The sequence below is a fragment of the Candidatus Marinimicrobia bacterium CG08_land_8_20_14_0_20_45_22 genome, assembly GCA_002774355.1.
Classification (GTDB): Bacteria; Fidelibacterota; UBA2242; order UBA2242; family UBA2242; genus 0-14-0-20-45-22.
Map to the genome: position 1 here is coordinate 1 of PEYN01000025.1, position 52,226 is coordinate 52,226.

At 45.1% G+C, this 52,226-nt stretch carries 42 protein-coding genes and 2 pseudogenes; 32 read left to right on the forward strand and 12 right to left on the reverse strand.

The window, feature by feature from the left end; genetic code table 11:
• Both COT43_01770 and COT43_01775 read right to left on the reverse strand, forming a co-directional pair.
• Positions 1–2,123, reverse strand: a 2,123-nt coding sequence (locus COT43_01770; protein PIS30361.1) for a hypothetical protein, incomplete at its 3' end; no start/stop codon positions are given.
• Positions 2,124–2,133: 10 nt separating this feature from the next.
• Positions 2,134–3,666, reverse strand: a complete 1,533-nt coding sequence (locus COT43_01775; protein PIS30362.1) for a hypothetical protein — start codon at positions 3,664–3,666, stop codon at positions 2,134–2,136.
• A gap of 206 nt (positions 3,667–3,872) precedes the next feature.
• Here COT43_01775 and COT43_01780 point away from each other — a divergent pair, with 206 nt between their 5' ends.
• A complete protein-coding gene (locus COT43_01780) occupies positions 3,873–4,142 on the forward strand; it encodes a hypothetical protein (GenBank protein PIS30363.1) in 270 nt (89 codons plus the stop codon).
• 29 nt (positions 4,143–4,171) lie between these two features.
• Here the strand turns inward: COT43_01780 and COT43_01785 are convergent, their stop codons facing one another.
• Positions 4,172–5,632 (reverse strand): hypothetical protein, encoded by a 1,461-nt coding sequence (locus COT43_01785; protein PIS30364.1) that lies wholly within the window; start codon positions 5,630–5,632, stop codon positions 4,172–4,174.
• 151 nt (positions 5,633–5,783) lie between these two features.
• Between COT43_01785 and COT43_01790 the strand changes: the two genes are divergently transcribed.
• Together COT43_01790 and rfaE1 are read left to right on the forward strand one after the other, a co-directional pair.
• Positions 5,784–6,737: a protein CapI gene (locus tag COT43_01790; GenBank protein ID PIS30365.1), complete on the forward strand. Its 954-nt coding sequence runs from the start codon at positions 5,784–5,786 to the stop codon at positions 6,735–6,737.
• 9 nt (positions 6,738–6,746) lie between these two features.
• Positions 6,747–7,712, forward strand: coding sequence for a D-glycero-beta-D-manno-heptose-7-phosphate kinase (gene rfaE1, locus COT43_01795; GenBank protein ID PIS30366.1), 966 nt, complete (start codon positions 6,747–6,749; stop codon positions 7,710–7,712).
• Between the two features lie 22 nt (positions 7,713–7,734).
• Here rfaE1 and COT43_01800 read toward each other — a convergent pair whose 3' ends face one another.
• From COT43_01800 to COT43_01810, 3 genes are all read right to left on the reverse strand, one after another.
• Positions 7,735–9,195 (reverse strand): glycogen synthase GlgA, encoded by a 1,461-nt coding sequence (locus COT43_01800; GenBank protein ID PIS30367.1) that lies wholly within the window; start codon positions 9,193–9,195, stop codon positions 7,735–7,737.
• A 15-nt stretch (positions 9,196–9,210) separates the two neighbouring features.
• Complete coding sequence (locus COT43_01805; protein ID PIS30368.1) at positions 9,211–10,938, reverse strand: hypothetical protein; 1,728 nt, start codon at positions 10,936–10,938, stop codon at positions 9,211–9,213.
• Between the two features lie 169 nt (positions 10,939–11,107).
• Positions 11,108–11,464: an RNA-binding protein gene (locus tag COT43_01810; GenBank protein PIS30369.1), complete on the reverse strand. Its 357-nt coding sequence runs from the start codon at positions 11,462–11,464 to the stop codon at positions 11,108–11,110.
• A gap of 377 nt (positions 11,465–11,841) precedes the next feature.
• On the opposite strand from COT43_01810, the gene COT43_01815 reads away from it, so the two are divergent.
• On the forward strand, positions 11,842–12,684 hold the full coding sequence (locus tag COT43_01815) for a laminarinase (GenBank protein ID PIS30370.1): 843 nt from the start codon (positions 11,842–11,844) through the stop codon (positions 12,682–12,684).
• A 106-nt stretch (positions 12,685–12,790) separates the two neighbouring features.
• On the opposite strand, the gene COT43_01820 is transcribed toward COT43_01815, so the two are convergent.
• A complete protein-coding gene (locus tag COT43_01820; GenBank protein PIS30371.1) occupies positions 12,791–15,250 on the reverse strand; it encodes a long-chain fatty acid--CoA ligase in 2,460 nt (819 codons plus the stop codon).
• A 359-nt stretch (positions 15,251–15,609) separates the two neighbouring features.
• On the opposite strand from COT43_01820, the gene COT43_01825 reads away from it, so the two are divergent.
• From COT43_01825 to COT43_01905, 17 genes are all read left to right on the forward strand, one after another.
• Positions 15,610–16,467, forward strand: coding sequence for an S-methyl-5'-thioadenosine phosphorylase (locus COT43_01825; protein PIS30372.1), 858 nt, complete (start codon positions 15,610–15,612; stop codon positions 16,465–16,467).
• A 56-nt stretch (positions 16,468–16,523) separates the two neighbouring features.
• A complete protein-coding gene (locus COT43_01830) occupies positions 16,524–19,667 on the forward strand; it encodes an isoleucine--tRNA ligase (GenBank protein ID PIS30373.1) in 3,144 nt (1,047 codons plus the stop codon).
• 18 nt (positions 19,668–19,685) lie between these two features.
• Positions 19,686–20,084, forward strand: coding sequence for a transcriptional regulator (locus COT43_01835; protein PIS30374.1), 399 nt, complete (start codon positions 19,686–19,688; stop codon positions 20,082–20,084).
• A 47-nt stretch (positions 20,085–20,131) separates the two neighbouring features.
• Positions 20,132–20,368 carry a hypothetical protein gene (locus COT43_01840; GenBank protein PIS30375.1) on the forward strand — a complete coding sequence of 79 codons (237 nt, stop codon included), beginning with the start codon at positions 20,132–20,134 and terminating at the stop codon, positions 20,366–20,368.
• Positions 20,369–20,370: 2 nt separating this feature from the next.
• Positions 20,371–21,447 (forward strand): RNA pseudouridine synthase, encoded by a 1,077-nt coding sequence (locus COT43_01845; protein PIS30376.1) that lies wholly within the window; start codon positions 20,371–20,373, stop codon positions 21,445–21,447.
• Positions 21,444–22,361, forward strand: coding sequence for a tyrosine recombinase (locus COT43_01850; protein ID PIS30377.1), 918 nt, complete (start codon positions 21,444–21,446; stop codon positions 22,359–22,361). The genes COT43_01845 and COT43_01850 overlap by 4 nt, the downstream gene beginning before the upstream one ends.
• A 23-nt stretch (positions 22,362–22,384) precedes the next feature.
• The gene (gene raiA / locus COT43_01855) at positions 22,385–22,672 is read left to right on the forward strand and encodes a ribosomal subunit interface protein (GenBank protein ID PIS30378.1); all 288 of its coding nucleotides are present in this window, start codon (positions 22,385–22,387) and stop codon (positions 22,670–22,672) included.
• Positions 22,672–23,652: an HPr(Ser) kinase/phosphatase gene (hprK, locus tag COT43_01860; protein ID PIS30379.1), complete on the forward strand. Its 981-nt coding sequence runs from the start codon at positions 22,672–22,674 to the stop codon at positions 23,650–23,652. The genes raiA and hprK overlap by 1 nt, the downstream gene beginning before the upstream one ends.
• Before the next feature lie 15 nt (positions 23,653–23,667).
• Positions 23,668–24,642, forward strand: coding sequence for a nucleotidyl transferase (locus COT43_01865; GenBank protein PIS30380.1), 975 nt, complete (start codon positions 23,668–23,670; stop codon positions 24,640–24,642).
• Between the two features lie 52 nt (positions 24,643–24,694).
• Positions 24,695–25,855, forward strand: coding sequence for a methionine adenosyltransferase (locus COT43_01870; protein ID PIS30381.1), 1,161 nt, complete (start codon positions 24,695–24,697; stop codon positions 25,853–25,855).
• Entirely contained in the window at positions 25,852–27,105 is a 1,254-nt protein-coding gene (locus COT43_01875; protein ID PIS30382.1) for an adenosylhomocysteinase, read from the forward strand. The genes COT43_01870 and COT43_01875 overlap by 4 nt, the downstream gene beginning before the upstream one ends.
• Positions 27,106–27,149: 44 nt before the next feature.
• Positions 27,150–28,829, forward strand: a complete 1,680-nt coding sequence (locus COT43_01880) for a hypothetical protein (protein PIS30383.1) — start codon at positions 27,150–27,152, stop codon at positions 28,827–28,829.
• Complete coding sequence (locus tag COT43_01885) at positions 28,826–30,241, forward strand: hypothetical protein (GenBank protein PIS30384.1); 1,416 nt, start codon at positions 28,826–28,828, stop codon at positions 30,239–30,241. Before COT43_01880 ends, COT43_01885 begins: the two co-directional genes overlap by 4 nt.
• A gap of 35 nt (positions 30,242–30,276) precedes the next feature.
• Positions 30,277–32,526 carry a hypothetical protein gene (locus tag COT43_01890; protein ID PIS30385.1) on the forward strand — a complete coding sequence of 750 codons (2,250 nt, stop codon included), beginning with the start codon at positions 30,277–30,279 and terminating at the stop codon, positions 32,524–32,526.
• Positions 32,527–32,533: 7 nt separating this feature from the next.
• Positions 32,534–33,871, forward strand: a complete 1,338-nt coding sequence (locus tag COT43_01895; GenBank protein PIS30386.1) for a hypothetical protein — start codon at positions 32,534–32,536, stop codon at positions 33,869–33,871.
• Positions 33,872–34,022: 151 nt separating this feature from the next.
• Positions 34,023–35,147, forward strand: coding sequence for a hypothetical protein (locus COT43_01900; protein PIS30387.1), 1,125 nt, complete (start codon positions 34,023–34,025; stop codon positions 35,145–35,147).
• A gap of 225 nt (positions 35,148–35,372) precedes the next feature.
• Positions 35,373–36,641 (forward strand): MATE family efflux transporter, encoded by a 1,269-nt coding sequence (locus tag COT43_01905; GenBank protein ID PIS30402.1) that lies wholly within the window; start codon positions 35,373–35,375, stop codon positions 36,639–36,641.
• Positions 36,642–36,649: 8 nt separating this feature from the next.
• Here COT43_01905 and COT43_01910 read toward each other — a convergent pair whose 3' ends face one another.
• From COT43_01910 to COT43_01930, 5 genes and pseudogenes are all read right to left on the reverse strand, one after another.
• The gene (locus tag COT43_01910; protein PIS30388.1) at positions 36,650–37,411 is read right to left on the reverse strand and encodes a hypothetical protein; all 762 of its coding nucleotides are present in this window, start codon (positions 37,409–37,411) and stop codon (positions 36,650–36,652) included.
• Between the two features lie 18 nt (positions 37,412–37,429).
• On the reverse strand, positions 37,430–38,026 hold the full coding sequence (locus COT43_01915; GenBank protein PIS30389.1) for a hypothetical protein: 597 nt from the start codon (positions 38,024–38,026) through the stop codon (positions 37,430–37,432).
• Positions 38,027–38,181: 155 nt separating this feature from the next.
• Positions 38,182–38,784, reverse strand: a complete 603-nt coding sequence (locus tag COT43_01920) for a hypothetical protein (protein PIS30390.1) — start codon at positions 38,782–38,784, stop codon at positions 38,182–38,184.
• A 217-nt stretch (positions 38,785–39,001) separates the two neighbouring features.
• Positions 39,002–39,841 carry a hypothetical protein gene (locus COT43_01925; GenBank protein PIS30391.1) on the reverse strand — a complete coding sequence of 280 codons (840 nt, stop codon included), beginning with the start codon at positions 39,839–39,841 and terminating at the stop codon, positions 39,002–39,004.
• A gap of 114 nt (positions 39,842–39,955) precedes the next feature.
• A pseudogene (locus COT43_01930) lies at positions 39,956–40,108 on the reverse strand (recombinase XerD).
• A gap of 694 nt (positions 40,109–40,802) precedes the next feature.
• Here COT43_01930 and COT43_01935 point away from each other — a divergent pair.
• The 11 genes and pseudogenes from COT43_01935 to COT43_01985 all read left to right on the forward strand — a co-directional run.
• Complete coding sequence (locus COT43_01935) at positions 40,803–41,279, forward strand: flavodoxin (GenBank protein ID PIS30392.1); 477 nt, start codon at positions 40,803–40,805, stop codon at positions 41,277–41,279.
• A 16-nt stretch (positions 41,280–41,295) separates the two neighbouring features.
• Entirely contained in the window at positions 41,296–41,688 is a 393-nt protein-coding gene (locus COT43_01940; GenBank protein PIS30393.1) for an FMN-binding protein, read from the forward strand.
• 241 nt (positions 41,689–41,929) lie between these two features.
• Complete coding sequence (locus tag COT43_01945) at positions 41,930–42,541, forward strand: TetR/AcrR family transcriptional regulator (protein PIS30394.1); 612 nt, start codon at positions 41,930–41,932, stop codon at positions 42,539–42,541.
• On the forward strand, positions 42,538–43,809 hold the full coding sequence (locus tag COT43_01950) for a hypothetical protein (protein PIS30395.1): 1,272 nt from the start codon (positions 42,538–42,540) through the stop codon (positions 43,807–43,809). Before COT43_01945 ends, COT43_01950 begins: the two co-directional genes overlap by 4 nt.
• A 3-nt stretch (positions 43,810–43,812) precedes the next feature.
• Positions 43,813–44,736 (forward strand): annotated as a pseudogene (locus tag COT43_01955) (HlyD family secretion protein).
• A gap of 13 nt (positions 44,737–44,749) precedes the next feature.
• Positions 44,750–45,688: an ATPase gene (locus COT43_01960; protein PIS30396.1), complete on the forward strand. Its 939-nt coding sequence runs from the start codon at positions 44,750–44,752 to the stop codon at positions 45,686–45,688.
• Positions 45,685–46,440: an ABC transporter gene (locus tag COT43_01965; GenBank protein PIS30397.1), complete on the forward strand. Its 756-nt coding sequence runs from the start codon at positions 45,685–45,687 to the stop codon at positions 46,438–46,440. Before COT43_01960 ends, COT43_01965 begins: the two co-directional genes overlap by 4 nt.
• Positions 46,437–47,543, forward strand: coding sequence for a multidrug ABC transporter permease (locus COT43_01970; GenBank protein PIS30398.1), 1,107 nt, complete (start codon positions 46,437–46,439; stop codon positions 47,541–47,543). The genes COT43_01965 and COT43_01970 overlap by 4 nt, the downstream gene beginning before the upstream one ends.
• Positions 47,544–48,665: an ABC transporter permease gene (locus tag COT43_01975; GenBank protein ID PIS30399.1), complete on the forward strand. Its 1,122-nt coding sequence runs from the start codon at positions 47,544–47,546 to the stop codon at positions 48,663–48,665.
• Positions 48,666–49,345: 680 nt separating this feature from the next.
• Complete coding sequence (locus COT43_01980; GenBank protein PIS30400.1) at positions 49,346–50,998, forward strand: glucose-6-phosphate isomerase; 1,653 nt, start codon at positions 49,346–49,348, stop codon at positions 50,996–50,998.
• A gap of 256 nt (positions 50,999–51,254) precedes the next feature.
• Positions 51,255–52,226 (forward strand): hypothetical protein (locus COT43_01985; protein PIS30401.1); only part of this gene is annotated, 972 nt, incomplete at its 3' end.

The following is a 52,226-nucleotide window of genomic DNA, read 5'->3' on the forward strand; positions in this document are numbered from 1 at the left end:
CCGGCGTTTTTCTGAATTTCCAGCGTGCGCGCTTGTCTTTCACCATCAAGATTCAACATGCGGATGTCATTCTCGATGCCTTCTAAGCCTTTACCCGTGCCGAGTTGGATGGTTTTCTTATCATCAAATGGATTTTCCCATTTCGCTATCAACCATGTCGTATCATCAATTTTCTCATCGGAAAAATCAATCCTGATCCAGATATCCTGCGCAATATCACGATACTTTAACGAATTGAACAGCAATTCCTGAAAATATCCCTGAAGTAAGGCTTCGGCATAGCCATCCCGTCGCAAACGGATGGATTTCCAGAGCGGACTGAGCGTATATTCTATCTGACCAAGGTTGGCGCTGGCCCATTCGATGGCACTGCGATTGGGATTGAAGAAGACATTCTCTTCAAAATCCGCTTTCAGTTGGTCTAAAGTCGTTCCCCACCGGGCGCAGATTTGCACGCGAATCAGTTCCAGTTTCCGGTCATCGGCGTTCAGGAAGCGGGCGATGATGCGCTGAACGGAACCGTTCAGGATTTCCTCAATGCCAATGGCCTTTTCCTGAGCATCTTCCGGCAGACGATCACCGCGGATCAAACGCTGAAATTCCGCTGGATTGCCGGTATTACGTGCCTGCAGAAGCAAACCCTGATTGCGAATAATTGTCTCGGCAAGGTAAGCGTCGGTCAAAATGCGAGCGTCGCGACGGAATTCGATGTGACTCTTTAGGCGATTAGCTACCTCATAAATCGCATTCGGATAAAGCGTATTCGCTAATGTATGCGAATACTGCTGGATCATACGCTCTTTTTCGCGACGATGATTTGCTTCTTGTTCAAGCTTATCTTTATTCTCTATCGCACTGATATTTTCCTGAAGAAGCTTATTCATATTCCGGCTAAGACCATAAAGGCAATTGATCGCGTAATTATTCTGATAAGATTTGATGACTTCTAAAGCAGATTGTTCTAGTTCTGAAATGAACTCTCCTTTATTATTTTTAAAATCACTTATCAGATTTACTAGATAACCAGATAATAATTCGAAAAGGAAATTGATAATGATTGTTTTCAGACGTAAGTCATATAAAGGATTCTCTCTGACTTTTTCAAAATTCCGAATAGCCTCCTGTATATCGGGTACCAACTTTGGTTTCTTCGATTTAATTTTCTGGTTGTTTTCCGTTACTGCATCCAATTCTGACATTGATATAGAGTGGTCAATAGGACTAATTCGTAATTTTTCATTAAGCTCTTGGTTAAATATGGCATTTGTAAGTTCGGGAAATTCTTTAAGCACTGAATAGAACCGACCATTTTGAATTACAAATCTGGTTAATCTTTTTTTATCTATTATGTCTTTATCTACTTCTGAAGATAGACTCTTAAGAAAATTTAAACAGCTCCTCAAAGTTGGAGATTTTTCCAAATTATCCTTGAGTGTGAAAACGATATCCAAAACCGGGAGTAAATGACGAATACTGATTTGATCGATTATATCTGCCACGCTTGAACTGTAGAAATTCTGGATTTCTTTGAGATTTGAGTATGCCTTTACGTCGTCACCTGTTTTGAAATAAAGGCAAACCAATTCATGCCATGGATAAAAAATATCCGCCCACCTCCCCTCGCCCTTCCCATATATTAATTGTTGAGGAAATCTTTCTGGATGCCAAATTGAAGTTTCCTCCGAACAGGTTATCATAGATTTGAGTTTTTCAAAACATAATATAGCCTTCCGGTAATTGCCGTTTTTCTTGAAGTAATCTCCTAACTCACTAAAGTCGTATTCATACCAACTTTTAGCAGGAGTCTTTTCTCCCTTGAATAATAGATATTTATCATTTCCAAGCAAGTCAGTTTTTATTAAATCCTCAAAGGATTCATCTAATTTTCCAATTTTTTGATATGCATTACTTCTTTCATGATAAATTTTCCATAGCTGAGGAGAATTGGGTATGTTTTGAATAACAGTAGAGTAATCATCTATCGCTTTTTGATATTCTTCTAAAACTCGGAATAACAGTCCCCGTTCCCAGTAAAGATCTGCTGAATCCTGATTTTGTTCAATCCGGTCGGTTAGCGTCTTGATTTTATCTATTATTTTATTTTTGTCTTCTGTCTTTGTCATTGTTTCCTCATTACTGAAGTGACTCAGCTTTCCTGGTAAAATTGGGTTGACTTAAACTATATACTTTTTTCTGAGCTCTTGTCAACGCTGTATAAGCCCACCTGAAATAAAATGGTGTATTGCGATTAAAGTTGGAACGGAAATCGACGATGACCTGTTCCCATTCGCCGCCTTGTGCTTTATGACACGTGATGGCATAGCCGTATTTGATGCGCAGACAGTTAAAATAGGAGTCGTGTTCAATCGCTTCTTTGAACTCCGGCGTATTTGGTTTCAAGTCGCGGTTGCGCTGTTTAAAGTCCACATACAAAGCTTGCAATTCCTCCGTTGTCAATTTCGGTTCGGCAGAGTTTAAAAGATTCATCAAAATTTTACAATGAATATCTTTTGTAGTTCCGTTTTCAGATTCAAACCGAAGCGATACATTCCTGAAATAGAGAAGGATTTCAATTGGTTCACTGTTTTTCAAGATAGATACTTTCCGTGATTCATTCTGTGGCGAGACATTGATAACTATCCCGAATTCGCCGTTCATCAGTTCAATTTCATGACTGTAATTGTTCTGCACGACGATGATTCTGTCGCCAGTACATATTTCTTTTTCGTACCCCCAAAAACGATTTCTAACTGCTTGGTTATAATTGTTTACTGAGTAGTTCGTCAAAGTGATGATGATCGCATTGAATTTTTTTAAACCGTTGGTCAGTTCAATATACTTTGGTGCAACTGATGCTGTGGAAATTGGTAGGATATCCCTTTCGTTGGGAACAACCGACAGATCATAGAAATGTTGTTGATTGATATTTTCACGAATATGGGTAGCCGTTGCGAGGATACCGCTATCCTGGCATTGCCTTACCACTTCGCGCATTTCAAATTCCTCTACCTGAGAGTGACAGGGCAAAGCTTCCAGATAATTTTTATCCAGTGCAGGGGACGTTTCCATATTTACCGGTGGAAGTTGAGCCGGGTCTCCAATGAAAATAATCTTTCGCTTATTTCGGTTTCCTACATACTCTAAAAAATCATTCAGAAGAAATCCGGACCCATAGCGAAGGTAGCCACCATTGGCATATAGATTGGAAATCATCGATGCCTCATCCACTAAATAAACTGTGTCACCGGAATCTTCGCTTCTTCTGAGCGAATAGAAATATTTAATGCACTCAATTCCCAGCACATCCTGAGATTTATATTCACGCAGGTCAGCACGGGAGTAAATACTTTTATGAATCGTGTGTGCTGGAAGTCCCGTTTTTTCGGCAATGATTTTTGCGGCTCGCCCGGTTGGCACCATACATATAAAAGAAGTGCGGTTTTCATTCAGGTACTTGGATAATCCTTTTAACAATGTCGTTTTACCGGTACCGGCATAACCTTTCAGGATAAAAATGTTGTTATCACTTTTTAAAAAAGATAGGAGATGACGAAATGCTTCTATCTGCGTGTTATTCAACCGAAAATCAAAGAAACGGGTGTTTTCCTGGCGAGACTGAACTTGGTTGAATTTGGTCGAATCGTTTTTCATACGCTCAATGAACATGCAGAGGAAGTGCCAAGAGTAAAAGAAAGGTAAAATTTGAGTCGATTGTCGTCATGAATCAAACATAGATGAATGATAGTTAGAAATTCACATAGCATAAAGATCTTTACATCAGGAAATCAAAAACCTTACTCTTTCCTAACCTTGCAAATCGAAAGATAGCCTTTCAATTTGCAAGGTTAATTTTCCAGAGGAACAGTCGTTCTATGCTTGGTGGGAAATCGGAAAGACCGTATTTTCTAATCGTTTATACTGGAGAAAAGATGAAAACCATAACTTTTAAAATTAGTGACGATTTATTCAGTGATATCAAATCATTAGCCCGGGAACTGGGCGAAAATCGCAGTTCTGTGATCCGTAGAGCCGTAAGATTTTATATTGATAGATATGATGAAGCCATCACAAAAATCAGGCTGGAAGACCCGGAAAGGATCATGATCCCGCATGAAACGGTTTTGAAAGAATTTGGTCTCTGATTTTTAGCCGGTTTGTCACCGACAAGATTTTAATTTGTCTTGATTCCCAATTTTCGCAGTCGGGCGCGGAAGGTCGCGGGCGGAATGCCAATCAATTGCGCGGCGGCGGTGGCATTGCCATTAGTCTGTTTGAGCGCCGCGCGGTAATAGTCCGGAATTAATCCATTATCGAAATCGATTCCCTCGGCAGGAATGATAATTCCCACCGGTGAATCGGTCAGTTCAACGATGTGCAAATGCTCGGCGGTTATTTCTTCGCCAGGATAGACGAACGCGGCGGAGATGGAACTTTTCAACTGTCGGACATTACCAGGCCATTGATATGCCTGAATCTTGGCAATTGCCGACTGCATCAGGTTTTTGCGCTTGTCCTGTATGTGATTGAGTGAATCCACTATGTGTTGAGCGATCAATATTTTATCTTCACCGCGTTCGCGCAATGGCGGAAGATAAATTTCCGTCTGAACCAACCGAAAGAACAGGTCTTTACGGAATTGATGGTCTTTGACCAATTGACGGAGGTCGCGATTGGTAGCAGAAATGATACGAACGTCCACCTTTTCTTCCTTACCGCCGACGACCTGAATCGTTCCTTGATCCAAAAAGCGGAGCAATTTGACCTGCATATCGGGCGGCAGATCGCCAATTTCATCGAGAAAAATGGAACCACCATCAGCGAGTTTGAATTTGCCTTCCTTATCCGAAATTGCACCGGTAAAACTGCCCTTCTTGTGTCCGAAAAATTCACTCTCGAACAACTGCGGACTAATCGCGCCACAGTTAATTCTGATAAATGGTTGTTTATTGCGCGGACTATTAAAATGAATAGCGCCTGCGACAAGTTCTTTGCCGACGCCGGTTTCACCGCTGATAAAAATCGGTAAGTCGCTCTCAGCAAACAGGCGAATTTGTTCCTTGACTTTTCGGATTGCCACCGATTCGCCAATGATTGCATTCAAACTGGTTGAAACCTGTCGGCGGAGCAGTTTATTTTCGCGGGTGAGTTGTGTTAACGCGGCTTTTGCTTCGGTGACATTTTGGATTTTCGGAAAGTCATCCAAATTGAAATTGATCTCTGAGAGTCCTGTTTCACGATGGATTTGAATTAATTTTGCATTGATGACGCCACCCTGTTGCAGGAAAATCCAGCAGGCGTGCATGGTTGGTGTCCCGGAAGTTACCGAAATGGTAAATTCGGCGTCGGGATTCTCTTTGACAATCAATTTAACTGCCTGATACATTGCCGGATAAACAGTGTTATAGTCAGTTGGATTGACGGAGAGTGCTGGTTGATAACGAACTTGTATAGCAGGAAAACGCTGACGGCAATATTCCAGAATAGCAGAAGCCGGTTTTAAATAGGATTCGTCGTTGTACAGCAGATAAAGGCAATTAAAAATCCGCTCATGCAAAGCGGCGATGATCGCTCCGGGCTTTTCGGGCAGTTGGCAGTCATTATTTCCAACAAAGGATAACAAGACACGATTCATGCCAAAACTTACGGTAAACCGGCGTTTAGAAAAAAGATTTATTCGGCATTTTTATTAGGTGTCCGATCTGTCTCCCCTTCGATTTTCACCCGCTCTTGCCGCTCTGCAAAATTTACATTAAGTTTCTTCTGATTATTTTTCAGGAGAAGGAATGGCTATTTTAGTTACCGGCGCCGCCGGATTCATCGGTTTTCATCTAGCAAAACGACTAATTGACGACGGACAAGAAGTCATCGGTTATGATAACGTCAATGATTACTACGATCCGGCTCTCAAGTATGCGCGACTCGAAATCCTGAAAAAATCCGATCGGTTTCAGTTCTTCCAAAACGATCTCTGCGATTTACCAGCATTAGAATCGGTTTTTCAACGGCACTCGATTCAAAAAGTCATTCATTTAGCGGCGCAGGCGGGCGTCCGCTATTCGCTTATCAATCCGTTTGCCTATCAGAAATCCAATCTGGAAGGTTTTCTGAATATCATCGAACTGTCCAAGCGGGCAAGCGTGAAAAATTTCATCTATGCCTCAAGTTCCAGCGTCTATGGCAACAACACGAAACTGCCGTTCGCCGTCGAAGATAACGTCGATCATCCGATTTCGCTTTACGCCGCTACGAAAAAATCCGACGAGCTCATCGCTCACACTTACGCGCATCTGTACCAACTGCCGTGCACAGGCTTCCGTTTTTTCACCGTTTACGGGCCTTATGGTCGGCCGGACATGGCGCTTTTCATTTTCACGAAAAATATCCTCGAAGGAAAACCCATCGACGTCTATAATTTCGGCAAGATGAAACGCGATTTTACTTATGTTGATGACATCGTTTCAGGGTTGATCTCCGCGCTGACCAAGCCTTTTTCTTATGAAATTTTCAATCTCGGCAATCACAAGAGCGAAAATCTGATGGACTTCATTCGACTGATCGAAGATTATCTCGGCAAGAAAGCAACGATTAATTTTCTGCCGATTCAGCCGGGCGACGTTCCGGAAACCTTTGCAGATATTTCCGCCACGACCGAAAAACTTGGATTTTTTCCGACAACGTCGATCGATGTCGGCGTTCGGAAGTTTTTAGATTGGTATATGGAGTTTTATAGAAAATAACCTGAAAATATGACTATGAAAGAACTCTTTCAAAATTTTAAAAAACTCAACATACTTGTTGTTGGCGACCTGATCCTCGATAACTACATTTGGGGAAGCGTCAAACGGATTTCGCCCGAAGCGCCAGTCCCGATCGTCACCGTCAATCGTCGGGAAAACCGAATCGGCGGCGCGGGGAATGTCGCGGCGAATCTCGCTTCGCTGAAAGTCAACGTGACTATAGCCGGTGTCTGCGGCGAAGACAAAAACGCCGAAATCCTTTCGGATTTATTCGATCAGGAAAAAATTCGCCCGTTCCTGATCCAGACGCCAAGCCGGAAAACGACGACAAAATCCCGCGTCATCGCACAGCGTCAACAACTGCTCCGCATCGACGAAGAAGACACGGAACCGGTCAAGAAAGATGTTGCCCGGAAACTGATTTCACAGATTTCTTCGGTCAAGGAAAATTTTGACGGCGTCATCCTCTCGGATTACGCTAAAGGATTATTGTCGGAAGATTTCATTCAGGAAATGCTGAATCTGTTCAAAAACAAGCCGGTTATCATCGATCCGAAGGGCTTTAATTATCGGAAATATCACGGCGCGACGACAATCAAACCAAATTTTCGAGAATTCGCCGCCGCCATTCGCCATCCCGAATTGACCCAAGACGAGATGGACGACTATGCGCGAAAACTCGTGAAAGACCTAAACTTGAAAGGAATCGTCGTCACGCTCGGCGAAGACGGTGTTTACATTTTGAACGACAAATCCGAAAGCCTCCGGATTCCGACGAAAGCCAAAGAAGTCTATGATGTCAGCGGCGCGGGCGACACATTCATCGCCTCATTTACCGCCGGACTGATTTTATCCGGCGATTGGTTCACCGCCGCCAAAGCGGGAAATCTCGCTTCCGGAGTTGTCGTTGGAAAAATCGGCACGGCAACAACCACCATCGAAGAGATGTTCAATCATATCGATTTATACGGTTAGGATTCTGCGTTTATTATCGTCGTCAGGCTTTTAGAATATCTTCGTAAACTTTCAGATATTCATCCGAAGATTTATCCCACGAGAAATCCTCGGTCATTCCGTTCGTCATGAGCGTTTTCCAGTCGGATTTATTCCGAAAAACGCCCAGCGCATTTCCAAGCGACGCCAATAGCGAATCGACAGAATAATCATCGAATAAGAAACCGTTTCCAGTCTGACCATTCCACGGTTTAATCGTATCAGCAAGCCCGCCGGTTTTATGAACGACGGGAACCGCGCCGTACTTTAGCGCCAACATCTGTGTGATTCCGCAGGGTTCATAACGGGACGGCATCAGAAAAACGTCAGATCCCGCAAGGATTTTGTGACACATCGTATTGTTGTATCCGAAATTGACGGAAACTCTGCCGGGAAATCGCGCGGCAATGTCTTTGAAAGCAGTATGATATTTTTCCTCGCCGCTTCCCAAAAGGATCAGACCGACATCCATCGCCATCATTCGATTGATGCCTTCGAGAATCAGGTCAATCCCTTTCTGCTCGACAAGCCGTGAGACAATGCCGATCAATGGTTTTTCGATCATGAAATTCTTTAAGTCCGTTTCAAGAATTAACGTTTGTTTATTCTTCCGTCGTCCGGCAAGATTTTTAGGGCTGTAATTGATGACGATTTCCGGGTCGAAAGCCGGATTCCATGTCGAATAATCCACGCCGTTCAGAATTCCGACAACCGGTTTCTTTCGACTTACCAACACGCCTTTCAAACCAGCGCTAATCGTGAAGTTTGTCATCAGTTCCTGCGCATGCGTTTGGCTAACCGTCGTGACGACATCGGCAAAGATGATTCCGGCTTTTAAAGGATTGATCTGATCGTACCATTCCATCGGTTCGGCCGGCGCAAAGAGGTAACTTGGAAGACCAAAAACATATTTTTTATCGAAGGAAGTAACGCTTTGATAAGCGATATTGTGAATCGTCAAAACCGTTTTAATGGATTGATAAATCGGTTCTTCCGCATAGAGCGTTTTTAAATAGACCGGAATCAGTGCGGCGTGATTGTCATGGCAGTGAATGATGTCAGGAATCCAATTAAGTTCCGTAATCAGTTTCAGCGCGCATTTCTGTAGAAGTACAAATCGTTCCGGATTATTAATGTAAGGATTTCCGCGTTGATTGGTATAAATACCTTTACAGGAGTAAAATTCCTCATTTTCGACAAAATATAATTCGAGATTATTTTGCTCAGGAGGATTCCATTTCAGCAGAGAACATTTCGTCGGGATACCTCCGATTTCGATTTCGAATGTCACCGAGGTTTCCTGAAAAGTAAATTTTGTCCGGTCAATAGCGCCATAAGCAGGCGAGACGACTTTAACCGAGACGCCTTTTTCAACCAAAGCCAACGGCAACGCGCCGATGACATCGCCGAGTCCGCCAACTTTCGAGAACGGACTGACTTCCGCCGCAACAAACAGAACGTTCATCGCTATCTACTTTCTCTACTTTGTGTCTTCTCGCGCTTTCAACGAGCGCCAGTAAGTAAAATCGATATCCGGGAAAACATCGTCAACTCCTTCAATCTTCGCCAGATAAACCTGCTCTTGCTCCGTAAGAAGTTTACTCTGATCGTAGCTATCTAAAATATTCGCAAGACGTTTGATATGTTCAGAGTGAACCGTCAGACGGCCTTCAGCATAATCGCGCGCACTCCAAGTGCTGATCAGAAATTGCCAATCGGAACTCTCAATGAGTAAAACCTCCCGCGCCAATTGATTCAATATGCGGCGAATGACTTCATCTTGGGTCTCGGCATATTTATTCGCCAGTTCGACCATTTGATCTTCGGCGGCATAGACATGCTTCCATGTCCATTCGGTCCATTCATTGAGCCAGATATAGTGAAATCCGCCTTGTCCCCACGAACCCTCAGGCATTGAAATGATCGTTTGAGGACGATTTTTTTCCAAGTGATTTCCGAGGGTAATAACTTTTATACTGTCGTTTTGGTTTAATTTTCTCAGCACTTTCCCAATGAAGCGTGGTCCTTCAAACCACCAATGACCGAACAATTCCGTATCGAAGGGCGTCGTCAGGATTCCTTCTTTTCCGCTTTCCCTGTGGTAATTATCAATGTAGGAATCGAGCAATTCAACGAAGTGAGCCGCCTGATTTTCCAGCGCATCTTCGACGTCTTCGGGATAATATTCCTGTTTATCGGCCAGATCGGCTTTGGCGCTGGTTACCCGCCAGTAGCGATGCCCGCCCGGGAAATGCTTCTTGTGAAATTCTAAGTAGCGGCCGTCGCCCGGATAGCCCCATTCGCCGCTCCAGACCTGCAGGGCGGATTCCTCGTGCCGCCCGTACGCGACCGCCACGCGGCTGGTTCCCGTCGATGAAACAAGATAATTTTCATAGATTGATCTCTCTTTTTCCTCTTCGAGCGGCTTCCAATTCTTTTCGAATTGTTTCCAGAGCACTTTGAGCGAATCGAACCGATCCAAATAGACGCCTCGGTTTTTTCCACCAAGAATTAAATGTTTATCGACGATAAAATACTGGATGTCATATTTAAACAGAAATTCTTCGACGCCTCTCCGGTAAAATTTCTTCGGATATTCAGCAATCGGCGACGACCATTCATAACTTGGACGGTAGGCGCATTCCGGCAACCAAATTCCTTTCGGATCGCGCCCAAAATGTCTGCGGTAGGTTTCCTTTCCGACGCGAACCTGTGCATCGATGGATTCGTCCGTTCCCAGCAATGGAAAATAGCCGTGAGTGGCGCCACAGGTGATGATTTCGATATATCCGCCGTTCTGCATTTTTTTAAAAGCCGTAATGATGTTTCGATCAATTTGCGACAAAAAATAGGATTTGGTCTCGTTATACTTGGCTTTCCACATGTCAGCCAAATGCTTGAGATGTCCCTGTCCTTGGTTGTCGAATTCGGCGAGATTCTCCTCAGCGGCGGCAATCTTCTGATCAAGATAATGAATAAATCCGTGCTTAAACTTCTCGGAAGCCAGTTGTTCCGTTAAAATTGGCGTCAATCCGATTGTCACATTCGGGGAAATTCCTTCTGAAATGAGCGACTGAAATTCGATTAACAAAGGAACATACGCTTCGGCGGCGGCTTCATACAGCCAATCCATTCCATGCGGCCATTCGCCATGGTTGATGACGTACGGCAAGTGACTGTGAAGGACAAAACTAAAATATCCTTTCATATTAGAATCCTCGTATTATTTTCTCTTAAGTACACATAAACAAAATACGACAACGCTGGAAAATTTCAAACGCTTAAAAAATCCAATATGACCCATTAAAACTCAAACGGGACAGTCCCTAAGGATTGTCCCGTTTTGTTTATATAGGCGTTAATTTCGTCGAAACGACTTAGAAACGACCGCCGCGTCTGGGCCCGCTTGAGCTTCTGTAGCCGCCGCCACTGGGACGACCGCCACCGAAACCACCGCCAAAACTTCTGCCACCGCCGCTATGACCGCCTTCACTGCGCGGACGAGCTTCATTGACAGAAAGAGCGCGATTGCTGAGCTCTTTACCATTCAGACTGCTGATTGCCGCCTGCGCTTCGGCAGTTGTCGGCATTTCAACAAATGCAAATCCTCTCGGATCTCCGGAAAATTTGTCTTTAATGATTGATACGGTTGAGACCTGTCCAAACGCTTCGAAAGCGCTTCTCAGTTCTTCTTCACTGACGTTGGGCGATAAGTTCCCTACATAGATATTCATGTTGACCTCCTTTTGTGATCTTGAACATTTTTCTTACTCTTACTAAAACCTGGGCTAAATTGCCAATCGCCATCCGGGGCTCCATGTCCAACACCCAAAAGAAAGTCCTACATGTCTTCACGCTGATTCAGAGAATCGCGCGGTTTTGAGAATTTCTCAGGCGGAATGTTTCCTTGCCGATTAGTTTCCACTGGTTAAGTCACTTATCAAATAACTATGCTATAACCTACTTGAACTTTTCTGATTAAACAAGATTTAATTTCCAAACGTTTTTAATTTTAATCATTCAGCCTGTTGATTTTCATTACTTACAAATTTGAATCTCACCGACAAATGTGTAACTTTTCTTTGTCATGTTGTTTTGAAAGGAAATTATCATGATAATTAAAAAGTCATTCCTATTACTATTCAGTTTTTCCGTGGCAATTGTTGCACCATCTTTCGGAGAAAAGCCGCCGACGCGTTCCGGCTGGAAACTCATCTGGCATGACGAATTTCATGGTACGTCAATCGACCCGAACAATTGGAATATTCTCCTTCGTGAAACCAGTAAACACGGCGAACTCCAATATTACCTTCCGGACGAAGTCTATATTGAAAACGACTGCCTCAGAATCCGAAGCCGCGTCCGGAACTTCGGCTCACAAAAATTCACCAGCGGCAGAGTGGATACACAGGGAAAATGCGCGCCGGTTTACGGCCGTTTCGAGATTCGCGCCAAACTACCCGTCGGTCAAGGACTCTGGCCGGCTCATTGGCTATATCCGCAAAACCGCAACTGGGAAATGGAGCAGATCATGACTGCCGCCGTAGCAAATGGCAGAGAACGAACCATTCCCGAAGAGCGACCTTGGTACAGCGAGATCGACATCATGGAATTTCTCGGTCACGAACCGAACACCGTTTATGGAACGCTTCATTTTTATACTTTCGACGGACAAAAACGAACGAGTTCGGGAACGTGGAGAGGCGACTGCGATTATTCAAAAGATTTTCATTTCTACGCGCTGGAGTGGGAGCCGGATTCGATTCGCTGGTATATCGATGATAAACTGATCCATGCCAGCACGGTCGGCATACCGCATACACCGCATTACCTGATCCTGAATACGGCCATCGGCGGCAGTTGGCCGGGCAACCCGGACTCGACGAACGCATTTCCGCAGTACCACGACATAGATTACGTGCGCATTTACCAACGCGACGGATATTTCAAGTAGCCAGGCAATAAAAATCTATTGATATTGCCCTCGTTCCGGGGCTCCGCTCTGGGACGAACGGACACGCACTGCGCTACGGAGCACAGCCCCGTAGCGAGAGTTATTCTTACCCAATTTCCGCCGCCAGTTGATTATAGACTGCGTTTGATAGCGATTCGTAATCCAAATTTCCCGGATAAATAGGTCGGTGGAATTTCACCCGGATTTTTTTCCACGGACGCGGGAAAAGCGATCCACTGGGCAACGCTTCGAAAGCGCCTTTAATCGAAACCGGCACGACAGGGACGTTGAGTTCCCAGCTTAAAATGGCAAATGATTTTTTAAATTCCCTCAATTTACCGGTATGCGTCCTCGTACCTTCCGGGAAGATAATGATGTTTTTTCCGTCTCTCAAAACGGCCGCGAGTTTCTGAAGCGACTGCTTTAAATCGCGGTTAATATCGAGGATAATGACGTTGTTACGGTTAGCAAAAGCCCGCACGAAACGGTTGCGGACATGCTTTTCCTTGGCATAAAAATAGGTATTTTTGAAAACCTTCCGTTTGAGAAAAGCCGCCACGAAGAGACCATCGATAAAACTCTGGTGATTCGACGCGATGATGAACGGACCGTTCGGGATATTCTCCGTACCTTCGCCCTTAAACCGAAAATAAAGTTTGAACAAGAATTTCGACATATCCTTCAGAAGACACTGGGTAAACCAACTGCGCGGGAGTTTCAGATCGACTTTCTCGCGAAAAATCTCTGCCCACTTAACTGCTTCGACCGTCAGTTTATTTTTCTTTTCCTTCATATATTGCGAAAGTTTCTCAACGGTCGGATAATTGAGCAGAATGTCTTCCTTGATGTTAATGCCGAAAGTTGTCTGTAAAAACGTCTGGAAACTGATCTTGTCCAAAGAATCCAGCACCAGATCGATCTCGAAATGGTCGTCCGGATGAACGGCTTCTTTCGTTTGTTCGCTCAGATAGTCGTGGATGACATGATATTCTTCGTAATCCGGCTCGGCCTGATGTTCCTCCCGACGCTTGTAACCGAAATCTGCCTGTAAAGCAAGTTTATAGCGCTGAACTTTCCCGAGTCGCGTCTTAGGCAGTTCTTCCTTCACGAGAAAGAATTTTGTTATTTTTTTAGACGATGCAACCCCGCGGTTGTACTTGTCGATGACTTCCCATCGAAACAATTCATCGATAGCAACGATTCCGCGGTCGGACATTTTCTTGAAATCCGGTAAAATGCAAGCCATGAGCGTGTCATTTTTTGCGAAAACGCCGACCTCAGCCACCAGATCGGAAAGTCCGTAAATCTTCTTTTCGATCTCTTCGGGATTGATATTTTCCCCGTTTGACAGAACTATAATTTCTTTGATGCGTCCCGTGATATAAACGAATCCCTTTCTACTAATATTGCCGAGATCGCCGGTGTGCAACCAGCCTTCCCAAAGAACTTCGTTTGTCTCCTCCGGTCGGTGATAATATCCTTGCATGATGTTACGTCCGCGAGCCACAATTTCACCATCGAGAATTTTGACCTCGCAACTAGGCATCGGCTGTCCGGCGGATCCGATTTTCCAGTGTCCCGGACGGGTAAAAGTGATCATCGGCGCGGCTTCTGTCATTCCAAAACCTTCCAGCATTTCAAATCCAAGCGTTTTGAAATCTTTTGCGACGTCTTCATCTAATTTCGCGCCGCCGCTTACCAAATATTCGATTTTTCCGCCAAATCCCTGATGCACCTTCTTAAATATCGTTTTCGAAAATGCGCGCGAATGCACGAGTTTCGCCAGTTTGAACATCGTCCGGGCGGCAAAACTTTTGTTGACCTTTTCCATAACGCCTGCGCGGATCGCGGCGTACAATCTCGGAACGCCAATGATGATTCCAACACCGTTTTGATTCAGTGTTGTGATGATATCCTGCGAAACCATCGACGGGGAAAAGGCAATTTTTGCGCCTACGTACAACGGCGCGATCAGCGAGCCCAATAACGGAAAGACATGATGAAATGGCAGTAATGCCAAAACAGTTCGGTCGGGTGTAAAAATCGGGATTTCTTTCGAAACGGCATGGATATTCGCCAGCATGTTGTCGAAAGAAAGCATCACGCCTTTCGGCGAGCCGGTCGTACCAGACGTATAAATAATAGCCGCCGTTTCAGACATTTCGAGCGGATCAATTTCTTCCGGAGAATAATCGGCGAGATCGTAACGTTGTTCTTCAAAAACAAAAACGCGAACTTCATGGCTCACTTTTTCGAGAGCCTGATTCAAAACATCTCGCGTCTCCGCCGCACAAAAAACGACTTCCGGTTGGCAATCATTTAAAATGTATGCCACTTCATCCGGCGAGGAGAGATAATCGATCGGCACGGCGATGCAGTGATTTTTCCACGCGGCGTAAAAAACGTACACCCATTCAGGACGATTGGGAGAGAAAATCGCCACTTTACCGGATTTTTTATCATGGAAAAGCGACGCGAAAAAATGGATGTGGCTCAGGAGATCGCGGTAACTGACACGTAAGTCGCGCCAGACAATAGCGGTTTTTTCAGAATTATTAATAAACAATCAAGACTCCTTCCATTGACTGAATGAATTATACGAAAATTTTGGAGAAAATGCAAAAAAGTAAGTTACCGCGGATTTAGCAATAATCTGTTTTTACAACGGCAAATTGTTGAATAGGAGATCGAGTTTCAGGCACGTCCGCCTCCGGTGGATTTCGGGTTTCAATCCTCGCCTCGATGCTCTGCATAGAAACGCCTTTATGGCAATATCACCTTTATCGACTCGAATAAGCCTAATCAATCTGCCGGTGGCGGACAAGCCCAATCCGATCCTTCCACACGTCCGTCATTTTGATTGTTTATTTATCCATCGGAAACTAAATTTCATGGTTTAAAAATGGTGGTTAAAGTTAAGGTTTTATGCAATATAAATTAGGAATCATTGGCGGAACGGGAATATACGACTTGGAAGGCATCAAGGTCCGAGAGCGCGTCTTGCCCGACACGCCTTACGGAAAAGCGTCCGGCGAATTTATCATCGGCGAACTGTACGGCAAAGAAGTCGTCTTCCTCCCGCGCCACGGAAAAGGGCATCACATTGCGCCGACGTTTATCAATTACCGCGCGAATATTTACGGAATGAAACGCCTTGGGGTTACACATCTGATTTCCATTTCGGCGGTCGGAAGTTTTAAGGACGAGTTGAATCCCGGCTCGATTGTCTTTGTCGATCAGTACGTTGACCGGACGAAGGAGCGCGTTCACGACACATTTTTCGATGAAGGCGTCGCGGTTCACATCGCATTCGCCGATCCGGTTTGCCCATCGCTTCATGCAAAACTGATTGAAATCGCAAAAGAACTTGGCATTGATTATGCGCCATGGGGAACTTATCTGAACATCGAAGGACCGGCATTTTCAACGCGTGCCGAATCCCGGCTTTACCGCTCGTGGGGAATGGATGTAATCGGCATGACAAGTCTTTATGAGGCGAAATTAGCAAGAGAAGCCGAAATGCATTTTGCGCCGATAGCGCAGGTGACGGATTGCGACAGTTGGAAGGAAGAATCCGTCGATGTCGCCGTCGTTTTGGGTAATTTGGGAAAGGCATTAACGATCACGCGTGCGGTCATCAGAAAATTTATCGAAGAATTTCCCTATCCGGCAAGTTCCTGCGCCTGCGAAACCGCTTTGCGGGGAGCGCTCGTCACCGATCCGGCGGTCATTCCCGATTTGCTAAAAAAGAAATACGAATTATTGTTGAATAAATATCTTTAAATCATGTCTGGTTACGAAGGTATTTTTCCGCGTTTACGAACAGGAGGTTTTGTTAAGTGATCAAGAAGGTTCCGCCAACGGTTGACTTTATCGCGTTGGAACATGAAATGCTCGATTTTTGGGAAAAAAATCGAGTTTTCGACAAATTGGTCAATCAGAATTCGAACGCAGATCGGTGGTCTTTCATCGACGGACCGATCACCGCAAACAATCCGATGGGCGTTCATCATGCGTGGGGACGAACGCTGAAAGATATTTTTCACCGCTACAAAGCGATGAACGGTTTCCGCACACGCTATCAAAATGGCTTTGACTGTCAGGGATTATGGGTCGAGGTCGAAGTCGAGAAGGAACTTGGATTCAAATCCAAACGCGATATCGAAACTTACGGCATCGAAAATTTCGTCAATAAATGCAAAGAACGGGTACGGAAATATTCCAAAATCCAGACCGAACAATCAATCCGGTTGGGTTATTGGATGGATTGGGATAATTCGTACTACACCATGTCCGACGAAAACAACTATACGATCTGGTTATTCTTAAAAAAATGCCACGAGAACGGATGGATTTATAAAGGACATGATGTGATGCCATGGTGCACGCGTTGCGGTGCCGCGCTTTCCGAACACGAAATCGCCACCGAAGGCTACAAGGAAATAACGCACACCAGCGTCACTGTCCGATTTCCGCTGATGAATCGCGAAAACGAATATCTGTTAGTCTGGACGACAACACCATGGACGCTGACATCGAATACCGCCGCCGCGGTTCACCCAGAAATAATTTACCTAAAAGTTCGTCAGGGAACGGATTTTTATTACCTAATCGAAGGTCGCGAAAAAGAGGTGATGAAAGGTGAATTTTCTATCGAAGCCAAAATCACCGGCAAAGAAATGCTCGGCTGGAAATTCCACGGACCATTCGACGAATTGCCCGCTCAAAAAAACGTCCAGCATGTCGTCATCCCGTGGGAAGAAGTGACTGAAACCGAAGGCACCGGCATTGTCCATATCGCACCCGGATGCGGCCAGGAAGACCACGCGCTCGGCGTTCAGTTTAACCTTTCCACGATTGCGCCGCTCGATGAATTCGGTAATTACATCGAAGGCTTCGACTGGTTGACCGGCAGAAACGTCGATTCGATTACCAAGGATATTTTGAAGGACCTTGACCAAAAAGGAATTAAATACCGCGCCGATGCTTACACGCACCGCTATCCGATTTGCTGGCGCCACGGAACAGAACTGATCTTCCGTCTGGTTGATGAATGGTTCATTTCAATGGATGGCGCCCGGCAGGACATGATCGACGTTACGAAGAAAATCCGCTGGATTCCCGAATACGGTTTGACGCACGAACTCGACTGGCTGAAAAACATGCACGATTGGATGATCTCTAAAAAAAGATATTGGGGTTTGGCGCTTCCGATCTATGAATGTCCTTCCTGCAAACATGTCACAGTCATCGGGAGCCAAGAAGAATTGAAAGAACGCGCCGTTGAAGGTTGGGCGGAATTTGAAGGTCATTCGCCGCATCGTCCGTGGATTGATGCCGTGAAAATCAGATGCGAAAAGTGCGGCGAAATCGTCAGCCGAATTCCCGACGTTGGAAATCCATGGTTAGACGCCGGAATCGTTCCATATTCAACGCTTCATTATACGACGAATCGTTCTTATTGGGAAGAATGGTTTCCCGCCGATTTTATCTGCGAATCCCTGCCGGGACAGTTCCGGAACTGGTTCTATTCAATTTTGGCAATGAGCACGGTTCTGGAAAAACGCGAGCCTTTCCGCACAATTCTCGGTCATGCGCTGGTCAAAGATGAGCAGGGCAAAGACATGCACAAGAGCGCTGGCAATGCGATCTGGTTCGAGGAAGCCGCCGAGAAAATGGGCGTAGATGTCATGCGATGGCTTTACGCCGATCATAATCCAGTCAATAATTTGAACTTTGGTTATCATATTGCGCAGGATTTTCGGAAACACATCATCACGCTCTGGAATTCCTACTCGTTTTTTGCGACTTACGCGGAACTCGATCATTTTTCACCCGAGAAAAACCGTGTAGAAATAAAAGATTTGAGCGAACTCGACCGCTGGCTGTTGGCGCGGTTGAATTTACTGATCCGCGACGCCCGAAGAGAATTCGATAATTTCGCGACGCAGAAAGTCATGGCGACCATCGACGAATTTCTGGAAGTTTTATCCAACTGGTACATTCGCAGAAGCCGCCGCAGATTCTGGAAATCGGAAGACGATAAAGATAAATGGGCGGCTTATCAAACGCTCTATCAGGCGCTGAAAGGTTTGATTCTTGTGTTGGCGCCGGTCATTCCGTTCGTTACGGAATCCATCTATCAGAATTTGGTGCGCGGACTCGAACCGTCGGCTCCTGAAAGCATTCATCTTGACAAATTTCCTGTTGCCGACGAATCGTTGATCGACGATAACCTGCTTTGCAAAATTGATTCGGTTGTCAAAATCGTCGAGATGGGACGCGCCGCCCGCAATAAAGCGAATTTAAAAGTCCGCCAACCACTACAAAAAATTATTGTTAAATTGCCGAAAAGCGTGTCGCCAGATGAAATTCTCCTGCTATCAGGGCAGATTCTTGAAGAATTGAACATCAAAGCCGTCGAATTAACGCAAAATGACAGCGCGCTTTTTATTGTCACCATCAAACCCAATTTTGCATCACTGGGCGTGAAGTACGGAAAGTCGATGGAAGAAATCCAGACAGCCATCCGGGCGCTGAATCCGGACGAGACATACAAAAAGGTAGAAAGCGGCATTCCGATTGAACTTAAACTGTCTGATCGTATAATCACGCTCACGAAAGACGAATTGATCGTTGAAAGAAAAGACGTCGAAGGATTTTCAGGCGTTGCCGATGGCGAATATTCCGTTGGCATCGATACGCGGTTGACAGAAGACTTGATCCAAGAAGGCTTGGTGCGCGATTTTATACGCCACGTCCAAACGATGCGTAAAGAAGCCGATTTTCGAGTAGAAGATCGCATCCGGATCACATTTTCTGCCCCGGAAGAGATCGGCATCGCACTGGCGGAATTTGAAGAATATCTGAAAAATGAGACTCTTGCTAATCAAGTCCAAAGTACGTATTTTCAGGGTGAATTTGAGAAGGAATTGAAAATTGGAAATCATGTAGTTCACATTTCGATCAGTCGGTTGAACTAAGGATTCTGGAGACAAAATATGCAGGAGAATGTAAAAGTGAACAAATGGGGTCAAGAAGACCTCGATTATTTTAAAGCGTTGATTCTGAGAAAACGGGAAGAAACGATCAAGGAAATAAAACGGCTGGAATCTACTACGGTCAATGATAATACGCGGCAGGACAGCACAACGCTTGACTCGACCTATTCATATCATATGGCGGATGTCGGGACCGACTCGGATGAACGCGAAAAAGCCTTTCTCTGGCTCTCTCGCGCAAACAAGTATCTGACCTATTTGAATCAGGCGTTGGAACGCATCAAAAACGGCGAGTACGGCGTCTGTATTGAATGTGGCGAATTGATCCCGAAGGAACGTCTCGAGGAAGTTCCTCACACTCAGCACTGCGTCAAATGCAAAAATAAACCCAAGGGTTAATACCGGCTCGCATCCTCTCGCCTGAAAATACCTTTATTTAACCATTAATGAACACTCATAAACGCAAATTCCGAAGTTACGGGATTCTCAATAAAATCGAGATTATTAGCGTCCATTCACAGTTTCTTCAAAGGATCTCTAAGGTCCGGGACTTTCTTAGACCGATTTGCCAGTATGTAGGTTTCATTAAAAAATTTCAGTGGACAATCACACCGTTTTTATTTACCTTATTTCTGAATGAAGAGGTTAATTCGGAAATCGAAACACCCAAAAACAAGAGTTAACAATCAGACAATCACGCTCAGAACAGGCTTATCATAGCGGTAAGACGAATGATCATGTTCTTGGAACCAAGTCATTTTTTCAAAAGAAAGATCAGGACTCAGACATATCAAGAAATGTATCGAATCAGTTGCGGACGTTTGTTGTTGCACAGGAATCAGATACGCGACTGGACATTTTTCTTTCCGATCGTATCCAAACGTTAAGCCGGTCGAAGATTTCCAACTTAATTCGCACCGGTTTGGTGACGGTCAATCGGGCAACTGTAAAGTCGGGCTATTCATTGCGAGGCGGCGATGAAATCAACGTCGTCCTCCCAACACCCGAACCGAGTGAAATTCCACCGGAAAATATCCCAATCCGAGTTTTATATGAAGACGAATATTTTATCGCAGTTGATAAAGCGCCGGGAATGGTTGTTCATCCTGGAGCCGGCGTTTTTCTGGGAACGCTAACCGGCGCGCTCCGGAATTATACGGATCGCCTAAGCATGGTAAATGGTCCTCTGAAGCCCGGATTAGTACACCGGTTAGATAAAGACACGAGCGGTGTCATTATTGCCGCCAAAAGCGATGAATCATACTGGAAAATTGCACGACTGTTTGCTGACAGGGAAATCTACAAAGAATACCGTGCGCTGGTTTGGGGAACACCTGAACCGCATATCGGTTTGATCGACGCGCCGATCGGAAGAAGTCAGAATAACCGGAAAAAATTTACCGTGACGCAATCGGGAAGAAATGCGCGGACGCGTTATGAAATCTTGCAAGATTTCGATATCATGTCGTTTCTTCAAGTGATTTTGGAAACCGGACGCACTCACCAGATCCGCGTCCATTTCGCACACGTCGGTCACCCAGTCGTCGGCGATCCGATCTACGGCGGCGGCATTAAATATCTGCTCCGCCACACGAAAGCAGAAAACGATCTGGGAAACCGCGTAATGACTTTAGTCCAACGCCAAATGCTCCACGCGCACCGGATTCGGTTTATCCACCCAATAACTGGCGTGGAAATCGAAATCGTGGCGCCGATTCCCGAAGATTTTATAGCCATTGAAAAAGTATTGTCGAAAAAATGAGCGAAGAATTGACGACTCAGGAATTGCTATCGCGGTTCACCCGCTATCTTAAACAGGAACGCGGTTATTCGGCACACACGATTGAAGCCTACGAATGCGATATCAATCAGTTTTTTCTGTTTTTTGCCGAATATTCAAACACAGTCCCGATTCAAATCAATGACATTGGGAAAATCGCAGTTCGTCATTATCTCGGAATGCTTTCGGAAGCGGGTCTGGAAATGACGTCTATATCACGCAAGCTGGCATCTCTCAAGTCGTTTTTCAAATTTTTAACGATCCAAAAAATTATTCCGAGAAATCCGGCTTCTATGGTCAAATCACCAAAGACGAAAAAACGTCTGCCCATCGTCATTTCCGAAGAGCAGATCACCCGCGTGATGGAAATCCCGGATTCCGATACGTTCATCGGGCAACGCAACCGCGCAATTATGGAACTATTTTACAGTAGCGGTATCCGTCTGAACGAATTGCTGTCGCTCAACATCGGTGACATCAATTTTTATAACCTAACGATCCGCGTTTTAGGAAAAGGTTCCAAGGAGCGAATCGTTCCGTTCACAAAACGCGCAAATAACGCACTGGAATCGTATCTGAAATTCCGGAAAGAAGAGTTTGGAGACCTGAAGTTGGAAAGTCCGCTGTTCATCAGCAGTCTTAGCAGACGGATTTCAAGACCCTGGGTTCAGAAGATCGTCACCGCGCTTCTCAAATCAGTTTCCGAGCAGGATCATCTTAGTCCGCATACATTGCGGCATTCGTTCGCATCGCATCTGCTCGACAAAGGCGCGGATTTGAATGCCGTGAAAGATATGCTTGGGCATAGCAGTCTCAGCACGACACAACTTTATACGCACATTCAAATTGGAAAACTTAAGGAAGTCTACAAACAGGCTCATCCGCATGGTGAATAATCAATAAAAGAAGGAGTATTTTTATGAACATCGAACTGACATCGAGACACTATGAACCTTCTGACCGCGTGAAGGAACACGTCAACAAAGAACTCACTAACCTCAGTGAATTCGAGAATCTGATTTCCAAATGCAAGGTCATTCTTGAAAAAACCAAAGACGGAGAAACGATTACGCTCACACTTCATGTTTCGGGCAAGGACATGATCTCTACGGAATGCACTGATGACATGGTGAAGTCAATCGACTCCGCCGTAGAAAAAATGGGGCGGCAGTTACGTAAATTCAAAGATAAAAGGATTTCCCATTGATGGAAAACTATTTGACAGTCGAAAATCTTTTCAAAGATAATCGCAAGAAACTGCGACTTAGCCGGATTAACGACGGCGTAGGTCAGGAACGGTTGATCAAATCGTCGAAAATGAATCGACCGGGACTCGAGCTTTCCGGATTCTGGGATTATTTCGACAAAGCCCGCATTCAGTTATTCGGAATGAAGGAGAAAAAATATCTCGATACTCTCTCCGAAGATGGACGTATCTCCATTTTTACTAAACTGTTTTCAACGGAAATTCCAGCCGCGATTTTCGCGCACGGTACAAAACCGTTTCCGGAAGCGATTTCTTTCGCCAACACACATAATATCTCGCTAATGTCCACACCGCTGACAACCAGCCACATCGTTTCACAGATGATGGATTATTTGGACTGGCATCTGGCGCCAACGACAGTCATTCATGGTTCTCTGGTCGATGTCTATGGCGTCGGTATTCTGTTTACGGGACGAAGCGGGATCGGAAAGAGTGAGATCACACTCGATCTTGTCGAGCGAGGACAGCGGCTCGTTGCTGACGACCTTGTCAAGATCATTCGCCGCGCCGACAACGTCATCATTGGAACTGGATTAGAAAACCATGAACATTTGCTCGAAATCCGCGGATTGGGAATCGTTGATGTGAAGAGCGTATTCGGAATCCGTGCGATTCGCCAACAGAAGCGCATCGAAGTGCTCGTCGAACTTCTGGACTGGGATGAGAACATGGCTTATGAACGAGTCGGAGCGACACAGAAAAGCACGAAAATTCTGGGCGTTGCGGCGTCATACATTAAACTACCAATTTATCCCGGAAAAAATATCACCGTCATCGCAGAAGTCATCGCCCTCAACCACATTCTAAATTTCATGGGCAAAAACGCCGCAAAGGAATTTCAGAAGAAACTGTTGGCGACCATTCGGAAAAAGACCCAGCAAAACGATCTCGAATCTTACCTAAAAAAGGATTATGAATAAACGGAGAAACTCGAAATGAGAGCCATCATTCCGGCGGCAGGCGTCGGCGAACGACTCAGACCGCTGACATTGACCAAACCAAAAGTTCTGTTGCCTGTCGCCGACAAACCAATTCTCGGTCATATTTATGATCGGATCATCTTGTCCGGAATCCGGGACGCAACTGTTATCGTCGGCTACAAATCCCAACAGGTGATCGATTACTCGAAGTCGAACTTCGATCTGAACTTCCGATTCATCCACCAAACCGAACGGCGTGGCTTAGGTCATGCGGTTGGCTTGGGACTTGAAAACATCGATGAACCGGTTTTAATTTTGCTCGGCGATACAATTCTTGATTTGAATTTCTCCGAATTCACTAAAAGTAGAGAGAATGTCATCGGCGTCATGAAAGTCGACGATCCTCGACGGTTTGGCATGGTTGAACTCAAAGACGGATGGATAACCCGACTTGTCGAAAAGCCAAAGAAATTTGACGGCGATCTCGCCATTGCCGGGATTTACCTCATTCAAAATCAATCCAAGCTGAAGAGCGCTGTTGATCAGATCATTGCGGAAAATATCACGACCAAAGGCGAGTTTCAACTAACGGACGCTCTCCAGATGATGCTTTCTCGCGGAGAGAAAATTAAAACCGAAATGATCGCGGCATGTCATGATTGTGGCACGCGGGAAACATTGCTAAAAGCCAACCGCATTCTGCTCGCAAACCTTAAACAAAATGGAAGACAATACCCGGACACGACGATCATTCCCCCGGTTTACATTCATCCGGATGCGATCATTCGCGAATCAACTATCGGTCCATACGTCAGCATCGGCGCCGGAGCGGAATTGACTCGAACAGTCGTTACCGATTCAATCGTTTCCGAAAAAGCCATTTTGCAAGACGCAATTTTGAATAACAGCCTCATCGGCGCGAACGCCGAAGTCAAGGGCGCCAGCGGAGTTTTTGATCTGGGCGACTTTTCTCGACAGAATTTGAGTTGATTTTATAATCGATGTTGATTAGTTTTACAAGATTTTTTTAAAAAGGAGTTATATGAAAAAATATTTATTTACATCTGAATCCGTAACCGAAGGACATCCCGATAAAGTCTGCGATCAGGTTTCTGACGCAATTCTCGATGCTCTAATTGTAAAAGACCCAGAAAGCCGCGTCGCTTGTGAAACGCTCACGACGACAGGTTTGGTCATGGTTGCCGGCGAAATTTCCACGAAAATTTGGGTCGATATTCCCACCGTCGTCCGGCAAACGCTCGAAAAGATCGGCTACACCGATCCGCATTTCGGGCTCGATTGTCGGAGCTGCTCGGTCATCACCGCAATTCATGAACAAAGCGAGAATATCGCACTGGGCGTAAATGAAACAGAAAACCACGAGCAGGGCGCCGGAGATCAAGGCTTGATGTTTGGTTATGCGTGCGATGAAACACCGGAATTGATGCCATTGCCGATCAGCCTCGCCAATAAAATCACCATGCGTCTCGCGGAAGTTCGGAAAAAAGGCATCCTGAACTGGGTGCGCCCGGACGGAAAATCGCAAGTAACTGTAGAATATATCGACGGCGTACCTCAACGCGTTACCAGCGTCGTCGTTGCCGTTCATCACAATCCGGAAGTCTCGCACGAGAAGATCGTTGCCGACGTCCGTAAGTATGTCATCCAGCCGGTTTGTCAAGAATATTTGACTCCTGAAACGAAATATTACATCAACGCGACCGGTATTTTCACAGTCGGCGGACCGGAAGCGGATACCGGCGTAACCGGACGCAAGATTATCGTCGATACCTACGGCGGAATGGGTCGTCACGGCGGCGGTGCATTTTCCGGAAAAGATCCATCAAAAGTCGATCGATCCGCATCGTATATGGCGCGTTACGTCGCCAAGAATATCGTCGCTTCGGGGTTGGCTTCCCGCTGTGAAGTTCAATTGGCATATTCGATCGGCGTCGCCGATCCGGTTTCGGTTCGTGTCGATACGTTTGGAACCGGAAAAGTTGATGATGACGAAATCGCGACAGCGATTTGGAAAGTCTTTCCGCTCAAACCGGCGCAGATCATCAAACATTTGAATTTAAAACGCCCGATTTACATGAAAACAGCGGCTTATGGTCACTTCGGCCGCGAAGACGATGATTTTACATGGGAAAAGAAGGATAAAGCTGAAGAATTGAAAAATTATTTTGGAGATAAAAAATGATTGGAAAGATCAAAGACATTAAGCTCGCCGACGCTGGGCGGCTGAAAATTGAATGGGCAGAAGCGCACATGCCTGTTTTAATGGCGCTGAAAAAAAAATACATCGAAACGAAACCGCTCGCCGGGATGCGCATCAGCGGTTGTCTGCACGTCACCAAAGAAACGGCGGTCTTAATAAAAACACTCATCGCCGCAGGAGCGGAGGTAGCCTGGAGCGGTTGCAATCCATTAAGCACTCAGGACGATGTCGCCGCGGCTCTTTATGCCGATGGCGTTCCGATCTGGGCATGGCGCGGATTAAACACCGAAGAATTTTACTGGTGTATCGAGCAAACTCTTCAACAAAAACCAACGGCAACGCTTGATGACGGCGCCGACCTCGTTTTTACGATCCACAACAAACACCCTGAATTAGCCAAACAGGTGCTGGGCGGCTCGGAAGAAACGACCACCGGCGTGCATCGTCTCAGAGCAATGGGTAACGCCGGGAAACTTCTCTATCCGATCGTCGCTGTCAACGATGCCGAAACGAAGTGGGATTTCGATAACGTGTATGGAACCGGTCAATCGTCTATCGATGGAATTCTTCGGGCAACTTCCATTTTACTCGCCGGAAAGACATTCGTAGTCGCCGGCTACGGACATTGCGGCAAGGGCGTCGCTATGCGCGCTAAAGGGATGGGCGCAGATGTAATCGCAACCGAAGTCAAACCGACCGCCGCCTTGAAGTCAATTCTCGATGGTGTTCGCGTAATGAAGATGGACGAAGCCGCCAAGATCGGAGACATTTTCATCACCGCCACCGGTATGAAAGAAGTAATCGTCAAACGGCATTTCGAGGCAATGAAAGACGGCGCAATCGTTTGCAATACCGGGCATTACGACTGTGAACTTGATTTGAAAGAACTCGAAACGATAACGGTTTCCAAGAACGAAGTTCGTCCGAATTGCGTTCAATATACTCTGAAAAACGGAAAACGTATTTTCGTTCTTGCCGAAGGGCGTTTAGTCAACCTCGCCGCCGCCGAAGGGCATCCGTCCGAAGTCATGGATATGTCGTTCGCCAACCAGTTTATGGCGGTGTTATTTATCGCCCAAAAGGGCGCCCATCTGGAAAAGAAAGTGTACGACATTACCGAGGAGCAGGATCAGGAAATCGCCCAACTGAAATTGGAAACAATGAGTGTTTCCATCGACAAACTGACCGAATCACAGATTCGTTATCAGACCGCGTACAACGAAGGAACCTGAGTATTCCGGCTTCTCAGAAGGGAATTTCCCATAGGAATTGAGAAGTGAAAAAAGTCTTACTCTATCTGAATATCCTCGCTCTCTGCGGGATATGGAGTTGTGAGTTTGACTTTCCTACTCTGCCAAAACTTCCCGGAAAATGGGACTCCAAGGTCATTATTCCCGCGTTAAATCAGTCTTATAGCGTTTCAGATCTGATTTACAATTCCTCGAAGAATTTTGGGAATCCAATTTTCGCTGACACCTCCGGAAATCTGTTTCACTTTGCAGTCGATTCGTTTCCAAACGCTATCTCCATGGCGGACAGTTTTTGGACATTGCCTTCATCCGAAGACTCCTCGGCAATCGAGATGTCCAAACACGTCCGGATCAATCCGAATCAAAGCATCAAGACGTTTCAGTTCTCGATTCGCCATAAAACCGACGACTCAAAAGCCCTGATTAAAACCGGTTTAATCGACAATCAAAGCGGCGCGGATGTCAATCGTTTGTTTCTATCTGTTTCGCTCAGCGATACATTTCCAAACGACGTTCGCGTAATTGTTGCTTGCAGAAATTTTGAAAATGCCGCAGACGGAACAATGCTTCGAGATACTTTAACGCTGGCGGTCGATTCCCTTTTCCAAGAAACCGAGATCGATGTTTCAAGCGATTCGCTTGTCAGAATAAGCAATCATTCAACCATCGATTCTCTTCAATTCGACGTCACGGTCGAAGTTCAGGGAACGCTCATAGTACCCGTTTCTTCGCTGAGTCAACATCTTTCGGTGAAAATTGGAATCTCGCCGATCCATTTGGATAATTTCTACGGAACTGTTTTTGCCACCGGACAACACGCCACGCAACTTTTCTATAACAGTCCTGCAGGCGCTGAAGATATCATATTCGATTCGACGAGCGTTCGACTCATTATCGATGATCCGAGAAACGATTTCACTCAAATCCAAACAACGATTACGGGCGAAAAATTCGGAGAACCCGACTCTTCGCTGGACTCGGTTTTCACGTTGAGTGCCGATACATTTTACGTACAAATTTCAGACGTGATTTCTAATCTACCCGATAGCGTTCGATTCCGCGTTAAAGCTTCCCTGCCAAACGGCTGGTTCAACGCCGGACAGGTTCTGAACCAGAACATCCTAGTCAAATATGAAATTTCGGCGCCGCTGATTTTTACATTACCGCCGGTTGTTTTCCTCGCCGCCGCCGATCCGACGACGTTTTTCATCACCGACAGTTCGACTCGCTCAAATATCACTAAAGCGCAAAACGGCGCGGAAATGGACATTTTCATCGAAAACCGATCACCATTTCATGGGAACTTATTCATTCTGATTGGAAACTTTCCGTTCTTCCCGACAGACTCTACGCAAACCAAGGCAGGTTTTAGTTGGGAAAACAACTCGTGGTTTCACTTCGGAACCGACACGCAGATCGTCATGGTTGATACGTTGGCAGCTATGGGATTTACGGAAGCGACTTATAAGGACGGCGAATTGGTTCGAGCCGGCAAATCTTCGCAGGTTTATTTATCAAGCCCGACCGCCATTGCATTGATGGAAGATTCCTGTTACATCGAGCCTATTTTTCAGTTCATCAATTCAGAATCTGTTAAAACCGGATTGAAAAATAATCAGTCGATTCACCTAAAGACCTATTTGAATTTGCTTTTCGACCCTGTCGCAATTTCGCGGTCATGGAAGGACACGGCAAACACGGAATGAAATCTATCGATAAAATATCAAAACCAATGCGCAGATCGTTGATGACAGCCGTATTGGTTTTTATCATTGCAGGCGAGGCATCGGCTCAATCATACGACAACGCAAGATCCAATTCGCTCGGCGGTTCTTTTACGGCAATTTCGCGAGGCGTGTTCAGCGTCGGATTCAACCCAGCAAATCTGGCTCTGCCGTCCCAGTATAAATCTTATTTCACGTTGTTTGGGATCAACAGCTACGCTACCAACAATTTCTACTCGCTGACGACGAGCGCGAAATATGGCGGAAAAGATCTGACAGCCGACAATCAAAAACTTCAGAAGGAATTTTTATCTGAATTGCCTACAGACGGTTGGCGTTCTTCTATGGGTCTCAATATGCCCGCGCCGTTAGTTAGTTTTTCATCTGGAAACAAGGCGTTTACCGCAAATTTATTATACGTCACCGACTACTACGTTTCCAAACCGGCGCTGGATTTGATTTTCGGAAATTTGCAGAAAGGAATCGATTATCAGTTGGATTTAAGATGCGACGCGTTGACGGCTCTCGAATACGCTTACTCGATGGGAATTCCGTATGAAAAAATGGCGTTCGGTTTTTCTATCAAATATTATCAGGGCTTAGGTTATTACGGACTCGATCCCGATCATCGAACCGGTTCCGTCATGGTCGATACCGCCAATTTCATCTTAAAAGGCTCTGGCGATTACATTTTTAGGCAATCGACGCAGGGGCGCGGATTTGGTTTCGATTTCGGCATCGCTTTTCAAGATTTAAACGGTTGGCAATTAGGAATCAGCCTGATCAATGTCGGCTCGAGCATCTGCTGGAACTCCGAAACGCTGGTTTCCAAAACGCTGAAAGATTGGCCTCTGGGCTTGATGGGCTGGATGATCAAAGACGGCTATATGAAGAACAGCGACATCGATCTGGATTTTGACGGCGAATCGTATCAATATTCTTTTGAAATAAAAGACGTCAATCGGGACAATTTTCTCGAAGGCGACAGTTCATACGGCGACTATCTTGTCAGTCATCGAAAAATCACAACCGATACAACCGTTTTCATCACGCATCTGCCACTGGTTTTACGCATCGGATTGGCGAGACAGGTCAATCCGGACTTGCTGGTAGCGGCGGACTTTGCGGCATCCTTTCAGGAAAGTTTGAATTACTGGAAAGGCTGGCGAACTTCGGTCGGCGTCGAGTATTCTTACTTTAAAAAATTCCCGTTCCGCATGGGATTTGCGTTGGGCGGTTTGAGTGGATATGAAATTGATCTCGGAACAGGATTGAGTCTTGGTTTTGCACATCTCGATTGGTCGATCGGATTTCATCGCGGAATCTGGATTCATACGGCGCAGGGGCTGAATTTTTCACTCGGCGTTTATTTTACTGGCAAAACAAAGAAGTAAAATTTTTAACACTTTGACGGATAACCATTAGCCAATTGCTTAATCACAGACAAATTTCCCGAATTTTACCCATAATTATCGTCGTCGGCATTTCGGTTAGTTGTACCTACGATCCGTTTCCTTCGCCGGATATGCCAAAATTCTATCAAACTCTGAATATACCATTGGCAGAAATTTCATTGCCGATTTCCGGACTGGTGGATTCGACCAACTTTATTTTCGGCGATTCTTCCGCCGACATGATCTATTTTAAGTTCGGCGGGTTGCTCGACACTGTGACGCTGACCGAAAACATTTTCGTAATTCCGGCAGGCGATCCCGTCAATATGCGGCAAGATTTTTCACAGATTTCTTCGGCGAACAATCCGATCGACATTTCAATTTCCCGGCAAATCAAACTTTCCGAACAATTCGGACTGCCGCTCCCCCAAGCGCAAGATGTCATCCTGCCTTCTATCGAACGAACAACATTTCCCGAATCCGAAAGTTCTTATCAAATTTTTGACCGATACGGCGTTCCCTATTTCGAACGGGTAGATTATATCACGGTCGGTCGCGGCACATTTAGCACCGAAATCGAAAACCAATTGCTGGTTGATCTGGATTCCGTCAAACTACAACTGCTGAACCGGAACGATGAAGTGCTGGTCACTTCGTTCTATGAATCGATTCCGAGTGGACAGACGCGTTCTAACCGCGTTCCAGGAAATCTTGACGGAAAACGGCTTCAGGATTCTATTCGGGTCGTCTATACAGCCATCATCGCCGGAAGTAACGGTCAGCCTGTTATGATTCCCGCCGGCACCGATCCGTACATGCGCATTGGTGCGCGTTTCGAGGTCAATGAGATCGAAAGTTGCACCGGCATTCCTAAACCTATTGAGATTACCGAAAGCGAAGCGATTCCGCCGTCAAATAACACGATTATCCGAGGATTCATCGGACAAACGATAACCGGAACGCTCGACACGAACATCATCGCCTTATCGTTAAACAACCAAACGCCACTCAATGTTGGAATGCGGATCAACTTCAATAATTTTTTTGGCGAGACCGGCGTGCTTTCGGTCGATACCGTCATGAATGCCATGCAGTCGGGGACGACTTACGAACGATTCGATCTCGATACGCTTCGAAATCCGGATGGCGTTTCCATCGCCGATTCGTTCACGGTTTCGACGCAAATTCTCCTTCTGCCCGATCCCGGAGACACGGTCGTAACCATTCCGCTGAACATGACTGATGACGACTACCTGGACGTCTCGATCGGAATTTCCGCCATCAAATTCAACCAGATCGATGGTTTCTTCAACGAAACATTCCAGATTCCGCCGATGACGATTCGGAACGTTCCAAAAGGATTCGGCAATGTTGATTTCGATCAGGTCTTGCTGAACTTAACATTTTTTAACGAGATTCAAGCGCAAACAAACCTGAGTTTTTCCATTCAAGGGTTCCGTACTGGAATGAATCCCGAACTGGTCTCTGCCGATGGAGAAATTTCTAAAGCAACCGATCAAAAACCTGTGGCTAAATCCGAACTGGACATCGACATCGCGCCGGTTTTCAACATGGTTCCCGATTCGATTATCGTTTCCGGCGAAGCGGCGATTCCGGCGAGCGACACATCTAAACTTCAGGTCAATAAAAGTTTCTGGGGCGAATATGAGATCGTCGTTCCTTTCCGACTGAAAATGAATCCGATGACTTTCATTCCCGCGAACTCCAACAAAATCTCACCCATGGATAAAAAGACGCGCCACCAGATTCGATCGGGTCTCATTGAGGCATCTATTTTAACGGATGTGGAAAACGACTTTCCGATGACCGGAAGTCTGGAAATTCTCATCGCAAATTATGATTATTTTCCATTAAGCATCGATTCACTGGATTCGGGATATTTTCAAATTAACGATTCATTGTTCACCATGACCGACACCGGTTGGGTTCATATCGAATATGACACATTAATGCGAATCGATCTGCCAATGCCGTTAAAGATGGACGACGAAGGGCGCGTCGTCATTCCCGGATACCGGCGCCATACAGCCGAACTGGATTCATCGCGGCTGGAATTTCTCATGAGCGATCAGACGCATTACATCCGTCCGAGAATTCATTTAGATGGAACGGATGATTTTGTCACCATCGGATTTTTCGACAAAGTGAATGTCATGTCGCTGATGTCGCTGACGCTTGACGCAGGTGAATTTTTCTCGGAAGATGAGGAAGATTCTTTAACAAAACCAATTATTCAACCCAAACAACTACCTAAGAGAAAATGAGCCAGCGATGCATACGCGAGTGATCGTCTCGTATTTACTTTTTGGCTTGGCGTTGGTAACGACGATTGATGGGCAGACGCGCCGGGATCCGCGCGCGGTGGCAATGGGCGGAGCTTACGGCTCCGTTTCACGAGGCATTTTCTGCATCGATTACAATCCGGCGAATCTCGCCATCGAGCATCAATACAAATCCTACCGCATCTGGACGGGATTAAATATGAGCCTTTCGAGCAATTTTCTGTCGCTGAACGGATATAAAAAATACAACGGAAAAAATCTGGAAGCCAACGACGGCGCATTAAAACAGGAATTCCTCGATGAAATCCCGGCCGACGGATGGCGGTTCTTCACCGATACGCACATCGCTCTTCCATTCATCAATTATTCATATGATAATAAGGCAATTACTTCTGACTTGATCGCTATTGGCGATCTCGGTCTGCCGCGCGGACTTGTCCGTTTCATTTTCAACGGAAATCCGATCGGCGAGAATCTGGACATCAAATTTTCCGAAGAATTTCTGTTGATGTCTCAGTGGAGTTATTCCATGGCATTTCCCGTGAAGGATTTCTTGCTCGGTTTCACGTTCAAATACCTGCAAGGCATCGGCTATATCGGTCTGAATCCGGATTCTTCATACGGCTACATCAACACATATTTCGAGCAAGGAAAAGATTACATCGACGGCGAGGCGAAATATCTGTTCCAGCAATCGCTCGGCGGACGCGGTTTTGCCATGGATTTAGGTTTCTCGACAAAGGAAATAGACGGTTACCGGTTTGGCTTGTCGCTGACGAATCTTTTCGGAAGAATCTACTGGGGAAAACGAACGCTATTCTCGCGAATCGCCGACCCGGAAAAAATTCTTCCCTGGAATGGGAATTATTTTCAATACGAATTCCAGATCAACGAGGCGAGTTTCGACAAGTTCTTCGAAGAAGACGCCTATAAGAAAATCTTTCCGGGAAAGGGAAAACCCATCGAAGACTCAACCAAATTCTCGATCAGTTATCCGACATTGGCGCGTTTCAGCGTCTCGAAACAATTCGATGAAAAGACACTTGTCTCCAGCGATTTCGTGACCGGATTTGAGAACAGGCTCTTCTCGTTCGGCGCATGGAAATGGTGCCTCGGCGCCGAGATCACCCGATCTCCCAAATGGCCGGTGCGGGTTGGCGTCTCTCTCGGCGGAAGAGATCACAGGGAATTATCATTCGGTAGCGGTTATCACACGGGCTTTTTGCATCTCGATTGGGCAATCGGACTGAATCACGGTCTTTGGATAACATCCGCCAAAGGCTTGAATTTTAGTTTCTCCGCTTATACAACCGGCAAACGCAAATAATCAAAACAGTGAAAACTCATCGGGTTTCTGTTCAATAATTTGATTCTTTTTTAACTTTCAATCAGGAAAATAAATCATTCAACAGAATTTTTTATTTCCTAAATTCCGTTTTTATTATTATTGATTGTTTTAGATAGAATGAGGTTATTAAATGAGTATTGAGATACGTGAAGTTAAAACACGGCAGGAACTGAAGAAATTCATCCGGTTTCCGCATTCCATTTACAAGGGAAACGCCTATTGGGTGCCCGGATTGGACTTCGATGAAATGAACACCCTGAGCAGAAACAAGAATCCAGCATTCGAGGTCTGCGAGGCACGCTACTGGTTAGCCTACAAAGATGGCAAGATCGCCGGCCGCATCGCCGGCATTTTAAATCATGCCTACATCGAAAAATGGAAAAACCGTTATATTCGGTTTGGTTGGATCGATTTTATCGACGACGAAGAGGTTTCAAAGGCGCTTTTACAAGCCGTCGAAAACTGGGCAAAGGAAATCGGAATGACCGCCGTTCACGGTCCACTCGGTTTCACCGACCTGGATTATGAAGGGATGTTGGTCGAAGGATTTGACAAACTCGGAACGATGGCGACGATTTACAACCATCCGTACTATCCAGTTCATCTCGAAAAACTCGGCTATCGAAAGGACGTCGATTGGGTGGAGTATGAATCATCGGTTCCCACGGAAATCCCCGCAAGGATCGAAGAGATTGCCGCCAATGTTCGTGAAAAACTGAATCTTCGAACACTGAAAGTAAAAAAGGCGAAAGAATTATTGCCTTATGCGCCACGTATTTTTGAGGTTGTTGATGCATCTTATTCCGGACTTTACGGCACCGTTCCGCTAACTAAAAAACAAGTGGAAGCTTACACAAAACAATACTTCGGATTCATCCGCCCGGATTTCGTGTCCGTCGTGGTTGATGGAAATGACCGCGTGATTGGTTTCGGTATCACGATGCCATCGCTATCTAAAGCGCTCCAAAAATCGCGCGGCAAGCTTTTTCCGTTCGGCTTCATTCACCTGCTTCGCGCCCTGAAAAAGAACGACATGGCTGATATGTATCTGATCGGGATTCTACCCGAATATCAGGGTAAAGGCGTTAACGCGCTGATCCTGTGCGAAATCGGCAAGACGTTCATCCAAAACGGCATCGTCCACGTGGAAACCAATCCGGAACTCGAACAAAATCTGAAAGTTCAGGCGCAATGGAAATTCTTCGACACACGCCAGCATAAACGTCGTCGGGTTTTTATCAAACAGATTGCCTGATGCACTTCATCCCAAACCGATTCCGGTGGGAACTGGCAAAGCGCTCTCGTTTGAATGATTCGTTAACTCAGATACTCTATACAGCCGTCCCATTAATGTTACAAATAGCGAAACCATATAAATCCTGGTTTTATTCGAAAGCAGAAAAAGAAATTGAAAGAAAATAATCATATCTTAGCCGGCGACCGCATCGGAAAATTGTTGGTACAATTGTCTTTTCCGGCGATGATCGGAATGGTTGTCCAATCACTGTACAACGTCGTGGATTCGATTTTCGTCGGACGCGGTGTCGGCATGCTGGGAATTGCGGGAATCGCCATCGTTTTCCCGATCCAGATGGTTATGAGCGCGGTCGCGCAAATGCTGGGAATCGGCGGCGCATCGCTTATTTCGCGCAGTCTCGGCGAAGGAAACCTGCCGCGCGCCAACCGAACTTTCGGCAACGTTCTGACGGGAGTCATCGTGATCGGCGCGATTTTTGCGACGTTGGGCAACATCTTTATCGACGAACTGCTGAAACTGTTCGGCGCGACTGACTCGATCCTTCCGTACGCTAAAGATTACGCCAGCATCATCCTTTTCGGGTCAGTCCTTTTTTCTTTTGCTATGGCAACAAACGGAACCATTCGCGCCGAAGGCAAGGCGAAGGTCGCCATGACGACGATGCTGATTTCTGCCGGGCTGAATACGATCCTCGATCCGATTTTCATTTTCTGGTTCGGCTGGGGAATCAAAGGCGCCGCCTGGGCAACGGTTCTTTCTCAGGCCGTGACCGTCGTCTATCTCGTTTATTATTTTTGGGCGGGCAAAAGCATTCTGAAATTGTCCCGGCAGGATTTTATGATCGACCTGAAAATCATGCGCGAAATCGTCGCCGTCGGTTCCGCTTCATTTTTCAGGATGGTGTCATCGAGTTTCATCGCCGTCGTCGCGAATCACTCTTTGAAATTTTACGGCGGCGATGTGTATATCGCTATTTTTGGTATCATCAACCGGTTGGTGGCATTTGTGATGATGCCAATGTTGGGCATTTCCATGGGCGTCCAACCGATCGCCGGTTACAATTTCGGCGCGAAACGTTATGACAAAGCCCGACGAGCCGTTCATCTCGGAAACAAAGCCGCGACCGGTATTTCAATTCTCGGTTTTCTCGTGCTGTTTCTGTTTCCAAAAGCTCTCCTGAGTCTTTTTACAACCGACCAACAGTTGATCGAACACGGCGTTCCGGCAATGCGCATTTTCGTATCATCGCTTCCACTGCTTGGTTTTATCATCACCGGAGGCACACTTTTTCAGTCTATCGGAAAAGCCAAACAAGCGCTTTACCTTGCCGTATTCCGGCAGATTTGTCTCATCCCGTTACTGCTAATTCTTCCACCATTGTTCCGAACGACAGGAATCTGGCTTTCATTTCCGATCACAGACGTGATTTTCTTCTTTGTAACATGGGAAATGTATCAGCGGCAAATGAAGGACTTATCCCTCAAAACCTAACGTTGATATCATTCGTACTTCAATGCTTCAACCGGATTAGACGTCGCGGCGCGAATCGCCTGTTGACTGACAGTTCCAATGGCGATAATGAACGCCACGAATCCGGCTAGAAAGAACGAACCAAAATCGTACGGAATCCGATAAGCGAAGTTCAGAAAAATGCTTCTGACGGACGCGCCGAGCGCTTTCCGGATGCCGATCTCTTTCGTGCGCTGAACAATGGTAAACGACGCGAGTCCGAAAAGTCCCAGGCAGGCGATGAAAATCCCCAACCCGGAAAAGATCGTAACGATTTTCCGCGTGTCCTGTTCGGAGCGATAAAGTTGCGCGAAATCCTCATCGAAAAAGACATACTCGAACGCCTGATCGCTTGCAAATTCTTTCCAGGTTTTCTCCATATAAGCGATGGTTTCCCGGACATTTTCCGGCTTGACGCGCACGGAAACGCAACGCCTCAACTGCCCGCGCTGGAAGAGTTCGATTGCCAGCGGACAAATTTCATGATGAAGCGATTGATAATGAAAATCCTTGACGACACCGATGATTTCATGACGAATGTCGCCGCGCTCCGGCGGTCCGTATTCCATTATCCCTTTTCCGACAACCGGTTCTTCGATCCCAAAGGCTTTGACAGCCGATTCATTCATAACCACAGCGGGCGCGGCGTCGGAATGCTGGGAATTGCGGGAATTGCCGTTGTTTTTCCTAACGGTCTCGGGCTTTACGATGTGCGAAGCATTTAAGCGAACGGAGTGAGCCGCAAAACCCATGTTAGGTGCAGTATTGTGTCATTCAGGTTCTTTGTTTAATAATGTTCTCCAAACGGTCGCTCTGTAATTTTCCTTGCTAATTTGTTGACCGTAATGCATTACTTTCTCAATTTTGTATTTCTGTCCAAAATGCTTGTTAAGTATGTCGTATGTAATATTTCCAAAGGCAATTATTAATGGGTCTGAACATTTTAAGTCTATGATTTCCTGTTCAAATAATATTACGTTTTTTAATTCAAATTCTTTGTTGTTTTTAAGATACATTAGAACGTTTCCCGAAATTTTCTCTTCAAAGTCTTTAATTATATCAGTCATATAGGCACCATAAAATTCTGTGTCACGGAATGCATATCGTATTTTGTAATCTTGTCCTTGTGGTCTTTTGTCGTGAAAGTTTACAAATGCTTTCCTTTCAATTGTCCTTGAAAAATTCAACCCTACCATTACCACATCGGGCTTAAGCGTCTCAAGTAATTTTGAGTTTTTATCTAAATCAAATATGCTCATATCACCAATGTTCGATTTGGGTTTTACGTCTTCATTCTCCCAAACTGCCCAGCTTGCAAATTCTCCGTATTTGTCCGCAATCCCTATGAAATGTTCCTTTGTTATCATTGTCGTTTAATATTGCACCTAACTGTTGGCGGTATGAAAAGTTGCCGATTGCGGGCGATTTCCTGTCAAGTTACACGAAAAGTTGAAGCGGGCTGTGAACTTCGAAATCAGCACGGAAACGGCAATTGACATATAGTTTTTGTTATGCACCGTTTTCATTTCTGTTTATAGTTTGTTGGAAATTTTTCTTTTCCATAAATCCATAAAAACTTGTCAATTTGTTTCAAATCGTGGTCTGTCAGTTTGTAAAACTGTTTAAAATCCAGAACAATTTCCTTGAATTTTATAAAGTCCTTGAGATCCTTCTCCATAAAAGTAGAGAAATTGTCTTGACGCTTATAAGCAATCAAGACCTTATTTACAAAACTGTCATAAATGGCGTAATTATCTCGATTGTGCCAATTACAATACTTTGTCGCAAAAGAGTAAAAGTTTATTTCTTTGTTGTTCTTTTTTGAAATAATTCCGTGTCCTGATGAAATTTCATTTACTAAAAGTGGGGCACCTTGCTTTAGTCTGCCGTCGATGTCAAGCTGTTGAATATGTTTGGCCATTTTGAAAGTCCCAAGAATGTTTGTGCTATACAAATCATTTATAACACTAATTTTCAAAATAATATGTTCTAAACATTTGTTTTCCGGGAAAGCCTCAAATAGACTTATAATAGCTTTGTCCGCAAGATAATATCGTTCGTCATTGTTAAATTTGTCAATGTACTCGTCAAGTAACTTGTTTGTCGGAGTCTGAAGGTCAGTCATGTAAATGTATTTTAGTAGTCATTGTTGAGTACCGTTTAAATGGTGCCTAACGTTTGAGGCTATATGCAGTAAGGGATTGCGGGCTATTTTCATGTCCGCCTACACCGAAGTTTGAGCGAGGCAGAATGTTTGAATTACCATTGAAACCCTTATTGCATATACACTTTGTTAGCGTTTCGGGCTTTTTATCTTCGTTACGAATTAAATCAGTTGTCATTTAGTTTTTGTTGTATCCAAATTGTCCACGTGTTAATAATACTTCTTTCCAATAAGATTCACGGTTTCTTATCTCATTGTCGTCAATTCTCATTGAACGGTATTCTAATAAACTGAATCTAAAATTACGTCTTGCATAGTCAATTCCATTCTCTGATATCAATTTAGTCAGTTCGTCATTAAACCCATGTCCAGTCCCAACGTAAACAGCCCACCTTGACCAAATACCAAAATCTCCGTATGCAGAACCAACATATTTCTTTCCGTTTGATTTGTCAGCAATAACATAAACACCTTTTACATTTTCCAATGCACCTTTCCAGTCGTTCTTTTGATATTTAAAAACTGTCTCCAATTCAGGGAAGTCAACGTTTATGTTTTCGTAACCTGGAAAATTAATTCCGTCAAATGACTTTTTTAATATTTCTGAAACAACAAAGTCCTTATAGTAACCTTCAAGCAAAAATGATCGTCCTCGCATACCTTGATAGCGGGGAAAATCAATTACCAAACGCCCGATTAACTCTTTATGCAAGTCAACCAATTCAAGTTCATATCCGATTTCGGTGTCTGCCCAGTCATCAAGTCTTTTTACTACTCGGAAAATGCCTCCGAATAGCCATTTGTTGGATTCGTGGTAAAATTGAATTAAACAGAAAATGTATCCTCTATTAAAGTCATTTTTATTACCACGCCATTCATTCCAACCTACCCAATTGTCCCACCCTTGCAAATAAACATTCAATGGTTGTTCGTGTCCGTTCCAGCAAGCGAGATGCAACTTGTAATGTTCCAAGTCGTTCGCTGAAAGTTTTAATATGTTCTCTACTTTTATTGTCATTCTTTATTTATTGTCGGTAGTCTTGTCTTTTAGCCTGAACGCTAACTACTGTAATTGCGCCATTATGGCGGTTATCAACCCGATTTAGTATGGATATACGCCATGTCATGTCGTTTATTTCGTTCCTGTCTGAAGCGCTCCTTGCGGAGTCAAATGTTTGATCTGATCCAGTGGACTGCGAATCCTACCAAGTGATTTTTGACTGACATGGGTGTAGATTTCAGTCGTCTTTGAACTGGCATGCCCCAGTAACTCCTGTATAAAACGATGACCTGTTAATTCCCGCGGATGACGGGGCGCAAAGTACCAGACAAACGACCGCAGAAAACTAAGGTAGGCTTTTACGGTCTTCTGACTATAATTCCTCAGCCGCATTTCCCGGCGAATGGTCTCAAAAAATCCTGCCCGTCTATGTGAAATAGTCGGGTAGGCGGATAAAACTCTTCCCTCTGAACTCTGGCTTTTCACTTTAGGAGTAATCTGATTCATCTGGGTGAATTGTAAGCAGTTTTACGAGTAATATCAAGAAGAAATTTACGGCATTCTCTCTGATATGGAGACATGGGTTCCACCTCACCGGTTTATTTAATCCTGATATTTGGACTTGTCCGCCAGAGGCGGACTTATTCGCGTTAATTCGCGGTTCCTTCCTCTGTGTCCATTCACACGTTCCGTCAGATTCTTAGACCTGACGGCTGTATCTTCCGTGTCAGGTGTAATCAGATGAAGCAACGGGAAACAGTCTTGAACTATGATTGGAATGCTGTCTCGAACTATGATTGAAATGATTGAATGAAAACTATGATTAAGATGGAATCATAGTCCATCAGTGAATCAGTAAAATCATAGTGCAGACAACTGGTTTTGGTTACCCCGTTAATTTTCTTGCTGAAATTCTCTATAACCAATAGATTTTCACGTTATTGCTCGTGTTATATGACATTAAACAAACAGGTGAATTATGAAAACATTGATCGTTTTTGCCACAGGCAAGGGCACAACGGAAAAGTGCGCGAATTTATTAGCGGAAAAACTGACCGCCACGAAAGAAATCGTCAATCTGAAAAAGGGCTTTCCGGCGGATTATGATACGATCGTCATCGGCGGATCGATTCACGCGGGGAAAATTCAAGGCATCGTTCACAAATTTATCGATAGTAACCGCGAGACATTGATGAAAAAACGCGTCGGGCTGTTTCTATGCTGTCTGGAAGAAGTCGAAGCCGAACTTGATAAATATTTCACTACTTCTTTCCCGCAGGATTTGCGCGATCACGCTTTTACCAAAGGTTTCTTCGGTGGCGAACTCGTTTTTTCAAGCCTGAATCCGCTGATACGATTCATGATGAAAAAAATTGCCAAAACCGATCAAGATATTCACAGAATCCACGAAGACGCCATTGACCGATTTGCGGAAATAATCAATCAGCCTCTCTGATTTTGAAAGGAAAACCATGAAGAAATTTCATTTAACTCGACAGACGGTTGTTATTCTGGCGATTTTGACGCTCAGCCTGACCGGTTGTAAAAAACTGGATAATTTTCGCAAACAGATCGCCTTAATTGAAATCGAAAACATCGACCTTTCTCAAGTTAAAGATGGCGAATATGCCGGCGATTACAATACGACCTTCCTCAAAGTAAGCGTACTGGTGAAAGTGAAAGATCATCGCATCGAAAGCATTGATCTGGTTAAACACGAGAATGGACGCGGAAAAAAGGCGGAGGTGATTCCGTCTCTCGTCGTCGAAAAACAATCGCTGAAAGTCGATACAATTTCCGGAGCGACTTACAGCAGTTTGGTCATTCTTGAAGCCATTGAACTGGCGCTGAAAAAAGGAATGTAAAGACAGGAGACCTCTTCAAGCGATGAGAACGGAAAACTTTCGGATAACCTCGTTATAACATCCCGTTGATACGGAGCAAATCCATCGAGCATTCCGGCTTTTCCAGTCCAGACTTTTCATCTGATCGGTCGAAAAAGGCAACTTGAAATAATTCCTTGTCCAATGTTTATCTAAGTTATAAATTAACCGGTTGGTTAAACCGAAAGGATAAACCGAGGAGTTAAGTCAAAAGGAGCAAATCATGAGCGGAAATGAAAAAAATACCGAACAACTCATTCTCGACGCCGCCCGAAACGTGTTCATCGAAAAGGGCTTCGACGGCGCTCGGATGCAGGAAATCGCTGACACCGCGGGAATCAACAAAGCGCTTCTTCACTACTACTACCGAAGTAAAGACCAACTTTTCGAATCGGTTTTCCGTGAATCGCTCAGCACCTTTTTCCCCCGCATCTTTGAAGTCATGAGTTTCCCGATCGAACTTTCCGAAAAAATTAAACTTTTCATCGATAGTTACATCGACATCATTCTGCAAAATCCGCACATTCCGGCTTTCATCTTGCATGAACTGAACCGAAATCCGGCACGCATTACGGATATTTTACCGTTTACCGAAAAAACCATGAGCGGATTGCTCTCATCTCTATCTCAAGAAATCAAAACTGCCGGCTTTATCGAAATCTCACCCGAACAGTTGGTAACCAATATGATCAGCCTTTGTATTTTTCCCTTCATTGCCAGACCGATCATTCAGCCTATCTTTTTGGGCAACGACGCCGACCGCTTTGACGAATTTATCCAAAACCGCAAAACAGAAGTAACTCAATTCATCCTTAATGCACTGACGAAAAAATGAAGAAACAAGCATTTCTCTGCACGATCATTTTAACCGGCATTTTGTTAGCGCAAACGCCGGATACACTGACGCTGGATATTTGCCAAAGAAAGGCGCGTGAAAATTATCCGCTTTCCCGCCAGTCGGAACTTTTGGAGTCGGCTTCCAACCTTAAAATGCACAATTTGACTTCCAACTGGTTTCCGCAATTATCCTTCGCCGGTCAAACTTCTTATCAATCAGACGTGACATCAATCGATATTCCGATTCCAGGCGTCACGATTCCCGAAATTGAAAAAGACACTTACAAGTTGACGATGGACATCTCGAACACGCTTTACGACGGCGGCGCGACGCGCAAGCAAAAACGGATGGAACAAGCGGCTCTCAACGTCGATCGCCAAAACGTCGAAATTAGTCTTTATCAGTTAAAAGAGCGCGTGAATCAGATTTACATGTCCGCTCTTCTTTTGCAGGAGAACGAAAAAATCCTGCGGCTTGTATACAACGAAGTAAAATCCCGACTGGCAAGCGTCGAATCCGGCGTCCGAAACGGCGTTTTATTGCCGATGAATGCCGACGCTTTGCGCGCCGAAATCGCCAAGCTCGAACAACAGGTTCTCGAATTATCGCTTGGCAGAGAATCGGCGTTCGCCGTTCTTTCCGAATATCTCAATCTTCCTTTGTCACCATTAACTCCGCTCGCGATTCCGGAAATCGAAGTTAGCCAAGCAATTTCACTGGAGAACAGACCGGAAATCCGGCTCTTCGATTTTCAGAAGGAAAAACTCGACATCGGGAAGTCACTGCTGACCGTCCGCCAGATGCCGAAACTTTCCGCATTCGCGCAAATCGGTTACGGTCGCCCCGGATTGAACATGCTGTTGAATGAGTTCGACAACTTTTGGATGATTGGAATGAGATTGAGCTGGTCGCCATGGAACTGGAATCAGATGAAAAACGACAGCCGTTGGTTCGACATACAAAAAAACATCGTGCTCTCGCAGAAAGAAACACTGGAAAAAAACCTGCGTATCCTACTTCAAAATAACCGCATGGAAATTCAAAAATATGAAGCGCTGATCGCCAAAGATGACGAGATCATCGCCCTTCGAACTAACGTTAAACGATCCGCCGCATCTCAATTAGAAAACGGCGTTATCACGGCGACCGATTATCTCGCCGAACTCAACGCCGAAACGCAGGCAAAATTGAATCAACAACTGCACCGAATCCGGTTGGCTGGCGCAAAAATTAGTTATCAATACGACTCTGGAAAAATGGAATGATCTATGAAAACAATTCACAATCAACCTAAACAAATCACACTGGCAATTCTTGCAGGATTTTTCTTACTGACGATCGCCGGTTGTTCGAAGAATGGCCGCATTTCAGATGCTTATGGCAATTTTGAAGCAGTGGAAATCACCATTTCCACCGAAGCTAATGGTAAGATTCTGTAATTTGACGCAGAAGAAGGTCAAACACTGGAGGCGGGCGCAGTCGTTGGAATGATCGACCCAAGCGATCTGAATATCCGCAAGGCGCAATTTCTTGCCCAGCGCGACGCGGTCGAAAGTAAAATAGCGACAATTCAGTCGCAGATCGACGTTCAATTGCAACAGCAGGAAAATCTGTCAATAGAGAAAACGCGCGTCGAAAAACTCCTGAAAGATAACGCCGCCACACCGAAGCAAATGGACGACATCGTCGCAAATCTGCGTCTAATCGCCAAACAAATCAAATCCACAAAAACACAGGTCAATTCCGCCAAAAAAGAGATTGCCGTTATCGATAGACAGATCGATCAGGTCGATGAAAATATCCAGAATTGCCGAATCATGAATCCGATTTGTGGAACCGTTCTGAATCGATTTGCCGAAGCCGGTGAAATCACGGCTTATGGAAAACCGCTGTACAATATAGCCGATTTATCGACAATGGATTTGCGTGTTTATGTCAGCGGCGCTCAACTCTCTCAAATAACCGTCGGTCAGGAAGTCGAAGTTCTGATCGATGAGGATAAAAAGACCGATCAAAATCTGACGGGGACGATTGGCTGGATTTCATCGACCGCCGAGTTCACGCCGAAAACGATTCAGACAAAGGAAGAGCGCGTTAATCTCGTTTACGCCGTCAAGGCGAAAGTGAAAAACGACGGCTCGCTGAAAATCGGCATGCCGGGCGAAATAAACTTTTCACCAATCGACAAATAAGCGAAAAGCCGTCGTGATTTCCATTTCAGCTGAACATCTTGACAAATCCTACAAGCGTACTCGCGCGCTGGAAGATGTTTCATTTCACATCGACAAAGGCGAACTGTTTGGATTTATCGGCCCGGACGGTTCCGGCAAGACGACGCTTATTCGAATTCTCACGACGCTTATTGTTCCCAACGCTGGATACGCTACAGTAGAAAGTCTTGACGTCGTGAAAGATTACAAGAAATTGCGGACGATTCTTGGTTACATGCCGGGCAGATTCTCGCTATATCCTGATTTGACAGTTGAGGAAAACCTAGAATTTTACGCCTCGATATTTGACACGACGATCCATGAAAATTATCATCTGATTCGTGACATATACTTACAAATCGAACCGTTTAAAAACCGGTTAGCGGGAAAACTTTCCGGCGGAATGAAACAGAAACTCGCTCTTTCTTGTGCGATGATCCACAAACCGACCGTTTTAGTGCTGGACGAGCCAACGACCGGTGTCGATGCGGTTTCTCGCGTCGAGTTTTGGGAAATGCTGAAAAAATTGAAATCCGAAGGCGTGACAATCGTCGTCTCGACCCCCTACATGGAAGAAGCGGGATTGTGCGACCGAGTTGCTTTGATGCAGTTTGGAAAAATCATGAAAATCGCTCCGCCCCGGCAAATCATCGACGAATACCGCAGAAATCTCTTTTCTGTTAAAGCGGAAAATACTTATAAACTGATCGAAGACCTGCAACGTTTTCCGGAAACAGGAAGCGCGTTTCCCTTCGGTCAAAGTGTTCATTTCACGCCGAATTCGTCGGCGTTCCTCCCGAAAAGTTTGATTGATTTTCTCATTCTAAACGGTCACCAAAATCCGGATGTTCACCCGATCGAACCCAGCATCGAAGATTGTTTTATGGAACTGATGAGCGACTCGACTAACACCGGAGACATTTCAAAACCATGAATCATTCCACACCAATCATCCGCGTTCGAAATCTGGTCAAAAAGTTCGGAGACTTCATCGCAAACGATAGTCTGACGTTCGATGTTTTCAGCGGCGAGATTTTCGGATTCCTCGGAGCAAACGGCGCTGGAAAAACGACGGCAATCCGCATTTTGTCAGGTCTCTCTAAGCCGACTTCAGGAGAAATTTCCGTCGCCGGTTTCGACATTTACCATCAGACTGAACAGATCAAGCGGAGCATCGGCTACATGAGTCAGAAATTTTCGCTGTACGAAGATTTAACGATCACCGAAAACATTCACTTTTACGGAGGGATTTACGGATTGAAACGCAAAGAAATCAAAGCGCAGACAACAATTCTTTTGGAAAAACTCGGCATGAACGATTACAAGAATCAGTTAATCCGCGATCTCCCGCTTGGCTGGCAACAAAAATTGGCGTTTTCCGTTGCCATCTTTCACAATCCTAAAATCGTCTTTCTGGACGAACCGACCAGCGGCGTCGATCCGATCACACGGCGTCAATTTTGGAATCTGATCTACGAAGCGGCGCACGATGGAATTACCGTTTTTGTGACGACACATTACATGGATGAAGCCGAATATTGCGACCGGGTTTCCATGATGGTGGACGGACGGATTATCGCGCTTGATTCGCCTGAAAAATTGGTTCGGACAAACGGCGTCGCAAACATGAACGAAGTTTTCCTGAAACTGGCACGTTCTTCCACATTGGAGGTACAAGCCACATGAACCGTTTTGGGGGATTCGTCCGAAAGGAATTCCATCACATCTTCCGAGATAAACAGACGCTACTGATTTTGTTTGGCATACCAATCGCCCAAATGCTGATCTTTGGATTTGTCATCAGCAATGAAATCCGGAATGTCGGCATCGCCGTCTTTGACCAATCACACGACGAAGTTACCCTGAAAATCACCGAAAAAATCCTTTCCTCCGGCTATTTTTTACTGGAATATGACATTCATAACCCCAATGAAATCGCTAAAGCCTTTCGCGGCGGCAAGGTTAAGGAAGTCATCATTTTTGAAGGTGAATTTGCTAAAAATCTGGAAAAAACCGGAACGGCAAGTGTTCAGATCATCGCAGATGCGAGCGACGCCAATCTGGCAAATCTAATCACCATTTATACGACTGGAATCATTCAGGATTACGTCAGCAAGTCCAACTCGCAAAGTTCGCCACCAATGCAGATCATTCCCAAAGTTCGGATGCTTTATAACGAACAGATGAAAAGCGCGTTTATGTTCGTTCCGGGAATTATGGCGCTGATTCTGGTGATGATCTCTGCTCAAATGACTGCCATTTCAATCGCACGCGAAAAGGAAATGAGGACGATGGAAGTCCTGCTCGTTTCGCCACTCAAACCGATACAGATCATCGTCGGAAAAGTCGTGCCGTACGTTGCACTGTTATTTACTAACGCTGTGACGATTCTTCTTCTCGGATTTTTCGTTTTCGGCGTGCCGCTTCACGGAAGCGTCGTCCTGTTGCTGGCGGAATGTATATTATATATCTTGCTGGCGCTTTCGCTGGGTATTCTTATTTCCAGCATCACGGATAATCAATTGGTGGCAATGATCATGTCGGCGTTTGCATTGATGTTGCCAGTGATATTGTTGTCCGGTTTCATTTTTCCCATCGAGAATATGCCGAAGATTTTGCAATGGCTTTGCCAGATGATGCCGCCGAAATATTTCATCATCATCGTTAAGAACATTATGCTGAAAAATACAGGATTTCTGTACGTTTGGAAAGAAACGCTTGTCCTTTGCGGTTTCACCGCTCTGTTTATCCTGCTCAGCGTGAAAAAATTCAAAATCCGGTTGGAATAGATGCGCACAATCCTATTCGTTCTGCAAAAAGAATTTCTCCAGATTTTCCGCAACCGGATGATGTTGCCAATCATTTTCGTCCTTCCGCTCGTCCAAATGCTCATTCTCGTCAATGCCGCGACGATGGAAATGAAGAATCTGAACATATTCGTCGTCGATTGCGATTATTCCACGACTTCGCGGCAATTGGTCGGGAAATTCGCCGCGTCGCCGTTTTTCCGGATAACGGGTCAATCCACGACCTTGTCCGACGCCGAATCCAGCATGAAACGCGGCAAGACCGACATTATTTTAAAAATTCCATCAAATTTTGAGAAACGGTTGGTCAAGGAGAATCGCGCCGAAATCCAGTTTCTGATCAATGCAATCAACGGCACAGTCGCAGGAATCGGTTATGCGTATGCCGCTTCGATCACAAACGGTTTCAACCGGGAAATCATCTCGGAATGGCAAACGATTCCGACCGGCACAATCGGCGCGCAGAACATTCAGGTCAAACCATCTTTCTGGTACAATCCGGAATTGAATTACAAAGTCTTCATGGTTCCGGCAGTATTGGCGATACTTGTAACGATCATCGGCGCATTTTTGTCGGGTCTAAACATCGTTCGCGAAAAAGAAATCGGCACGATTGAACAGATCAATGTCACGCCGATTCGAAAATATCAATTCGTCATTGGAAAGTTAACGCCGTTTCTCATCATTGCGTTGTTGGAATTGGGTTTCGGGCTGACGCTCGGAAAATTAGTATTTGATATACCTATCACGGGTTCACTGGTTTTGCTGTTCTTTACGGCGGCGATTTATTTGTCGGTCGTTCTCGGGTTTGGTTTATTGGTCTCGACGATGGCAAAGACGCAACAGCAGGCAATTTTTATCAACTACTTCTTCATGATCGTTTTTATGATGATGAGCGGGCTCTTTACTTCGACGGAAAGCATGCCGGACTGGGCACAAAGATTAAATGTGCTTAATCCCATCGCCTATTTTATGCGACTCGTGCGGACGATTTTACTGAAGGGTTCCGGAATCTCCGACATTTACCGCGATGTCATTTCGTTGGCTATTTATGGCGTTGCCATGCTGAGTCTAGCGACGTGGCGCTACCGGAAAACCGTGTAACAAAAAATCATCAGGCATTCTCCGCCGTTGGAGGATTCTGGAATTGGTCGTTGAGGTATTTTAGTTGGCTTGACACTTACTATTCAGACAGTCATTCTAATCCACAGAAAGAAAACAGTCTGAATCGCTGATTAAACGGATTGCGCCAGCCTTTAGTCAGGGGAAAAAACCTCTTACGCCAAATGAAAATTAGAAAATCGACTTCAACTATCTAAGATTCCCCACAAGCGGGATTTCCACTTCGTTCCAGCTTCGCCACGGTTATTGTATCAGCACTAATCCATAGTGTCAATTCCTGCTTGATTTATTCTTTCTTTTTTAGTCAGTTCATGTAGCTCAGAATGACAGCGTTAAGAGGAATCTTCTTCGTACGCCGCTTAATCTTAAACTTCTGCTTTTGCCTTTACTTTATCTCTGCATCCTCTGCACCCATTTGGTTAATACTCTCTATTCATTCTACCCTCTTTCTTTTCAGATGAATTTTCTGTATTTTTGTAATGTGCAAACGGAATGAGTAAAAAATCACTTAAAATATTGAACCCTCATTATCACTTCAGCGCTGAAAGTTCACATCGAACCGCCATCTGGATTGTGAAGACAGCGAAAAAAACAACCTCGTACGCCAAATTGATTCCGATTCATCAGGCAAATTTCATCACAATTCAACGTTCGGAGGAATCATGATTCCAAAAATCAACGCCACACAGACACGCGCCTGGCACCATTTATCCATTCACTATATGGGCACAAAAAAGACGCCGATCCGCAACTATTTTAAAAACGATCCGGACCGATTTCGGAAATTTTCGATCCAATTTGAGGATATTCTCGTCGATTATTCCAAGAACCATTACAGCGACGAGACAATCCCGGTGATGCTTGCGCTGGCTAAGGAAACGCAATTAGCGGAAGCGATCCGGTTGATGTTCAGCGGCGGTACGATCAACGAGACAGAAAATCGGCCGGCGCTTCATATCGCATTAAGAAACCGTTCCAACACGCCGATTTTCGTTAACGGCAAAGACGTCATGCCGGAAGTCAACGCCGTTCTGAAACAGATGGAGAAATTCTCGAATGCCGTACTATCCGGGGAATGGAAAGGATTCACCGGAAAACCGATTACTGACATTGTTAACATCGGCATTGGCGGAAGCGATCTCGGTCCCGTTATGGTAACGGAAGCGCTTCGCCCGTACTGGAAACACATTTACCCGCATTTTGTATCGAACATCGATGGAACAGACATCGCCGAAACGCTGAAGAAAGTCCAGCCGGAGACAACACTTTTTATCATTTCATCGAAAACATTCGTGACGCAGGAAACGATGGCAAACGCCCAAACGGCGCGCAAATGGTTTTTGGAATATGTCAAAGATGAATCAGCGGTAGCGTCTCACTTTGTCGCTGTTTCGACAAACGAAGCAGCAGTTCAAAAATTCGGTATCGCTACTGAAAACATGTTCCGGTTCTGGGATTGGGTTGGCGGACGATTTTCGCTCTGGTCAGCGATAGGCCTTTCTATTGCCTGCACAATCGGTTATAAGAATTTCTGTGAATTGCTCGACGGCGCGCATGCAATGGACAAACATTTCCGCGAGATGCCGATCGAGAAAAATATTCCCGCGATTCTAGGATTTCTCGGCATTTGGTATCGGAATTTTTACAAATATGAGGCACAGGCGATTCTACCCTACGATCAGTATTTACATCGCCTGCCTGCTTATCTTCAGCAATTGGATATGGAGAGCAACGGGAAAAATGTCGATCGGAACGGTGCTCCCATTAAGTACCAAACCGGGCCGTTGATTTTCGGCGAGCCGGGAACGAATGGTCAGCACGCCTTTTATCAGCTTCTGCATCAAGGAACCAGCATCGTTCCATGCGATTTTCTCGCACCTGCAATCAGCCAGAATCCGATAGACGATCATCACCGGATTCTGTTATCCAATTTTTTTGCTCAAACCGAAGCGCTGATGAATGGTAAATCGGAAGACGATGTCTATAGAGAATTACTGGATAGCGGCAAGAATGACGAAGAAATCCAAAAACTTCTGCCGTTCAAGGTTTTCACAGGAAATCGTCCGACGACATCCATTTTATATAAAAAAATGACACCTCGTACGCTCGGCAGTTTAATCGCGATGTACGAACACAAAATCTTCGTCCAAGGGTTTTACTGGAATATTTACAGTTTCGACCAATGGGGCGTGGAACTTGGCAAACAACTGGCGTTTAAAATCCTGCCGGAATTGTCGGACGATTCGGTTGTTATCGCTCATGATTCCTCGACAAATGGATTGATTAACACTTATAAGGAATTTATTAAGTCATGAATGAGACTTTCGCCGAATGACTCAGACAATTTAGGCGGGTTTATCTTAGGGATAATTCCGTGAGTCGGGCTGGAGTAAGTATATCGTGAAAAAAGAATTGTTTATATTGTGATTATTATCACAACGAATGCCTGATAATACTATTAAAATATATTTGGAGAGAGAAATGATCCATCAAGAAGTTATTTTGGAGAGTTGTTACGACAAAACAGCAATTTGAAAAAAAAACAGAAATCAACATCCTAAGGAGGTTAAAATGCGTAAAAGTACAGTGATTTTAATGTGCGTATTGTTGCTTTTCAGTTTCGCTCTGGGCGCGAACCGCGACGCGGTGCAAAACGTATCGAAGTTGCGAATGATGAAAACATTGACCGCGAAAAAAACCGAAACGCCGGTTGTAAAGAGCGTCGCGATACCAACACGGACGATCGTGAACGAAAGTCGTCAATTGAATCGCTTCATGGACACACAATCAGCGATCTCGAATCGTCCGGCGGCTGTCAAACTCAACTGGAAAGAAATGTTTACAGTCAATGGCGGGCAGGAAAATGCCAAGATTATGATAGAGGCTCCTGATACGTTATTAATGACTTACGGTGCGACGGATTCCATCGCGTACGTCGCAGGCGCGACGTTTTATTTCGCAGTTCCTGCACCGGATACGGTCTTTTTTGACATTCTCTTTGATGATGGCGACAGCATCTTGACCGAAAACGATCCTTCAATCAGTGAAATTTCTGGTGAAAAATTAATTCTCCTGGATGGCCAGGAACCTGACATGACACCGGCCGGCGATGGCATTGTCGCTTTCGCGATGACTACAAACATGTTGGACGATGTCATCGCGTTTTTCGGAGTACAGGATTCCCGCCTATTCCTGACCGCTAAACTTCGGACTGTTCCGGACCCGGCCATCGGCATTATCGATATACTCGCTCCCGATGAGAACACGAGTATTTCCGGGTACGTAACGTATGGACAGACTCCTCTTCAGTATATCGCCGTATGGGCTGCGTTCTTAGGCGATACCACGAGGCCGACAAAAGAAGATAACATGATAGGTTTTCTGGCTGCTACCGATGTAAACGGCGCCTATACAATTGAAATACCAGATGCATATCACGGATTTTACGTCGTAGGAGCACAAGATATTTGGGGATTCTATCCGGGTATGTACGCGCCCCAGATGCAGGAGCCAATTTATGTAAATACCGATATAACGGGTATC

What these genes read in the sequence shown, in the direction of transcription:
- COT43_01900 (PIS30387.1), top strand. Translation starts at nt 34,023, where the DNA reads ATGAGTATTGAGATACGTGAAGTTAAAACACGGCAGGAACTGAAGAAA.
- COT43_01935 (PIS30392.1), top strand. Translation starts at nt 40,803, where the DNA reads ATGAAAACATTGATCGTTTTTGCCACAGGCAAGGGCACAACGGAAAAG.
- COT43_01785 (PIS30364.1), bottom strand. Translation starts at nt 5,632, where the DNA reads ATGAATCGTGTCTTGTTATCCTTTGTTGGAAATAATGACTGCCAACTG.
- COT43_01805 (PIS30368.1), bottom strand. Translation starts at nt 10,938, where the DNA reads ATGAAAGGATATTTTAGTTTTGTCCTTCACAGTCACTTGCCGTACGTC.
- COT43_01790 (PIS30365.1), top strand. Translation starts at nt 5,784, where the DNA reads ATGGCTATTTTAGTTACCGGCGCCGCCGGATTCATCGGTTTTCATCTA.
- COT43_01815 (PIS30370.1), top strand. Translation starts at nt 11,842, where the DNA reads ATGATAATTAAAAAGTCATTCCTATTACTATTCAGTTTTTCCGTGGCA.
- COT43_01775 (PIS30362.1), bottom strand. Translation starts at nt 3,666, where the DNA reads ATGTTCATTGAGCGTATGAAAAACGATTCGACCAAATTCAACCAAGTT.
- COT43_01810 (PIS30369.1), bottom strand. Translation starts at nt 11,464, where the DNA reads ATGAATATCTATGTAGGGAACTTATCGCCCAACGTCAGTGAAGAAGAA.
- rfaE1 (PIS30366.1), top strand. Translation starts at nt 6,747, where the DNA reads ATGACTATGAAAGAACTCTTTCAAAATTTTAAAAAACTCAACATACTT.
- COT43_01825 (PIS30372.1), top strand. Translation starts at nt 15,610, where the DNA reads ATGCAATATAAATTAGGAATCATTGGCGGAACGGGAATATACGACTTG.
- COT43_01800 (PIS30367.1), bottom strand. Translation starts at nt 9,195, where the DNA reads ATGAACGTTCTGTTTGTTGCGGCGGAAGTCAGTCCGTTCTCGAAAGTT.
- COT43_01950 (PIS30395.1), top strand. Translation starts at nt 42,538, where the DNA reads ATGAAGAAACAAGCATTTCTCTGCACGATCATTTTAACCGGCATTTTG.
- COT43_01865 (PIS30380.1), top strand. Translation starts at nt 23,668, where the DNA reads ATGAGAGCCATCATTCCGGCGGCAGGCGTCGGCGAACGACTCAGACCG.
- COT43_01905 (PIS30402.1), top strand. Translation starts at nt 35,373, where the DNA reads ATGATCGGAATGGTTGTCCAATCACTGTACAACGTCGTGGATTCGATT.
- COT43_01925 (PIS30391.1), bottom strand. Translation starts at nt 39,841, where the DNA reads ATGACAATAAAAGTAGAGAACATATTAAAACTTTCAGCGAACGACTTG.
- COT43_01945 (PIS30394.1), top strand. Translation starts at nt 41,930, where the DNA reads ATGAGCGGAAATGAAAAAAATACCGAACAACTCATTCTCGACGCCGCC.
- COT43_01910 (PIS30388.1), bottom strand. Translation starts at nt 37,411, where the DNA reads ATGGGTTTTGCGGCTCACTCCGTTCGCTTAAATGCTTCGCACATCGTA.
- COT43_01885 (PIS30384.1), top strand. Translation starts at nt 28,826, where the DNA reads ATGAAATCTATCGATAAAATATCAAAACCAATGCGCAGATCGTTGATG.
- COT43_01975 (PIS30399.1), top strand. Translation starts at nt 47,544, where the DNA reads ATGCGCACAATCCTATTCGTTCTGCAAAAAGAATTTCTCCAGATTTTC.
- COT43_01940 (PIS30393.1), top strand. Translation starts at nt 41,296, where the DNA reads ATGAAGAAATTTCATTTAACTCGACAGACGGTTGTTATTCTGGCGATT.
- COT43_01780 (PIS30363.1), top strand. Translation starts at nt 3,873, where the DNA reads ATGCTTGGTGGGAAATCGGAAAGACCGTATTTTCTAATCGTTTATACT.
- COT43_01970 (PIS30398.1), top strand. Translation starts at nt 46,437, where the DNA reads ATGAACCGTTTTGGGGGATTCGTCCGAAAGGAATTCCATCACATCTTC.
- raiA (PIS30378.1), top strand. Translation starts at nt 22,385, where the DNA reads ATGAACATCGAACTGACATCGAGACACTATGAACCTTCTGACCGCGTG.
- COT43_01980 (PIS30400.1), top strand. Translation starts at nt 49,346, where the DNA reads ATGATTCCAAAAATCAACGCCACACAGACACGCGCCTGGCACCATTTA.
- COT43_01920 (PIS30390.1), bottom strand. Translation starts at nt 38,784, where the DNA reads ATGACTGACCTTCAGACTCCGACAAACAAGTTACTTGACGAGTACATT.
- COT43_01840 (PIS30375.1), top strand. Translation starts at nt 20,132, where the DNA reads ATGAACACTCATAAACGCAAATTCCGAAGTTACGGGATTCTCAATAAA.
- COT43_01835 (PIS30374.1), top strand. Translation starts at nt 19,686, where the DNA reads ATGCAGGAGAATGTAAAAGTGAACAAATGGGGTCAAGAAGACCTCGAT.
- COT43_01965 (PIS30397.1), top strand. Translation starts at nt 45,685, where the DNA reads ATGAATCATTCCACACCAATCATCCGCGTTCGAAATCTGGTCAAAAAG.
- COT43_01915 (PIS30389.1), bottom strand. Translation starts at nt 38,026, where the DNA reads ATGATAACAAAGGAACATTTCATAGGGATTGCGGACAAATACGGAGAA.
- COT43_01850 (PIS30377.1), top strand. Translation starts at nt 21,444, where the DNA reads ATGAGCGAAGAATTGACGACTCAGGAATTGCTATCGCGGTTCACCCGC.
- COT43_01895 (PIS30386.1), top strand. Translation starts at nt 32,534, where the DNA reads ATGCATACGCGAGTGATCGTCTCGTATTTACTTTTTGGCTTGGCGTTG.
- hprK (PIS30379.1), top strand. Translation starts at nt 22,672, where the DNA reads ATGGAAAACTATTTGACAGTCGAAAATCTTTTCAAAGATAATCGCAAG.
- COT43_01875 (PIS30382.1), top strand. Translation starts at nt 25,852, where the DNA reads ATGATTGGAAAGATCAAAGACATTAAGCTCGCCGACGCTGGGCGGCTG.
- COT43_01870 (PIS30381.1), top strand. Translation starts at nt 24,695, where the DNA reads ATGAAAAAATATTTATTTACATCTGAATCCGTAACCGAAGGACATCCC.